Below are 56868 nucleotides of genomic sequence, written 5' to 3' on the forward strand. Positions count from 1 at the left end.
TCGGGGATCGTTGCTGCACAGCGCATGCGACGTCGCCAGGTTCCTTATCGACGCTCGGCGCAGGGATGGGGTGATGACTCAGGGTGTCGGTCGGTGGGGTCTGAAGCTACCGCCGATGCTTGTCGATGTCCCTACATCCCGGCTCCTCGCCCTTTCTTACGGTTTGGTTGATGGAAACCAAACCATACAAGCTTGTCGAAGGGCATGACGGCGCGCGGCGCCAACGTCCGACCCGCCCTGACCGGTGCGACGCAGCGCCCGCGCGGGGCTTCGACAGGCTCAGCCCGAACGGTCGGGGTTGGCTGACCCAAGTTGCCCAAGAGATCCCGTGAACCTTCGGGCCCAAAGGGAAGGGCTCGCGCGCAGCGTCGAACTGGAGGGATTCGTGCGCAGCGTCGAGGCGGGGGATGGCGGTGTGCGTGCGGAGGTGCCATTCGCGGCGCCGTGCAGTGCCCAAAGCACGTCGATGGACAGCGAGCACATCGCTTGTGCGCCAAGTCGGTCAGCGCGAGCGTGCACCGGGAGCGCGCATGCCGACGTCCTCCGCCGGGTTACTGTTCCAGCCACTTGTGCGACCGGAAAGACCGCAGCCGCTTGCCCCCGCGCTCAGGCCGCTTCCAGCGCGTCGATCAGCTCCGTCTCGATCGCCAACTGCCCCTTCTGGCCATACAGCTCGGGACCGCTGATCAGGAAGCTGTCCTCCACCCGCTCGCCCAACGTCGTCACCTTCGCCAGTTGCAGGTGCAGGTGGTGGCGCGCCAGGACCCGGGCCACGCTGTAGAGCAGGCCGGCCCGGTCGCTGGCCGAGATGGTCAGCAGCCAGCGCTGCGCCTTTTCGTCGGGCGTGAGGTACACCCGCGGCTGGATCGGGAAGCTGCGCACCCGCCGCGACACCCGGCCCCGGCTGGGCGCGGGCAGCTCGCCCCAGGCGTCCAGCGTCAGCGCCAGGTTGGTCTCGACCATGCTGATCAGCTCGCGGTAATGCTCGGGCAGGAAGGTGGTCACCACCTGGAAGGTGTCCAGCGCATAGCCATTGGTGGCCGTGTGCACCCGCGCGTCCAGGATGCTGAACGACGCCTGGTCGAAATAGCCGCAGATGCGTGCGAACAGGTCGGGCTGGTCGGGCGTGTAGACCACCACCTGCAGCCCTTCGCCCACCGGCGAGAGGCGGGCGCGCACGATGGCCTTGGCATGCGGATCGGCCGGAATGCCCTTGGGCGCCACGAAGCGCGACAGCTTCTTGGCGTGCCAGGCGATTTCGCCTGCGTCGTGGCGCATGAAGTAGCTCACGTCCAGCGTGTCCCACAGCGCCTTGTGCGCCTCGAAGGGCTGAGCATGCAGCTGCAGCAGCGTGAGCGCCTCGCGCTTGCGGGCCTCCACCTCGGCGTCGGGGTCGGGCAGGTGGCCGCCCAGCGCGCGTGAGGTGCGGCGGTAGGTGTCTTCCAGCAGCTTGCCCTTCCAGGCATTCCACACGCGCGGCGAAGTGCCGCGGATGTCGGCCACCGTCAGCAGGTACAGCGCCGTCAGGTAGCGCTCGCTGCCCACGCGCTGGGCGAAGGCGCCGATCACCTCGGGGTCGGACAGGTCCTGCTTCTGAGCGACATTGCTCATCACCAGGTGGTTGGCGACCAGGAACTCGATCAGCCGGGTGTCCTCGCGCCCGATGCCGTGCTTCTGGCAGAAGCGGCGCACGTCGCGCGCGCCCAGCTCGGAGTGGTCGCCGCCGCGGCCCTTCGCGATGTCGTGGAAGAGCGCCGCCACGTACAGGATCCACGGCTTGTCCCAGCCGGCTGCCAACTGCGAGCAGAAGGGGTACTCGTGCGCATGCTCGGCGATGAAGAAGCGCCGCACGTTGCGCAGCACCATCAGGATGTGCTGGTCCACCGTGTAGACGTGGAACAGGTCATGCTGCATCTGCCCCACCGTGCCGCGGAACACGCGCAGGTAGCGCCCCAGCACCGACGTCTGGTTCATCAGCCGGATGGCATGCGTGATGCCGCGCGGCTCCAGCAGCATCCGCATGAAGGTCGCATGGTTGACCCGGTCGTTGCTGAAGCGGCTGTCCATGCGGCCGCGGGCGTTGTAGAGCGCACGCAGCGTGCGCGCCGACAGCCCGTTGACGCCGATGGTCTTCTGGTAGAGCAGGAAGGTCTCGAGGATGGCGTGCGGATCCTTCTCGTACAGGTCGTCGCTGGCCACCTCGATGGTGCCGCCCTTCTCGAAGAAGCGGTCGTTGATGCGCGTGAGCGTGGCCGACTGCGGGTTGAGTCGCTCGGCGATGTTCAGCATCAGGATCTCGGTGAGCTGCGTGACCGCCTTGGCTGCCCAGTAGTAGCGGCGCATGAGCGCCTCGCTGGCGCGGCGGCCCGACTCGTTCTCGTAGCCGAAGGTCCCGGCCACGGCCGTCTGCAGGTCGAACACCAGCCGGTCCTCGCGCCGCTTGGCCACGGCATGCAGGCGGGCACGGATCAGCGACAACAGCGCCTCGTTGCGCTTGATCTGCTTGACCTCGAAGGGGGTGGCCAGACCGTCGCGGGCGTAGTCTTCCCAGCGCTTGCCGAAGCCGGCCGCCTGCGCCACCCAGCGCACGGCGTGCAGGTCGCGCAGGCCGCCGGGCGATTCCTTGCAGTTGGGTTCCAGCGAATAGGGCGTGCCGTCGTGCTTCAGGTGGCGGTGGCGCATCTCCTGCGACTTGGCCAGGAAGAAGGCATGCGGGTCCATGGCCTCGTCGAAGGCCTTGCGGAAGGCGGCGAACAGACGCTTGCTTCCGCAGACAAGGCGGGACTCCAGCAGCGCGGTCTGCACCGTGACGTCCTTCGCCGATTCGCTCAGGCACTCGCCCAGTGTGCGCACGCTGGAGCCGATTTCGAGGCCGGCGTCCCAGCAACGGCCGATGAAGGCCTCCAGCCGAGCCGGCTCGACCTCGCCGCCCTCGGGCAGCAGCAGGAGCACGTCGACATCCGAATACGGAAAGAGCTCCCCGCGGCCATAGCCGCCGACGGCCACCAGGGCCAACTGGTCGCCGAAACCGGCGTCCTGCCACAAGGCGCGCAAGGCGGCATCGGCCTCGGCCGCCAACTCCTTGAGCACGGCGTGGATGTTGCGCACGCCCTGCGGCGCCAGAAGGCGCTCGAACACGGCACTCTTGCCGGCGCGCAGCTGCTCGCGCAGGCTGGCCGGCAGGTCGACGGCGACGGAGAAACCCATGCCAGCCGGGCGCGTCAGGCGGCGAGGGGAGCCGCCTGGCCGCTGGCGGCAGGCACGAAGGCCGGGGGTTGCGGACTGCCGGCGGACAGGGTCAGCACCTCGTAGCCCGTCTCGGTGACCAGCACCGTGTGCTCCCACTGCGCGGAGAGCGAGCGGTCGCGCGTCACGATGGTCCAGCCGTCGTAGCGGCCGCCGCGGTGGTCTTCCTTGATGTCGCGCTTGCCCGCGTTGATCATCGGTTCGATGGTGAAGATCATGCCGGGCTTGAGTTCTTCCATCGTGCCCGGGCGGCCGTAGTGCAGAACCTGGGGCTCGGCATGGAAGGTGCGGCCCACGCCGTGACCGCAGAACTCGCGAACCACCGAATAGCCATTGCCCTCGGCGAAGCGCTGGATGGCATGGCCCACGTCGCCCAGGTGGTTGCCGGGCTTGACCTGCAGGATGCCGTGCCACATCGCTTCGAAGGTGATCTGACAGAGCCGCTTGGCGGCGATGGAGGCGTCGCCGATCACGAACATCCGGCTGTTGTCACCGTACCAGCCGTCCTTGATGACAGTGACATCGATGTTCATGATGTCGCCCTTCTTCAAGGGCTTGTCGTCCGGGATGCCGTGGCACACCACATGGTTGACCGAGGTGCACAGCGACTTGGGGAAGGGCACGTCGCCCGCGCCCTTGTAGCCCACCGTGGCGGAGGTGGTGCCCTGCGTGACCATGTACTCGGCCGCCAGCCGGTCGATCTCGTTGGTGGTGATGCCGGGCTTGATGAAGGGCGTCAGGTAGTCCAGCACCTCGGACGCAAGGCGGCAGGCGACGCGCATCGCGGCAATGCCTTCGGCGTCGTGGTAGGTAATGCTCATCAGGGGATTATCCCATCCGACCCCCTAAAATGCCGGGTTTTCGCGAACGGCCCCAGTCAGCGGCCGGTTGCCGCCTCTCTCCCTTCTGTCCTTCCGGCCCCAGGCCCCGCCCACCGTGACGCAGCCCGCATCCACCGTTCCTCCCGTCGTGACCATCTTCGAAGGAGGGGCGGCGCTCAGCGATTTCCGCGCACGCCAGCTGCTGCCCCGCCTGCAGGCGGTGGATGCGCGCATCAATGCCATCACGGCGCGCTTCGTGCACCTGGTGCTGGCCGATGCCGAGATGGATGCCGCGACGCGCGAACGTTTCGCCGCGTTGCTGACCTACGGCGAGCCCTTCGATGCCGGCGCCGCGCCGCAGGGCGCCACGCTCGTCGTCAGCCCACGGCTGGGCACCGTCTCGCCCTGGGCCTCCAAGGCCACCGACATCGCCCGCAACTGCGGCCTGGCCCTGCGCCGCGTGGAACGCGTCACGCGGTACCACGTCGGCCTGAAGGCGCCGCTGCTGGGCCGCGCGCCCGTGCTGGATGCCGCGGCCCTGGCCCAGGTGGCCGGCCTGCTGCATGACCGCATGACCGAGTCGGTGCTGCCGGGGGTGGACGGTGCCGCCGCCCTGTTCGCCGAGCTGCCGCCACAGCCCATGGCCCATGTGGACGTGCTGGGCGGCGGTCGCGCCGCCCTGGTCGAGGCCAACACCACTTTCGGCCTGGCGCTGGCCGAGGACGAGATCGACTACCTGGTCGACGCCTTCGGCAAGCTCGGCCGCAACCCGACCGACGTCGAGCTGATGATGTTCGCGCAGGCCAACAGCGAGCACTGCCGCCACAAGATCTTCAACGCCGACTTCACCATCGACGGCGAGCGCCAGCCGATGAGCCTGTTCGGCATGATCCGCCACACCCACAAGACGAATCCGCAGCACACGGTCATCGCCTATTCGGACAATGCCTCGGTCATGGAAGGCCATGCCATCGAGCGCTTCGTGGCCCGCAGCGAACTGGGCGCCGACGCGCCTGCCTACGCCAAGGAAGACGCACTGCACCATGTGCTGATGAAGGTGGAGACGCACAACCACCCGACGGCCATCTCGCCGTTCCCGGGCGCCTCCACCGGCGCGGGCGGCGAGATCCGCGACGAGGGCGCCACCGGCCGCGGCTCCAAGCCCAAGGCGGGCCTGACGGGCTTCACCGTCAGTAAGCTGTGGCCCGAGGAGGGCAGCTACGGCAAGCCCGCCCACATCGCCAGCCCGCTGCAGATCATGACCGAGGGCCCGCTGGGCGGCGCGGCCTTCAACAACGAATTCGGCCGGCCCAACCTGCTGGGCTACTTCCGCGAGTACGAGCAGACCGTGGCGAGCGACGTGGATACCGTCCAGCGCGGCTACCACAAGCCCATCATGATCGCGGGCGGCCTGGGCCAGATCGACGCCACGCAGACCCGCAAGATCCAGTTCCCCGCCGGCACGCTGCTGATCCAGCTGGGCGGCCCCGGCATGCGCATCGGCATGGGCGGCGGCGCCGCCAGCTCCATGGCGACGGGCGCCAACGCGGCCGAGCTGGACTTCGATTCGGTGCAGCGTGGCAACCCCGAGATCGAGCGCCGGGCGCAGGAGGTCATCAACCACTGCTGGCAGCAGGGCGACAAGAACCCCATCCTGGCCATCCACGACGTCGGCGCCGGTGGCCTCTCGAACGCCTTTCCCGAGCTGACCAACGACGCCGGCCGCGGCGCCCGCTTCGACCTTCGTGCCGTGCCGCTGGAAGAGTCCGGCCTGGCGCCCAAGGAAATCTGGTGCAACGAGAGCCAGGAGCGCTACGTGCTGGCTATCGCGCCGGAGTCGCTGGACCAGTTCCGTGCCTTCTGCGAGCGCGAGCGCTGCCCCTTCGCCGTGGTCGGCGTGGCCACGGAAGAGCGCGAACTCGTCGTCGGCGACGTGGTCTTGCCCCTTCCCCCCCTGGGGGAAGGCGGGAATGGGGGCAGCGTGCCCCCACCCCAGCCCTCCCCCAGCGGGGGAGGGAGCCAACCCGTCCAGATGCCCATGGACGTGCTGCTGGGCAAGCCGCCCAAGATGCACCGCGACGTGGCCCGCATCCACCGCAACTTCAAGCCGCTGGAACTCACGGGCGTCGACCTGCAACAGGCCGCGATCCAGGTGCTGGCGCATCCGACCGTGGCCTCCAAGCGCTTCCTGGTCACCATCGGCGATCGCACGGTGGGCGGTCTGACGCATCGCGACCAGATGGTCGGCCCCTGGCAGGTGCCCGTGGCCGATTGCGCCGTGACGCTGGCCGACTTCCGCGGCTTTGCCGGCGAGGCCATGAGCATGGGCGAGCGCACGCCGCTGGCCGCCATGGACGCCGCCGCCTCAGGCCGCATGGCCGTGGCCGAGGCCATCACCAACCTGCTGGCCGCGCCCATCGAGCTGGCGCGCGTCAAGCTGTCCGCCAACTGGATGGCGGCCTGCGGCGAGCCGGGCGAGGACGCCGCGCTGTACGAGACGGTCAAGGCCGTGGGCCTGGAGCTGTGCCCGGCGCTGGGTGTTTCCATTCCCGTCGGCAAGGATTCGCTGTCCATGCGCACACAGTGGGCCGAGGGCACCGACAGGAAGAAGGTCAGCTCGCCGGTGAGCCTGATTGTCAGCGCCTTCGCCAGCATCGACGACGTGCGCGGCACGCTCACACCGCAGCTCGACGCGCAGGAGGCCGACACCACGCTGGTGCTCATCGACCTGGGCCGCGGCCAGCACCGCATGGGCAGCAGCATCCTGGCCCAAGTGCTGGGCCAGACCGGCGACCGCGTGCCCGACCTGGACGACCCGCAACTGCTGGTCAAGACGGTGGACGCCGTCAACCAGCTGCGCGCTGAAGGCAAGCTGCTCGCCCTGCATGACCGCAGCGACGGCGGCCTGTTCGCCGCCGCCTGCGAGATGGCCTTTGCCGGCCACGTGGGCGTGTCGCTCAACGTCGACCTGCTCGTCACCGAGGGCGACGGCATCAGCGACAGCCGCATGGAGACGGGCGACGCCAAGAACTGGGCGCAGCAGGTCAGCGCCCGCCGCGAGGAGCTCACGCTCAAGGCGCTGTTCAACGAAGAGCTGGGCCTGCTGCTGCAGGTGCGCACGGCCGAGCGCAACGAGGTCATGCAGACGCTGCGGGCGCACGGCCTGTCCGTCTTCAGCCACTTCGTCGGCAAGACCCGGCCTGAGAGCTCGCCCATCGACGCCGGCAAGCGCAAGGTCGAGGTCTGGCGCGACACCAAGGCCGTGTTCAGCGCCACCGTGGCCGACCTGCACCAGGTGTGGGACAGCGTGAGCTGGAAGATCTGCCGCGAGCGCGACAACCCCGACTGCGCCGATGCCGAGCACGCCGCCGCCGGCGACCCGGCCGACACCGGGCTGCACCTGCATCTGCCGGAAGGCTTCGGCACTGCACCTGCCTTCGTGGGCAGTGCCCGGCCGCGCGTGGCCATCCTGCGTGAGCAGGGGGTCAATTCGCATGTGGAGATGGCCTACGCCTTCCACGAGGCCGGCTTCGAGTCGGTCGACGTGCACATGACCGACCTGCAGAGCGGCCGGGCCGATCTGGCCCGCTTCCAGGGCATCGTGGCCTGCGGCGGCTTCAGCTACGGCGACACGCTGGGCGCCGGCATCGGCTGGGCGCGCAGCATCACCTTCAACCCGCGGCTGGCGCAGCAGTTCGGCGACTTCTTCGGCCGCGCCGACACCTTCGGCCTGGGCGTGTGCAATGGCTGCCAGATGTTCGCCGAGCTGGCCGACATCATCCCGGGCGCGCAGGACTGGCCGCGCTTCACCACCAACCGCAGCGAGCGCTTCGAGGCACGCCTGTCGCAGGTGGAGGTGCTGGATTCGCCCAGCCTGTTCTTCGCCGGCATGGCCGGCGCGCGCGTTCCGATCGCCGTGGCCCATGGCGAGGGCTATGCCGACTTCCGCCACCGCGGCGACGCGGGCCGCGCCATCGCCGCCATGCGCTTCGTGGACCATGCGGGGCAGGCCACCGAACGCTATCCGCTCAATCCCAACGGCAGCCCGGGCGGCCTCACGGCGGTGACCACGGCCGACGGCCGCTTCACGGCCATGATGCCGCACCCGGAGCGCGTGTTCCGCAACGTGCAGATGAGCTGGACCTCGGGCGACCGCGCGGCGCCGAGCCCCTGGATGGAGATCTGGCGCAACGCACGCCGCTGGGTCGGCTGAGCGGCAGGGCAGGGCGCGCATACTCGCGCCCATGCAACTGCACCAGATCACCGTCGAGTACGTCGCGCCGGAAGACCGGCTGCTGCTGCACCTGAGCACGCAGACCGGGGAGCGGCTGAGCCTCTGGATCACGCGCCGCCTGCTGCTGGCGCTCTACGGCCCGTTGCACCAGGCGGTTTCGCGCGCCCATGTGGCGGCGGAATGGGGCGCGGTGCCGTTGCCCGAAGGGGCGGCGGATCTGCTGGCCGAATCCGCGCGCGCACAGGCGCTGCGCGATGCGGATTTCGCCACACCGCCCCAGGCGCCCGCCGGATCCCGCTCGCTGCTCGAAGGGGTCATCCCGGTGGTGGGCGAGGTCACGCTGTCGGTGCCCGTGGGCAGCGATGCGGCAGGCCAGTTGACCATCCGCTGGCGCACCACCGATGGCCGCGACGTGGAATTGAACGTGCCGGCTGCGGCGGCCACGGCCTTGCAGACCCTGCTGTTGCAGGGCGCGGAGCGCGGCGGGTGGGGCCTGGCGGCGCCAGATGGCGAAACGGCCCGGACGCAGGAAGCATCCGGGCCGCGATTCATGAATTGACGAGTCGGGCGCCGGGCGCCCCGAACCGTCGCCACCCGGCGGTGGCCGGCGGATTTATTCGACGCGCGCCTTGCTGCGCAGCTCTTCCTGGTACTTCTGCAGCTTCTGCTGCTGCATCTGCTGCGTCAGTTGGGCCTTCACCTCGTCCAGCTTGGGGAACTGCATCTCGCGCGTGTCGTCCAGGCGGATGATGTGCCAGCCGAATTCGGACTTGACCGGCGCCGCAGTGGTCTCGCCCTTCTTGAGCTTGACCATGGCCTGCGAGAACTCAGGCACCAGGCTGGCCGGGGTGGTCCAGTCCAGGTCGCCGCCGTTGGCGCCGGAGCCCGGGTCCTTCGAGTACTTCTTGGCCAGGTCTTCGAACTTGGCGCCCTTCTTGAGCTCGGCCAGGATCTTGTTGGCCTCGTCCTCGGTCGGCACCAGGATGTGGCGGGCGTGGTATTCCTTGCCGCTGTTGGCCGCCGCGATCTTGTCGTACTCGGCCTGGATCTCGGCGTCGGTGACCGGATTGGTCTTGCGGTAGTTGTCGAACAGCTGGCGGATCAGGATGGCCTGGCGGGCCAGCTCCATCTGCGCCTTGAACTCGTCGCTGCGGTCCAGACCCTGCTTCTGCGCTTCCTGCATGAAGACTTCGCGCGTGATCACTTCTTCGCGTAGCTGGTCCTGCATTTCGGGCGTCACCGGCCGGCCGGCGGCGGCCAGTTGCTGGGCCAGCACCTCCATGCGCGCCTTCGGCACGGGCTTGCCGTTGACGATGGCGGCGTTCTGCGCCAGGGCAGGCAGCGAAGCCGCCAGCGCGGCAGCGGCCAGGACGTGGAGCACTTGTTTTTTCATGATCGGAAAACGGCTAGGAGGGTCGGATTGGCGCCGGAATCGGGCCGATGGAGGGGAGGGGGAAAGAGGCCTGGCGGCAGGTGCCGGTGGGACCGGCGCAGCGCTTGCTCAAAGTGTCTCGATGGCGATCGCGTGCAGGCCGCGTGAAACAAAAGGCTGGACGGCATCATACACAAGGCGATGCCGCGCCACCCGCGTGCGGCCCTCGAAAAGCGGAGACGCGATGCGCACCCGGAAGTGGGTGCCCCAGCCCGCCGGACCGGCACCGGAGTGGCCCGCATGGGCGGCACTTTCGTCCAGCACTTCGAGATGGGTGGGCTGCAGCAGCGCGCGCAATGCGGCCTCGAGTTCCTCCACGCGCGGCAGGCCCGAAGTGACCCCGGTCATGCCGACTCCTTATCGTCCGGCTGGGCCTGCAGATGCGGCGCCACATACAGGCCCTGCGCCACCAGGAATGCGATGGGGAAGACGTAGCCCCACAGCTTGAAGTTGACCCACGCGTCGGTGCTGAAGTACAGCGCGACGTAGGCGTTGATGGCCGACATGAAGGCGCAATAGAACACCCAGGCCACGCCCAGGCGGCGCCAGATGCGATCGGGCAGCACCAGCTGGCTGCCCAGCAGCATCTTGAGCACGTTGCGGCCCATGCCCCACAGGGCCACGGCCAGCGCGAGGGCCATGGCGCCGTAGAGCACCGTCGGCTTCCATTTGATGAAGCGGTCGTCGTGCAGCGCCAGGGTGAGGCCACCGAACAGCAGGATCAGCACCAGCGTCGCCTTCTGCATGGGCTGCAGCCGGCGCTCCATGGCGTAGACGATGGCCATCTGCACCACCGTGGCGGCCATCAGCACGCCGGTGGCGACGTAGATGCCATAGAACTTGAAGGCGCCGAAGAACAGGACGATCGGCAGGAAGTCGAGCAGGGCTTTCATGCAGGGAATGGGTGGGCGCCTTCGTGGTGGCTCATTCGCCGTCTTCGGGCTTGAAGTCCAGCGAGGCCGAGTTCATGCAATAGCGCAGGCCGGTGGGTGCCGGCCCGTCGGGAAAGACATGGCCCAGGTGCGCACCGCACTGGCTGCACACGGTCTCGGTGCGCACCATGCCGTGCGAGCGGTCGACGTGCTCGGTGATGGCACCCGGTACGGCCTCGGCCGAGAAGCTGGGCCAGCCGCAGCCGGCGTCGAACTTGGTGTCGGAGTCGAACAGCTTGGCGCCGCAGCAGATGCAGTGGTAGCTGCCGTCGGCCCAGTGGGCCTCATACTTGCCGGTGAAGGGCCGCTCGGTGGCGGCATGGCGGGTGACGTTGAAGGCGGCGGGCTCGGCGCCCTTTTCGGCCAGCAGGGCCTTCCACTCGGCGTCGGTCTTGCGGATGGTCGGTTCGGTCATGAGGAGCAACTGATCTCGATGGCAGATGCCCAGTCGGGCGGGAAGTCGGCATAGGCGTCCATGCCGGGATGCTCGTCAAATGGGGCCTCCAGCAGCGCAAGCAAGGTGTGGACGCCGGAGAAGTCGCCCTTCTGAGCGGCTTCGATGGCCTGCTGGCCCAGGTGGTTCCGCAGCACGAAGCGCGGATTGGCGCGCAGTGTAGCGATGGCCGCTGCCGCGTCGGCCTCCGTCGGCCGGCGTTCGAAGGCCGACAGCCAGTGTCGCCAACTGGTGCGGTCGACGAACAGGTCGTCCAGCGGATCGGCCGGGCCGCCGGCACGGTAGTGCGCGAAGCGGCGCCAGAAGATGGTCCAGTCGATGCGCTCGGCGGCCATGACGCGCAGCAGCGCCTCCAGCAGCGCGGCGTCGCCGGCCACGGGCTGGGCCAGGCCCAGCTTGGCCAGCATGGCGGCTTCGAAGCGCAGCGGGAAGATCTCGCGGTAGGACTTGAGGGCCGCCAGCGCGAGTTCTTCCTCGCCGATCAGCGGCATCAGCGCCTGGGCCAGGCAGAACAGGTTCCAGTAGGCGACGTTGGGCTGGGCGTTGTAGGCATAGCGGCCCTGGGAATCGCTGTGGTTGCAGATGTGGGCCGGGTTGAAGCCGTCCAGGAACTGGAAGGGGCCGTAGTCGATGGTCAGGCCCAGGATGGACATGTTGTCCGTGTTCATCACGCCATGGCAGAAGCCCACGGCCTGCCACTGCGCCATCAGTGCGGCGGTGCGCTCGCTCACGGCATTGAGCAGGCTGGCGTAGGCATTGCCGCCGAAGCGGGTGTCGCCGCGGCAATCGGGGTAGAACCGGTCGATGACGAAATCGGCCAGCTGGCGCAGTTCCTCGTGCTGCCCGCGGCCGGCGAAATGCTCGAAGTGGCCGAAGCGGATGAAGCTGGGCGCGACGCGGGTCACGACAGCGGCGGTCTCGATGCTTTCGCGGGCGACCGGCGCGGGCGAGCCGACCAGTGCCAGCGCCCGCGTGGTGGGAATGCCCAGGGCATGCATCGCCTCGCTGCACAGGAACTCGCGGATGCTGGAGCGCAGCACGGCCCGGCCGTCGCCCATCCGCGAGTAGGGCGTGCGGCCCGCGCCCTTGAGCTGGACCTCGAAGCCGCTGTCGGTCTCACCGAGCAGGATCGCACGGCCGTCGCCCAACTGCCCGGCCCAGACGCCGAATTGGTGACCGCTGTAGACCGTGGCGAGCGGATCGCTGCCTTCCAGCACGGCATTGCCGGCCAGGGCCTGCAGGGCTTCGGGCGATTCGAGCCAGTCGCGCGACCAGCCCAGCAGTTGCCGCGTCGGCTCGCTGGTGGCGATCAGCGTCGGCGAGGGCAGGGGCGTGGGGCGCAGGCGGGTGAAGAAGGCCGGGCCGAGGCTCGCGAAGCCTTCGCGCCAGTGCGGTGCGGCATGGCCCTCCACGCTGGGCACGAAGGGGCTGGACGAGGGCAGGGAACTCATCGCCAGATTGTCCGTGAAGCCCTTTCGCCCGCCGGATTTACGGGGATTCCCGATGGGGTGCGCATGCTGCACTGCGCAATACTCGGCCGGCCTTGTCCATGGCCGGCGCGCCCGGCGCCAGCATTCCACGCCCGGGCTGCCGCGCAGCCATGCGACACACGATCCCCTTCGCCTTCGCCACCAAGGAGCCTCCCACATGCTGGGCCTGATGCAAGACCGCCCCCTGCTGATTTCCAACCTGCTCGAGTTCGCCGAGCGCCATCACGGCGACGGCCAGATCGTCTCGCGCCGTGTCGAGGGCGACATCCACCGCTACACCTGGGCCGACTGCGCACGCCGCGCCCGCCAGGTGGCCAACGCCGTGGAGGCCGAAGGCCTGCTCTTCTCCGACCGGGTGGCCACGCTGGCCTGGAACGGCTACCGCCATCTGGAGCTGTATTACGGCGTCTCGGGCAGCGGCCGCGTGCTGCACACCATCAACCCGCGCCTGCATCCCGACCAGATCGCCTGGATCGCCAACCACGCCGAAGACCAGGTGCTGTGCTTCGACCTCAGCTTCCTGCCGCTGGTGCAGGCCGTGCACGCACGCTGCCCGACGGTGAAGAAGTGGGTGGCCCTGTGCGATGCCGACAGGCTGCCGGCCGACACCGGCGTGCCCGGCCTCGTCAGCTACGAAAACTGGATCGGGGGCCAGGCCGATACCTATGACTGGCCCAGCTTCGACGAGAACTCGGCCTCCAGCATGTGCTACACGAGTGGCACCACCGGCAACCCCAAGGCCGCGCTCTACAGCCACCGCTCGACCATCCTCCACGCCTACGCCGCCTGCCTGCCCGACGTGATGTGCCTGTCGGCGCGCGATTCGGTGCTGCCCGTGGTGCCCATGTTCCACGTCAATGCCTGGGGCATTCCGTACTCCGCGGCGCTGGTGGGCGCCAAGGTGGTGTTCCCTGGCCCGGCGCTGGACGGCAAGTCGGTCTACGAGCTGATCGAGGCCGAGGGCGTGACCTTCGCGGCCGGCGTGCCCACGGTCTGGCAGATGCTGCTGGGCCATATGCAGGCGCAGGGCCTCAAGTTCAGCAGGCTCAACCGCACGGTGATCGGCGGCTCGGCCTGCCCGCCGGCCATGATCAACGCCTTCCGCGAGCAGTACGGCGTGGACGTGCTGCATGCCTGGGGCATGACCGAGATGAGCCCGCTGGGAACCCTGTGCACGCTCAAGAACAAGCACCTGTCGCTGCCTGCCGAGGAGCAGCTGGCGCTGCGCATGAAACAGGGCCGTGCCATCTTCGGCGTGGACATGAAGATCGTCGGCGACGACGGCGAAGAATTGCCCTGGGACGGCAAGACCTACGGCGACCTGCTGGTCAAGGGCCCGTGGATCGTCAAGGAGTACTTCAAGGGCGAGGGCGGCGACCCGCTGCGCGGGGGCGGCTGGTTCCCCACCGGCGACGTAGCCACCATCGACGCTGACGGCTTCATGCAGATCACCGATCGCAGCAAGGACGTGATCAAGTCCGGTGGCGAATGGATCAGCTCCATCGACATCGAGAACATCGCCGTGGCCCATCCCGCCGTGGCTATGGCGGCCTGCATCGGCGTGTTCCACCCCAAGTGGGACGAGCGGCCCATCGTCGTGGTGGCAAAGAAGGCTGGCGCCGAGGTCACGCGCGAGGAACTGCTGAAGTTCTACGAAGGCAAGACGGCCAAGTGGCAGATCCCCGACGACGTGGTGTTCGTCGACGCGATCCCGCTGGGCGCCACCGGCAAGATCCTCAAGACGCGCATCCGCGAGCTGCTCAAGGACTACAAGCTGCCCGGGCTCTGAGCCATTCACGGCGGGCTGTCGCCTGCGCGATAGGGAAGGCCGCATCCGCGGCCTTTTTTTCGGGTGTTCCCTGAGCGCCGGCGGCGGCCCGGTGGCTACGCTGCGCGGACCCAACACCCGGAGACAACACCGATGAATGTCCGCTTGAAGCACCTTGCCGCCGCCGCGCTGGCCGTGATGGCCACCAGCGCCTTCGCACAGAAGGGCGAGACCGTGAAGATCGCCTGGATGGACCCGCTCTCGGGTCTCATGGCCGCGGTCGGTACCAACCAGCTCAAGACCTACCAGCTGCTGGCCGAGCACTTCAACAAGACCAATGCCTCGGGCGTCAAGTTCGAGATCATCGGCATCGACAACAAGCTGAGCCCGCAGGAGACCACGGCCGCGCTGCGCTCGGCCATGGACCAGGGCGCACGCTACGTGACCCAGGGCAACGGCTCCGGTCCGGCGCTGGCCATCATCGATGCGCTCGAAAAGCACAACGCCCGCAATCCCGGCAAGGAGGTTGTGTACTTCAACTACGCGGCGGTGGACCCGGACCTCACCAACAGCAAGTGCAGCTACTGGCACTTCCGCCTGGACGCCGACACCTCCATGAAGATGGAGGCGCTGACCACCTACATGAAGGACCAGCCGGAGATCAAGAAGGTCTACCTCATCGGCCAGAACTACTCGCACGGCCAGCAGGTGAGCAAGTTCGCCAAGGAGAACCTGGCGCGCAAGCGGCCCGACATCCAGATCGTGGGCGACGACCTGCATCCGCTGGCGCAGGTGCGCGACTTCGCGCCGTACATCGCCAAGATCAAGCAGTCGGGCGCCGACACGGTGATCACCGGCAACTGGGGCTCCGACCTGGCGCTGCTCATCAAGGCCGCCAACGACGCCGGCCTGCTGGACACGGTGAAGTTCTACACCTACTACGCCTTCGGCTCGGGCGCGCCCACGGCCATGGGCGCCTCGGCCGCTGGCAAGGTGTACGTGGTGGGCTACGGCCACTACAACATGGGCCCGCCCATCCAGCCGCTGATGGCCGACTTCAAGAAGCGCATGAACGACGACATGACGCAGAACTCGATCTATCACACCTTCGCGCTGCTGGATGCGGCCTTCGTGAAGACGAAGTCGACCGATCCCGTCAAGGTGGCCGCGGCACTGGAGGGCATGAAGATCAAGAGCTTCAACGGCGAAGTCGAGATGCGCAAGGCCGACCACCAGCTGCAGCAGGGCCTGTACATCACGCGCTGGGAGAAGGCCGGCGGCAAGTATCCGTACGACGCGGAGAACACCGGCTACACCTTCGCGCCGGTCAAGTACTACGAACCCTACGTGGCCAGCACGCCCACCAGCTGCCAGATGAAGCGGCCCTGACGCGCATGCACCAGTCGTGTGCTACCCGAGGGTAGAAATGGTGCGGCGGCGGCTGTCGCCCGGGTGATAGAAAAGGCTTTCTCCAGAGGGGAATCGCGGGGCTTTCCCCTAGTGAGCGCGCAGTGAAGCACTGTACGCTCGTGCAAGTTCCGGCACCCGGGACACCACACAGGAGACATGCCTTGAAGACCTCTCTCAACCTGACTGCCGCCGCCTGCATCCTGGCTTTCGGCGCCCCCGCTTTCGCCCAGCAGGGCGAGACCGTCAAGATCGCCTGGCTCGACCCGCTGTCGGGCCTGATGGCGGCGGTGGGCACCAACCAGCTCAAGACCTTCCAGTTCCTGGCCGAGGAGTTCAACAAGAAGAATGCGGCCGGCGTCAAGTTCGAGATCATCGGCATCGACAACAAGCTGAGCCCGCAGGAGACCACCGCCGCGCTGCGCTCGGCCATGGACCAGGGCGCGCGTTATGTCGTGCAGGGCAACGGCTCCGGCCCGGCCCTGGCCATCATGGACGCGCTCGAGAAGCACAACGCGCGCAACCCGGGCAAGGAGGTGGTCTACATCAACTACGCGGCGGTGGACCCGGACCTCACCAACAGCAAGTGCAGCTACTGGCACTTCCGCCTGGACGCTGACACCTCCATGAAGATGGAGGCGCTGACCACCTACATGAAGGATCAGCCGGACATCAAGAAGGTCTACCTGATCAACCAGAACTATTCGCACGGCCAGCAGGTCAGCAAGTTCGCCAAGGAGAACCTGGCCCGCAAGCGGCCCGACGTGCAGATCGTGGGCGACGACCTGCATCCGCTGGCGCAGGTGCGCGACTTCGCGCCGTACATCGCCAAGATCAAGCAGTCGGGCGCCGACACGGTGATCACCGGCAACTGGGGCTCCGACCTGGCGCTGCTGATCAAGGCGGGCAACGACGCCGGCCTCAACGTCAAGTACTACACCTACTACGCCGTCACCAGCGGCACGCCCACGGCCATGGGCGCAGCGTCGGATGGCAAGGTCTACCAGGTCGGCTACAGCCACTACAACGCCGACGGTCCCATCAAGCCGCTGACCGAGGCCTACAAGAAGAAGTTCAACGACGACATGTACACGACCGTGATCTACACGGCCTTCTCCATGTTGAACGAGGCCTTCGTCAAGACCAAGTCCACCGACCCGGTGAAGGTGGCGGCCGCCATGGAAGGCATGAAGTTCAAGAGCTTCAATGGCGACGTCGAGATGCGCAAGGCCGACCACCAGCTGCAGCAGGGCCTGTGGATCACCCGCTGGGAAAAGGCCAGCGCCAAGTACCCCTACAGCCCCGAGAACACGGGCTACACGCTGGCGCCGGTCAAGTACTACGAGCCCTACGTGGCCAGCACGCCGACCAGCTGCCAGATGAAGCGGCCGTCCTGATACCGTCGGGTAGCACGGGCCGCGCCGGCATGTTGCGCGCCGGCCCGGATGCGGCCCCTCCGCTGCCAGCCGGCGCGCCGCGCCGGCCATGCTCACCGCGCCCGCCGGAGACCGACTCCGGTCCCGGGGCCGGATGTTTTCCTGAGGCTCGACGACAGTGGAATTCTTTCTCATCTCTCTTCTGAACGGCGTGAGCTACGGGCTGCTGCTCTTCATGCTCAGCTCCGGCCTGACCCTCATCTTCAGCATGATGGGGGTGCTCAATTTCGCGCACACCAGCTTCTACATGCTGGGTGCCTACTTCGCGTACACGCTCTCTGGCGTGCTCGGCTTCTGGCCGGCGCTGTTCATCGCACCGCTGCTTGTGGGTGCGCTGGGCGCGGCCTTCGAGCGCTATAGCCTGCGCCGGGTGCACAAGTTCGGCCATGTGCCGGAGCTGCTGGTCACCTTCGGGCTGTCCTATCTGATCCTCGAGGTGGTGCAACTGGTGTGGGGCCGGTCCACGGTGCCCTACGGCCTGCCCGAGGCGCTGCAGGGGCCGCTCTTCACGCTGTACGGCACGCAGTTCCCCAAGTCGCGCTCCTTCATCATGCTTGTCGCATTGCTGATGCTCGTGGCTGTCTGGCTGCTGCTCACCCGCACCCGCATCGGGCTGGTGATCCAGGCCGCGCTCAAGCACCCGGAGATGGTCGAGGCGCTGGGCCACAACGTGCCGCGCGTCTTCATGCTGGTGTTCGGCGGTGGCGCCGCGCTGGCGGGCCTGGCCGGCGTGATCGGCGGCAACACCTACGTCACCGAGCCGGCCATGGCCGCGTCGGTGGGGTCGATCATCTTCGTGGTGGTCGTGGTGGGCGGCATGGGGTCGCTGGCGGGCGCCTTCCTGGCCTCGTTGCTGATCGGTATCGTGCAGACCTTTGCCGTGGCGCTGGACCAGTCCATGGCCTCCGGCCTTCGGGCCCTTGGCATGGCGGTGACCGACCAGACCTTCGGTTATCCGCTGCTCAAACTCACCATCTCGCAGGTGGCGCCCATCCTGCCTTACCTCTTCCTGGTGCTGATCCTGATCTTCCGGCCCAAGGGCCTGCTCGGAACCCGCGAGGACTGATCGATGAGTGCCCTCCCCATGACATCACCGACCACCTACTACCGCTTCAAGCCGCTGAACCTGGGCCGAATCCTCGTCTGGGGCCTGTTCGCGCTCGCGCTGATCGTGGCGCCGCTGGTGTTCACCAGCAGCCTGGCGCTGACGATGCTTTCGCAGATCGGCTACCTAATCATCATCTGCCTGTCGTACAACATCCTGCTGGGGCAGGGTGGCATGCTGAGTTTCGGCCATGCCGTCTACACCGGCCTGGGCTCCTTCATCGCGGTGCATGCGATGAACATGGCCTCCAAGGGGCAGATCCCGATGCCGCTGGTGCTGATTCCGGTGGTCGCCGGTGTGGCGGGGGCCTTCTTCGCCGCCATCTTCGGCTTCGTGACGACCAAGAAGTCGGGCACCACCTTCGCCATGATCACGCTGGGCATCGGCGAGCTGGTGGCGGCCATGTCGCTGATGTTCCCGGGCTTCTTCGGCGGCGAGGGCGGCATCACCACCGACCGCGTTTACGGCAAATTCCTGATGTGGAACTTCGGCCCGCAGATCCAGGTGTACTACCTGATCGCCGTCTACTGCTTCATCTGCACGGCACTGATGTTCGCCTTCACCGGCACGCCGCTGGGCCGCATGCTCAACGCCGTGCGCGACAACCCGGAGCGCGTGGAGTTCGTGGGCTACAACACGCAGCGCGTGCGCTATCTCTCGTTCATCATCGCGGGCTTCTTCGCCGGCATCGGTGGCGGGCTGGCTGCCATCAACTTCGAGATCGTCAACGCGTCGGACAGCCTTTCCACGATCCGTTCGGGCGGCTACCTGCTGTTCACCTTCCTCGGCGGCGCGACCTTCTTCTTCGGTCCCATCATCGGCGCCGTGCTGCTGGTGTTCGCATCGATCCTGCTGTCGGAGCTGAGCAAGGCCTGGCTGCTCTATCTGGGGCTGGTTTTCCTGTTCATGGTGATGTTCGCGCCCGGCGGCGTGGCCAGCCTGATCATGATGAACGTGCGGGTGGCGCGCTTCGGCAAGCTGGGTCGCTTCACCTGGCTCTATGTCGGCCTGGCGGCCACGGGCGCGCTGATGGCGGCGGGCTTCGCGGGCATCGTCGAGATGCTCTACCACATGCAGCTCAATGCGGCGCTCGGGCCGACGGTGAGCTTCTTTGGCATCGCCCTGGACACGTCCTCGGCCACGCACTGGACGCTGGTCGCCGCCGTCGCGCTGGTGGGTCTGGCACTGTTCGACCAGGTCCGCCGCCGCTTCGCCCGCCGCTGGGGCCAGGCGCAGGAGGAGATCGAGGCGCAGATCAAGCGTCAGGAGACGGCCGCATGAAGGGCATGAACATGGCACCCCGACATTCAATGGCCCGCGTGGAGAGCCAAGCATGAGCAACAGCGAATACGCGATCGAACTGAAGGACCTTCGCAAGAGCTTCGGCCGCACCGAGATCATCCGCGGCGCCAACCTGGCGGTGCGCGCCGGCGAGCGCATCGCGGTCATCGGCCCCAACGGCGCGGGCAAGTCCACGCTGTTCAACCTGATCAGCGGCCGGCTGCATCCCACCAGCGGCGAGGTACTGCTGCACGGCGAACGGATCGATGGCCAGCAGCCGTACGAGATCAACCGAAAGGGGCTGTCGCGCAGCTTCCAGATCACCAACATCTTCCCCAAGCTGTCGGTGTTCGAGAACCTGCGCTGCGGCGTGCTGTGGAGCCTGGGCTACCGCTACACCTTCCTGCGCTTCCTCTCGCGGCTGGACGATGCCAACGAGCGCACCGAGGTGCTGCTGCGCCAGGTGGGGCTGGAGCGCAAGCGCGACGTGCTGGCCGTCAACCTGACCTATGCCGAGCAGCGCGCGCTGGAGATCGGCGTGACCATCGCCGGCGGCGCCAGCGTGATCCTGCTGGACGAACCCACGGCCGGCATGAGCAAGACCGAGACCACGCACTTCATCAACCTGATCAAGGAAGTGACCGTCGGCAAGACGCTGCTCACGGTGGAGCACGACATGGGCGTGGTCTTCGGCCTGGCCGACAAGATCGCGGTGGTGGTGTACGGCGAGGTCATCGCCTTCGACACGCCCGAGGCCGTGCGCGCCAACGCGCGCGTGCAGGAGGCCTACCTGGGATCGCCAGTGGCCGACGAACAAGGAGGACACTGAGATGACGCTCAAGGTCGAAGACCTGCATGCTTACTACGGCAAGAGCCACGTGCTGCATGGCGTCTCCTTCGCCATCCAGCCGGGCGAGATCGTCGCGCTGCTGGGGCGCAACGGCTCGGGCCGTTCCACCACGGCCAAGGCCATCATGGGGCTGGTCCACGGGGAGGGCGCGGTGCACTGGAAAGGCCAGAACATCCTGCGCCGCAAGGCCTACGAGATCGCACATCTGGGCATCGGCTACGTGCCGGAGAACCGCGACATCTTCCCCAAGCTCACCGTGCACCAGAACCTGATGCTGGGCCAGAAGGGCGCGGGCAAGGGCAGCCGCTGGGGCTTCGACGACATGTACCAGATGTTCCCGCGCCTCAAGGAGCGCCAGCACACCGAGGCCGGCGTGCTCTCGGGCGGCGAGCAGCAGATGCTGACGCTGTGCCGCACGCTGATGGGCGACCCCGAACTCATCATCATCGACGAGCCGACCGAGGGCCTGGCGCCCAAGATCGTCGAGCTGGTGGGCCAGTACCTGCGCACGCTCAAGGACAAGGGCGTGTCGGTGCTGCTCATCGAGCAGAAGCTCACCATCGCCATGCACATCTCCGACCGGGCGCTGGTCATGGGCCACGGCAGCATCGTGTACGACGGCACCCCCGACGGCTTGCGGGCGGACGCCAACATCCGCAAGGAATGGCTGGAGGTCTGAAGCTTCCATGCAAGGGCCTTGGCCCTGCCGAAAGTGGGGGCGCGAGCCCCTTCTTTTTTGCCTTCGAGCGGTCGCCGGTGCAAGCTCGCGGCTGTTTGTCCCGGGAGCGACTGGCGCCGGTTGTCGCGACATGCGATCTGCCTAGAATGCCCCGAAAAGAACACTCGTGCTTTTTTAGGAGACAACAGCGCACGCCGGGCTCGCCGGCGACCTGCGCAAGGCTCCGAACGCTCCCTCATCGCAACCCAAGGAACGCAGCATGACGGCTGAATACAAAGTCCACGGCGACGTGGCCGTGATCACCATGAGCAACCCGCCGGTCAACGGCCTGGGCTATGCCACGCGGATCGGCATCACCGACGGCCTGGCCAAGGCCTTGGCCGACTCGGCCGTCAAGGCCGTGGTGATCACCGGCGCGGGCAAGGCCTTCTCCGGCGGCGCGGACATCAAGGAATTCGGCTCGCCCAAGGCGCTGGCCGAGCCCAACCTGCTGTCGGTGATCCTCGCGCTCGAAGCCTCGACCAAGCCGCTGGTGGCCGCCATCCATTCGGTCTGCATGGGTGGCGGGCTGGAACTGGCCCTGGGCTGCCACTACCGCGTGGCCGCACCGGGCACCAACGTGGCGCTGCCCGAGGTCAAGCTGGGCCTGATCCCCGGCGCTGGCGGTACGCAGCGCCTGCCGCGCGTGCTGGGCGTCGAGGCCGCCCTCAACATGATCGTGAGCGGCGAGCCGGTCAAGAGCGAGCGCTTGGCCGGCCTGCCGGGCCAGAAGCTGTTCGACAAGATGGCCGGCTCGGCCGAGTCGGTGCTCGAAGAAGCCATCGCCTTCGCCCGCGAGGTGGCCGCCAAGGGCGGCGACCTGCCGCTGGTGCGCAACCTGCCCTGCCGCCATCCGCAGGGCGATGCCTACTTCCAGTTCGCCAAGAACATGGTGGGCGGCATGTCGAAGAACTATCCCGCGCCGCTCAAGTGCGTGGAGGCGGTGCAGGCCGCCACCAAGATGAAGTTCGACGACGGCATGGCCTTCGAGCGCCAGAACTTCATCGCCCTGATGTTCACGCCTGAATCGGCGGCGCTGCGCCATCTGTTCATGGCCGAGCGCGCCGCCGGCAAGATCGCCGACGTGCCCGACGACACGCCGCAGCGCCCCGTCAAGACGGTGGGCGTGATCGGCGCCGGCACCATGGGCGGCGGCATCAGCATGAACTTCCTGAACGCCGGCATCCCGGTGACCATCCTGGAGATGAAGCAGGAGGCGCTGGACCGCGGCGTGGCCACCATCCGCAAGAACTACGAAGCCCAGGTCAAGAAGGGCAAGCTCAAGGCCGAGAAGTACGAGGAGCGCATGGCGTTGCTCAAGACCACGCTGAGCTACGACGACCTGAAGGACTGCGACCTGATCATCGAGGCCGTGTTCGAGGAACTGGGCGTCAAGGAAAAGGTGTTCACCCAGCTCGATGCCGTGGCCAAGCAGGGCGCCATCCTGGCCTCCAACACCTCCACGCTCGACGTCGACAAGATCGCAGCCTTCACCAAGCGTCCGCAGGACGTGATCGGCATGCACTTCTTCAGCCCGGCCAACGTGATGAAGCTGCTGGAAGTGGTGCGCGGCGCCAAGACGGGCAAGGACGTGCTGGCCACGGTGATGAGCCTGGCCAAGAAGATCAAGAAGACGGCCGTGGTCTCGGGCGTGTGCGACGGCTTCATCGGCAACCGCATGATCGAGCAGTACAGCCGCCAGGCCGGCTTCCTGCTGGACGAAGGCGCCACGCCGGCGCAGGTGGACAAGGCCATCGAGAAGTTCGGCTTCGCCATGGGCCCCTTCCGCATGGGCGACCTGGCGGGCAACGACATCGGCTGGGCCATCCGCAAGCGCCGCTCGGTGGAGCAGCCCGACATGAAGTACAGCCGCACGGCCGACAAGCTGTGCGAGCTGGGCCGCTTCGGCCAGAAGACCGGCGCCGGCTGGTACGACTACCAGGCGGGCAAGCGCGACGCGATCCCGTCCAAGCTGGTGGAGGACATGATTGCCGAGCACCGCAAGCAACTGGGCATCACGCCGCGCAAGATCAGCGACGAGGAGATCGTGCAGCGCCTGGTGTATTCGCTGGTGAACGAGGGCGCGCACATCCTGGAAGACGGCATTGCCAGCAAGGCCAGCGACATCGACATGGTCTACATCACGGGCTATGGCTTCCCGATCTTCCGCGGCGGCCCGATGCACTACGCCAGCCAGCAGGGCCTGTTCAACGTGGTGCAGGCGATGCAGCGCTTCGGTCGCAACCCGAACGACGATGCCAAGTTCTGGGAGCCGGCGGGCCTGATCCGCAAGCTGGCAGCCGAAGGCAAGGGCTTCGACCAGGCCTGAGGCCGAGACGCCGCCGAACCGACCACCGATGATCCGCCGCCTCCTGCTGATCCTGCTCGCCGCGCTGGTGCTGCTGGCCGCGGCGCTGGGCATCAACACCTGGCGTCAGGGCTCGCGGCAGATCGCCGTGGCGCCCGCGCCGAAGGCGGACATCGACCTCGCTTCGGCAGCGCAGCGATTGGCGGGCGCGGTCCGCTTTCGCACCATCTCGGCGATGGACGGCTCCGGCGAGTCCAGCGCTGAGTTCGACAAGTTCCAGGCCTACCTGGCCCAGCAGTTCCCGCGCGTGCACGGTGCGCTGCGCAAGGAGGTGGTGGGCCGACATGCGCTGCTCTTCACCTGGGAAGGGCGGGACCCCAAGGCCATGCCCGCGGCGCTGATGGCGCACCAGGACGTGGTGCCCATCGCGCCCGGCACTGAGCGCGCCTGGAGCGTGGATCCCTTCGCCGGCAAGGTGAGGGACGGCTTCATCTGGGGCCGCGGCACCATGGACGACAAGGGCAACCTGCTCGCCCAGCTGGAGGCCGTGGAGTCGCTGCTGGCCGCTGGCTTCCAGCCGCGCCAGACCCTCTATTTCGTCATGGGCGACGACGAGGAGGTCAGCGGCCTGCGCGGCGCCAGGCCCATCGCCGAGCTGCTGCAGTCGCGCGGCGTCGAGCTGGAATGGGTGCTCGACGAGGGCCTGCTGGTGCTCGACGGCGTACTGCCCGGCCTCTCGAAGCCCGCAGCCCTGGTCGGCCTGGCCGAGAAGGGCTACGGCACCTTCTTCCTCACGCTCGACACCTCGCCCGGTCATTCCTCCATGCCGCCCGCGCACAGTGCCATCGGCCGCATGAGCGCGGCGTTGGCACGGCTGGAGGCTTCGCCCATGGCCGGCGGCATCCGCGGCGTGGCAGGCCAGATGTTCGGCACGCTGGCGCCCGAGATGAGCCCGCTCAACCGCGTGATGCTCTCCAACCTCTGGCTGACCGAACCGCTGGTGCGCAGCCAGCTCGAGAAGAGCCCCAGCAGCAATGCGATGCTGCGCACCACCACGGCGCTGACCATCGTGCGCGCCGGCAACAAGGACAACGTGCTACCCGGCCGCGCCGAGGCGGCCGTCAACTTCCGCGTGCTGCCCGGCGACACGCTGGACAGCGTGCAGGCCCATCTGAAGAAGGCGCTCGCCGACGACGACATCCAGATCAAGGCCTACCCCGGCAATGCCGAGCCGTCGCCCGTCTCGCCCACCGACAGCACGGGCTATGCGCTCATCGAGCGCAGCATCCGCGAGCGCTTTCCCGATGCGGTGGTGGCCCCCGGCCTGATGACCGCCGCCACCGACTCGCGCCATTTCACGGGCATTTCGAAGGCGGTCTACCGCTTCTCGCCCATCCGTGTGGACAACGAGGACCTGCCTCGCTTCCACGGCACCAACGAACGCCTGAGCATCGCCGCCTACGGCGACATGATCGGCTTCTACCAGCAGCTGCTGCGCAACGCGTCGCAGCCCGCTTCCGTTTCCGCCTCCATTCAAAGGAAGACACCATGACCCGCGCCGTGATCGTTTCCACCGCCCGTACGCCGCTCGCCAAGAGCTGGAAGGGTGCCTTCAACATGACCCACGGCGCCACGCTGGGCGGCCATGCCGTGCAGCATGCGGTGCAGCGCGCCGGCATCGATGGCGCCGAGGTCGACGACGTCATCATGGGCTGCGCCACGCCCGAAGGCGCCACCGGCAGCAACATCGCGCGCCAGATCGCGCTGCGCGCCGGCCTGCCCATCACGACCTCGGGCATGACCATCAACCGCTTCTGCTCCTCGGGCCTGCAGACCATCGCCACCGCCGCCCAGCGCATCATCGCGGGCGAGGGCGAGGTGTACGTGGCCGGCGGCGTGGAGAGCATCTCCTGCGTGCAGAACGAGGCCAACAAGCACATGCTGACCGATCCCTGGCTGGTGAAGAACAAGCCCGAGATCTACTGGAACATGCTGCAGACCGCCGAGCAGGTGGCCAAGCGCTACAACATCGGTCGCGAGGCCATGGACGAGTACGGCGCGCGCAGCCAGCAGCGCGCCACCGCCGCGCTGGAAGCCGGCAAGTTCAAGGACGAGATCGCCCCCATCACCGTGCTCGCCGGCGTGGCCGACGGCCAGCTGGGCCTGATCACCAAGGAAGTCACCGTCGAGAACGACGAAGGCATCCGCCCCGGCACCACCAAGGAAGGCATCAGCGGCATCCGCCCGGCCATCCCCGGCGGCCTGATCTCGGCCGGCAATGCCAGCCAGTTCTCCGATGGCGGCGGCGCCTGCGTGGTGGTTGACGAAGCCTATGCCGAGCGCAAGGGCCTCAAACCCCTGGGCCGCTTCCTGGGCTTCTCGGTGGCCGGCTGCGAGCCCGACGAGATGGGCATCGGCCCGGTCTTCGCCATCCCGAAGGTGCTCAAGAAGCTGGGCCTGACGGTCAATGACATCGACCTGTGGGAGCTGAACGAGGCCTTCGCCGTGCAGGTGCTGTACTGCCGCGACAAGCTCGGCCTGCCGGACGACCGCCTGAACGTCAACGGCGGCGCCATCGCGGTGGGGCATCCCTACGGCGTGAGCGGCCAGCGCCTGACCGGCCATGCGCTGATCGAAGGCAAGCGCCGCGGTGCCAAGAAGGTGGTGGTGACCATGTGCATCGGCGGCGGCATGGGTGCTGCCGGCGTGTTCGAGGTTCTCTGATCCTCAGCGGACGCGCACCGAAGGCATGGCGATGAAGGTCGATCTGCCCACGCTGCAGGGCTTCTTCGCCAGTGCGCCCTTCATGGCCGACCTGGGCGTGCAGGCCACGGGCGGCGAAGCAGGGCGGGTGCGCACGGCGCTCACGCTCGCGCCGCGCCACCTGCAGCACACGGGCGTGGTGCATGCGGGTGTGATGGCCTCCATTGCGGACCACACCATGGGGGCTGCGGCACAGACCATGGCGCCCGACGGTTTCTGGATCGTCACCGCTGAGTTCAAGACCACCCTCCTGCGAGGCGCCCGCGGTGTGCGCCTGGAGTGCGAGGCCTGGGTGCTGCGCGCGGGGCGTCAGCTGAGCTTCGCCGAGGCTGAGGTTTACGCCGTCGCAGCCGATGGGCAGCGCACGCTGGCCGTCAAGGCGGCTGGCACGATGGCCCTGATTTCGGCGCAGGGCTGAACAAGGCGTCCAGGCCGCTACTGCGCCAAACCCGCGTCAAGCACGGGCGCGGTCTTCTTCACGACGAGACAACCATGAGCTATCGCGACACCCTCGACTTCCTGCTGTACGACTGGCTCCATGCCGAGCGCCTGAATGAGCGCCAGCGCTTCGCCGACCATTCGCGCGAGACCTTCGATGCCGTGCTGGACACCTGCGAGCGCATCGCCCGGGAGAAGTACGCGCCGGCCAATCGCACGGTGGATGTGGAGGAGCCGCATTTCGACGGCGAGAAGGTGATCCTGCCGCGCGCCACGCACGAGGCCCATGCGGCCTTCGTCGAGAGCGGCATGATGGCCGCCGCGCAGGACTACGACATCGGCGGCATGCAGCTGCCCTATACGGTGCAGGCGGCGGCCAACTCCTTCTTCGCCATGGCCTCGGTGAGCATCGGCTCGAACATGCTCACCAGCGGCAACGCCAACCTGCTGATGGTGCATGGCACCGAGATGCAGAAGCAGGTGTTCGCGCTCAACGAGTTCTCGGGCCGCTGGGCCGGCACCATGTGCCTGTCGGAGCCGCAGGCCGGTTCTTCGCTGTCGGACGTGGCCACGCGGGCGGTGCCGGACGGCGAGGGCTTCGAGAACGATCCGCTCGGCCCGCGCTACCGGCTCAAGGGCAACAAGATGTGGATCTCGGCCGGCGACCATGAGCTGACCGAGAACATCGTCCACATCGTGCTGGCGAAGATCCCCGATGCCGAGGGCAAGCTGATCCCCGGCGTCAAGGGCATCTCGCTCTTCATCGTCCCCAAGAAGATGGTGGACACCGAGGGCAGGCTGACCGGCGAGCGCAACGACGTGGCGCTGGCCGGCCTCAACCACAAGCTGGGCTGGCGCGGCACCACCAACACGCTGCTGAACTTCGGCGAGGGCAAGTACCCGGTCGACGGCAAGGCCGGGGCCGTGGGCTATCTGGTCGGCAAGCCGGGACAGGGCCTGGCCTGCATGTTCCACATGATGAACGAGGCCCGCATCGGCGTCGGCACGGCCGCTGTCATGCTCGGCATGGCGGGTTATCACGCTTCGCTGGACTATGCCAAGAACCGGCCGCAGGGCCGGCCCGTGGGCCCCGCCGGCAAGGACGCGACCCGGCCCCAGGTGCGCATCATCGAGCACGCCGACGTGCGCCGCATGCTGCTGGCGCAGAAGGCGTACTGCGAAGGCGCGCTGGCGCTGCAGCTGTACTGCGCGCGCCTGGTGGACGAGCAGAAGACCGGCAGGCCCGAGGCCGCGGACGACGCCCGCCTGCTGCTGGAAGTGCTGACGCCCATCGCCAAGAGCTGGCCCAGCGAATGGTGTCTGGAGGCCAATTCGCTGGCCATCCAGATCCACGGCGGCTATGGCTACACGCGCGACTTCCCGGTGGAGCAGTATTGGCGCGACAACCGCCTGAACATGATCCACGAGGGCACGCACGGCATTCAGGCCGCCGACCTGCTGGGCCGCAAGGTGCTGATGGAAGGCGGCAAGGGCCTGCAACTGCTGGGCGCCCGCGTGCAGGAGACCATCGCCCGCGCCGCGGCCCGGCCCGAGCTCGCCGGCTTTGCCGATGCGCTGGGCCAGGCCTTCGGCCGCGTCACCGCCGCCATTCAGGCCGCCTGGTCCACTGGCAACCCGGCCGAGGCGCTGGTCAATGCGGTGCCCTACATGCAGGCCTTCGGCCACATGGTCCTGGCGTGGATGTGGCTGGACGTCGCCGACAAGGCCATCGAGAAGGACAATGGCGCGACCTCGGTGTCGACCACCGGCCGCCTCGGCGCCGCGACCTACTTCTTCCGCTACGAACTGCCCAAGATCGGCGCCTGGCTCAACGTGGTCGAGAGCCGCGAACCGGTCTGCGCAGACCTTCCCGAAGACGCCTTCTGATGACCTCCCAAGCACCCGTCCGCCCGCCCAAGCAACGCCACTGGACCGAGAAGCTGAGCTGGATCCTGATCTATGCCGGCCTGTTCACGGTGGTGTTGGGCATCGCCACCGCCCGCCAGGACGAGCCGCTGGGCTGGTCCATCGGCGTGCCGGGCGGCGTGGCCGTGCTGGCCGGCGTGGTGCTGATCTACATCCGTTCCCGCATCAAGCCCTGAGGCCGTCCGCGGCCCTAATTCTGGAGACCTTTCACCCATGACCGCACGCACCGTCCAGCAACTGTTCGACCTCAAGGGCAAGGTCGCCCTGATCACCGGCGGCTCCCGCGGCCTGGGCCTGCAGATGGCCCATGCGCTGGGCGAGGCCGGCGCCCGGGTCATGCTCAGTTCGCGCAAGGCCGAGGACCTGGAGCAGGCCGCGGCCGAGCTGCAGGCGGCCGGCATCGATGCGCGCTGGATCGCTGCCGACTGCAGCAAGGAAGAGGACACCCGCCGCCTGGCCGACGAGACGCTGGAGCGCATGGGCGCCGTGGACATCCTGGTCAATAACGCGGGCGCCAGCTGGGGCGCCGCGGCCGAGGAGCATCCGGTCTCGGCCTGGGACAAGGTGATGAACCTCAACGTCCGCGGCTACTTCATCCTGAGCCAGCAGATCGCCAACGGCTACATGATCCCGAAGAAGACGGGGCGCATCATCAACATCGCCTCGATCGCGGGCCTCAACGGCAACCCGATCGGCATGAAGACCCTGGCCTACAACACCTCCAAGACCGCGGTGATCGGCTTCACCCGCACGCTGGCCGCCGAGTGGGGCCGCCATGGCATCAACGTCAATGCCATCTGTCCGGGCTTCTTCCGCACCAAGATGGCCTCGGGGCTGATCGACCAGCTGGGCGAGGACAACATGAAGGCCGCCGCGCCGCTCAATCGCCTGGGCGATGATGAAGACCTCAAGGGCATCACGCTGCTGTACGCCAGCGACGCGGGCAAGCACATCACCGGCCAGTGGATGGCGGTGGATGGCGGCACCAGTGTCGTGCTGGGCGCGGCCTGAGCCCGCCTTTCCATCGAACCCGCGCCGCCTCGTGCGGCAGCCTTCCAGACCATGAACATTTCCTTCGGCGTCGACATTCCCTTCGTCCACCACCTGGGCTTCACGATGCACCGCTTCGAGGGCGGGGAATCGGAGTTGCACTACACGCCGGCCGATGAGCACCTCAACAGCTTCCAGGTGGCGCACGGCGGCGCCTGCATGACGCTGCTGGACGTGACCATGGCCACCGCCGCACGCAGCGTGCAGCCGGAGATCGGCGTTGTCACCATCGAGATGAAGACCAGCTTCATGCAGCCCGCCCGCGGACCGCTGGTGGCCTATGGCCGCCTGATGCACCGCACGGCCACCATGGCCTTCACTGAGGCGCGCATCGTCGACGCAGCCGGCCGGCTGTGCACGCACGCTACCGGCACCTTCAAGTACGTCAAGCGCCTGCCGGTCGATGGCCGAGGCGTGCATGACCTCAAACCCCTTTCCACCGACTGACAGAGAGAGCCAACCATGCCGCAGAACAAGCAGATCCATCTGGACAACCGCCCGACCGGCGAGGCCGAGCTGTCGAACTTCAAGCTCGTCGTGGGCGAGACGCCGGCTCTGGCCGACGGCCAGGTGCTGGTGCGCCACCACTACCTCAGCCTGGACCCGTACATGCGCGGCCGCATGAACGACTCCAAGAGCTATGCCGCCTCGCAGCCCCTGGGCCAGACCTTCCAGGGCGGCACGGTGGGCGAGGTGGTCGAGAGCCGCCATCCCAAATTCGCCGTCGGCGACAAGGTGGTCGGCTTCGGCGGCTGGCAGGAATACGGCGTGGTCGACGCCAACCAGCCCGGCGTGCTGCGCAAGGTCGACACCACGCATGTGCCGCTGTCGCACTACCTGGGCGCGGTGGGCATGCCCGGTGTGACGGCCTGGTACGGCCTGGTCAAGATCATCGCGCCCAAGGCGGGCGAGACGCTGGTCGTCACGGCCGCAAGCGGCGCCGTCGGCAGCGCCTTCGGCGCGCTGGCCAAGGCCCGTGGCTGCCGCGTGGTCGGCATCGCGGGCGGTCCGGACAAGTGCAAGTACGTGACCGACGAGCTGGGCTTCGACGCCTGCATCGACTACCGGCAGCACCCCGACGTCAAGAGCATGAGCGCCGCGCTCAAGGAAGCCTGCCCCGACGGCATCGACGGCTACTTCGAGAACGTGGGCGGCTACATCCTCGACGCCGTGCTGCTGCGCCTGAACGCCTTCGCCCGCATCGCCCTGTGCGGCATGATCGCCGGCTACGACGGCCAGCCGCTGCCCATCCAGAACCCCACGCTGCTGCTGATCAACCGCGTGAAGCTCGAAGGCTTCATCGTCAGCGAGCACATGGAGGTGTGGCCCGAGGCGCTCAAGGAGCTGGGCACGCTGGTGGCCACCGGCAAGCTGCGCCCGCGCGAGTCCGTCGCCGTGGGGCTAGAGAAGGCGCCCGAGGCCTTCCTGGGCCTGCTCAAGGGCAAGAACTTCGGCAAGCAGCTGGTCAAGCTCTTCTGATGCATTGATCCCGACCCGGCCGGAGCGCCGGGCCCCGCAACCGGCACCACGAGGCCAGGAGGCAGGCATGAACCCCTTTGTCACGCACGAAGTCTTCAACCAGCCCGAGCCGCTGGTGGACTACGACCTGTTCGCCACGAACCGTGCGCTGCAGGACGCCCTGCGCTTCAACGCGCCGGGGCTGGAGCTGGCACCGCTGCAGGCGCTGGGCCGCGAGGTGGGCACGGCGCAGATGCACCAGCATGCGCGCCTGGCCAATGTGCACACGCCGGTGCTGCACACGCACGACCGCTTCGGGCGGCGCATCGACGAGGTGGAGTTCCATCCCAGCTACCACGCGCTGATGACGGCCGCCGTGGGCGCGGGGCTGCACGGCACGCCGTGGGCGGAGGCGGGCGATCCGGCATCGGCCGGCGCAGGCCGCTCGCCGCACGTGCAGCGCGCCGCCGGCTTCATGCTCTTCACCGAGCTGGAGCCTTCGATGCTCTGCCCCATCTCCATGACCTATGCGGCCACGCCCGGCCTGCGCGGCCACGCCGCCATCTACGCCGACTGGGCGGCCAAGCTTCAGAGCCGCTGGTACGACCCGCAGTTGGCCGTCTGGCGCGACAAGCCGGGCGTGACCATGGGCATGGGCATGACCGAGAAGCAGGGCGGCTCGGACGTGCGGGCCAACACCACGCAGGCTGTGCGGGACGGCGCCGATGCCTGGGGCGAGCGCTATGAGCTGACCGGCCACAAGTGGTTCTTCTCGGCGCCCATGTGCGATGCGTTCCTGGTGCTGGCGCAGGCGCCGGCCGGGCTGACCTGCTTCTTCCTGCCGCGGGTGCTGCCGGATGGCACGCGCAACGCACTGCGCATCCAGCGCCTGAAGGACAAGCTGGGCAACAAGGCCAATGCCAGTTCCGAGGTCGAGTTCCACGGCGCCACGGCCTGGCTGGTGGGCGAGGAAGGCCGAGGCGTGCCGCAGATCCTCGAGATGGGCACCATGACCCGGCTCGACTGCTCGCTGGGCACCAGCGGCCTGATGCGGCAGGCGCTGGCGCAGGCCCTCAACCACACGGCGCAGCGCAGCGCCTTCGGCCGGCCGCTGATCGAGCAACCGTTGATGAAGAACGTGCTGGCCGACATGGCGCTCGAGAGCGAAGCGGCCGTGGCCCTGTCGATCCGCCTCGCGCGCGCCTTCGACCGCACGCAGGATCCGCGCGAGCGCCTGCTGGCCCGCGTGCTCACGCCCATCGCCAAGTTCTGGATCTGCAAGCGCGGCGCCGCGCTGGCGCAGGAAGCGATGGAATGCCTGGGCGGCAACGGCTACGTGGAGGAGGGCGGCGAAGGCGTACTGGCCCGCATCTACCGCGAGATGCCGGTCAACTCCATCTGGGAGGGCGCCGGCAACATCATGGCCATCGACCTGCTGCGCGCCCTGCGCAAGGGCGACATCGCCGCCGCGCTGGCCGAGGAACTCGCTCCCGCCCGCGGCGCGCATCCCGCGCTCGACCGGCTGATGGACGCCCTGCCCACGCGCGTGGAAGCCATGGCCACCGAGACGCAGGCCCGTCGCCTGGCGCAGGACGTGGCGCTCGCCGTGCAGGCGGCCCTGCTGGTGCAGACGGCACCCGCCGCGGTGCACGAAGCCTTCTGTGCCTCGCGCATCGGTGGCGACTGGGGCCAGACTTTCGGCACACTGGGCGAGGGCGCCGATTTCGATGCCATCCTGGCCCGGGCCATGCCGCGCTGAGCGGGCCCTTCGCCGGGCCGCATCGCCGGTCCGGCCCACCGTTCTTCGCATCCGACCCACGCAGCGGCCTGCGCCGCTGAATCCGGCGCCATGCCGCCGCCTTTTCCGGAGTCTCCATGGCAGACATCATCCTGCACCACTACGCCGCCTCGCCCTTCTCGGAGAAGGTGCGCCTGCTGCTCGGCCACAAGAAGCTGGCCTGGAAATCGGTCATCATCCCCTCGGTCATGCCAAAGCCTGACCTGGTGGCGCTGACCGGCGGCTACCGCCGCACGCCGGTGCTTCAGGTGGGGGCCGACGTGTATTGCGACACTGCTCTCATCGCCGATGTGCTCGAACACCTGCATCCGGAACCCACGCTCTACCCCGAGCCCGAGAAGGGCCTCGCGCGCATCGTGGCGCAGTGGGCCGACAGCACGCTGTTCTGGGCCGCCATGGCCTGGAACCTTCAGCCCAAAGGCGCGGCCGAACTTTTTGCAAACCTCCCGGCCGAAGCGGCAAAGGTCTTCGGCGAGGACCGCGGCAAGATGACCGCCGGCAACATGGCACGCATCAAGCCGGCCGATGCCGCCGCCGCCTACAAGAGCTACCTGCGGCGCCTGTCGGACATGTTGGATGACCGCAGTTACCTGCTGGGCGAGGTGCCCTGCATCGCTGACTTCGCGGCCTACCACCCGCTCTGGTACACCAGCCGCGTCAATGCCGTGAAGTCCATCCTGCAGCTCACGCCGGCGGTGGTCGACTGGATGGACCGCATCAAGGCCATCGGCCATGGCAGCTTCGAGAAGATCAGCTCGGCCGATGCGCTGGCCATCGCCAAGGCCGCCGCACCCAAGACCCTGCTGACCGACAGCACCTTCCAGGACGACCACGGCATCCCGCTGGGCAGCGCGGTGACGATCCGTGCCGAAAGCTTCGGCCTGGAAGAAACCGCCGGTACGCTCGTGGCGGCCACCCGCACGCACTTCACATTGGCGCGCGAGGACGAGCGTGCGGGGTCACTGCACGTGCACTTTCCGCGCACCGGCTACGTGCTCAAGACGGCCAACGCAGGCTGACCGCCACCAGTGCGGCAGGCGCTTGTCTGCCGCCGTCGCCTGCAGGACAGCCATGAGGCACCGCGGGCGCTCCAATCGCTCACACAGCGGCTTTCATCCGCATTCCAGAGACAACGGCAAAAGGACCGACTTCCATGATCCAGGACTTCCACGGCAAGACCGCGGTGCTGACCGGCGCCGCTTCCGGCTTCGGCCTCGAGTGCGCGCGCATCGGCGCGGCGCGCGGCATGAACCTCGTGCTGGTCGACGTGCAGCAGGATGCGCTCGACAAGGCCGAGGCCGAGATGAAGGCCTCCGGCGTGCAGGTGATGGCTCGCAAGGTGGATGTCTCCAGCGCCAGCGAGATGGAGGCGCTGGCCGCGGCGGTGAAGGAGCGCTTCGGCGCGCCGCATTTCGTCTTCAACAACGCGGGCGTTGGCGCCGGCGGCCTGGTGTGGGAGAACACCGTGGCCGACTGGGAGTGGGTGCTGGGCGTGGACCTGTGGGGCGTGGTGCACGGTGTGCGCCTGTTCGTGCCCATGATGCTGGAGGCCGCCGAGAAGGATCCGGCCTACCGCGGCCACATCACCAACACGGCCAGCATGGCCGGGCTGCTGACGCCGCCCAACATGGGCATCTACAACGCCGCCAAGGCCGCGGTGGTGAGCCTGACCGAAACGATGTACCAGGACCTGCGCCTGGTGACCGACCAGGTGGGCGCCAGCCTGCTGTGCCCGTACTTCGTGCCCACCGGCATCACCCACAGCGAGCGCAACCGGCCCGGCGGCTCGCTCGCGCAAGGCCAGCTGACCAAGAGCCAGCTCATCGGCCAGGCGATGACCGAGAAGGCCGTCACCAGCGGCAAGGTCACGGCGGCCGAAGTGGCGCACAAGGTCTTCCAGGCCATCAGCGACAACCAGTTCTATGTCTTCAGCCACACGGGCGCCAAGGCCCTGGGCAACGTGAAGAGCCGCATGGAGAACATCGTCGCCATCCAGAACCCGGCCGATCCCTTCCTGGAGCGGCCGGAGGTGGGGGCGCAGTTGAAGGCGCAACTGCGCGGCGGTTGAGCGGGACTGCCTTCGGCGGAGGGCTCGCTTGCAGGCGAGCAGGGCCGAGGTCGCTGCGCGCGCCTGGCCTCAACCCCGCGGCACGGCTGGCGGTGCCAGTTCGGTGAACTGGCCGTTCCAGTACGGGTAGTAGGGATAGGGTGGCGTTACGGCGCTGGCGGCGTCCAGGCGGGCCATCTGCGCGGCGCTCAACTGCCAGCCGATGGCGCCGAGGTTCTGGCGCAGTTGCGTCGCGTCGCGCGCGCCGATGAGCACGCTGCTCACCGTGGGCCGCTGCAGCAGCCAGTTGATGGCGATCTGCGGCAGGGTGCGGCCGGTCTCCTCGGCCACGCTGTCCATGGCTTCGACGACGCGAAACAGGCGCTCCTCTTGAACCGGCGGTGCGAAGCCGGCTGTCTGGTGCAGACGGCTGCCTTCGGGCAGCGGCTGGCCGCGGCGGATGCGGCCCGTGAGCCGGCCCCAGCCCAGCGGACTCCAGACGATGGCGCCGAGGCCCTGGTCGATGCCCAGCGGCATCAGCTCCCATTCGTAGTCGCGGCCCACCAGCGAGTAGTACGTCTGGTTGGCGACGAAGCGCTCCGTGCCGAGCCGGTCGGCCGCGGCCAGTGCCTTCATCAGCTGCCAGCCCGCGAAGTTGGAGGCGCCGATGCTGCGCACCTTGCCGCTGCGCACCAGGTCGTCCAGCGTGCGCAGCATCTGCTCGACGGACGTGGCGGCGTCGAAGGCATGCAGTTGCAGGATGTCGATGTGTTCGGTGCGCAGGCGGCGCAGCGCGGCGTCCACGCCGTTGATCAGGTGATGGCGCGACCAGCCCCGGTCGTTGGGCCCGGGCCCGGCGGGCAGCGTGAGCTTGGTCGACAGAATGGCCTCGTGCCGCCGGCCCTGCAGCGCCTCGCCCAGCACGCGTTCGGAGGCACCGTCGGAATAGACGTCGGCCGTGTCGAAGAGCGACACGCCGGCCTCCAGGCAGATGGCGATCATCTCGCGGGCCTCGTCCACGTCGGTGCGGCCCCAGGCGCTGAAGAGCGGCCCTTGCCCGCCGAAGGTGCCGGCGCCAAAGCCGAGCACGGGGACGCGGAAGCCGGAGCGGCCAAGCAGTCGGTGTTCCATGGTGGTTTCTCCTGGGATGTGAAGGTCAGGCGTTGCAGCGGCGCGGCGCGGAAGGCGTGTCGGCGGACAGGCGACGACGCTGCATCGCCCGGCTGACCAGCGCCAGCGCCAGCCCGGCCAGCGTGAGCCCGGCGGCTGCGGGACCGAGGCCCTGCAGCCCGGGCCCGTGGTCGATGACAGCGCCGCCCACCCACGCGCCCAGGGCGTTGCCCAGATTGAAGGCGGCGATGTTCAGGCTGGACGCGAGGTTCTGACCCGCGCCGGCCGCCTGCTCCAGCATGCGGGCCTGCAGCGGCGCGGCGGTGGCGAAGGCAGCCACGCCGAGGGCGGCCAGGAAGACCGCCGCCGTCACCCGATGCGGCATGGCGAGCGGGGCCAGCGCCAGCACCACGGCCAGCGCGAGCAGGGTGCCGATCACGGCCGGCATCGGTGCCCGGTCGGCCAGCCGGCCGCCCAGGATGTTGCCCACTGCCAGCCCGCCGCCGAAGACCAGCAGCAGCGGCGACACGGCCGCGACGGAAAGGCCGGTCACCTGCGTCAGCACCGGCTGCACGTAGGTGTAGAAGGCGAACACGCCGCCGAAGCCCAGGATGGTGATGGCCAGGCTCAGCCAGACCTGCGGCCGGGCCAGCACCGACAGCTCCTCGGCCAGCGTGGCGGGCGCCTCGGCCTGCATCTGCCGCGGCCCGAAGCGCATCAGCACCGCGAGCGCGACCACGCCGACCACGGCCACGGCCCAGAACGTGGCGCGCCAGCCCCATTGCAGCCCGATCCAGGCGCCGGCCGGCACGCCCAGCAGCGTGGCGGCTGTGAGGCCGGTGAACATCAGCGCGATGGCCGAGGCCCGGCGCTCCGGCGGCACCAGGCCGGCTGCCACCACGGCGCCGACGCCGAAGAAGGTGCCGTGCGCCAGCGAGGTGAGCACCCGGGCGGCCATCAGCGTGGCGTAGTCCGGCGCCAGGGCGCAGGCGATGTTGCCGGCGGTGAACACGCCCATCAGCGCGATCAGCACCGTGCGCCGGGGCAGCCCACGGGTGACCAGCGTGAGCACGGGCGCGCCCACGGCCACGCCCAGCGCATAGCCGGAAATGAGCAGGCCGGCCGCCGTGATGGACACGCGCAGGTCGGCCGCGACCTGCTGCAGCAGGCCCATGATGACGAATTCGGTGGTGCCGATGCCAAAGGCGCCGGCGGTGAGGGCAAGAAGTGCGAGAGGCATGATGGCCATGACTGTGATCTGATCGCCTCATGATGACTAGGACGCTCTCTGGACAAGCAGCTGTGAAGCCAATTCACAAATCGGCCCCCGCGCGGGTCGAGGTCAACCGCGCCGGCGAACTGGAGGCCTTCGTGCAGGTGGTGGACCGGGGCGGCTTCTCGGCCGCAGCCCGGCACCTGGGCCTGACGCCCTCGGCCATCAGCAAGCTGGTGGCGCGGCTGGAAGCGCGCCTCTCGGTGCAACTGGTGCACCGCTCCACCCGCAAGCTGCAGCTCACGGCCGAAGGGCAGCTCTTCTACGAGCGCGGCCTGCGTGTGCTGGCCGACCTGGACGAGGCCGAGCGCTGCGTGGGCGCCGGCGCGGCACCGCGGGGGCGGGTCAGTATCAACGCCAGCATTCCCTTCGGGCATCGGCTGCTGCTGCCGCTGGTGCCGCGGCTGCTGGAGGCCTATCCGGAGCTGCAGGTGGACGTGTTGCTGACCGACCGCGTGGTCGACCTGATGGAGGAACGCTGCGACATCGCGATCCGCTGGGGCAAGCTGCCGCCTTCGGATCTGGTGGGCCGGCTGCTGGGCCACACGGCGCAGGCCATCGTCGGCTCACCTGACTACCTGGCGCTGCACGGCATGCCCACCACGGTGGAGGAACTCGCGCGCCACAACCGCCTGGGCTCCACCTACCGCCGCAACGTGCCCGACTGGCCGCTGGTCGTCGATGGCCGTGCGGTCGCCATGCCGGTGGTGGGCACCGCCCGCGCCAGCGACGGTGCGGCGCTGCGCTTGCTGGCGCTGGAAGGCGTGGGGCTGGCGCGTCTGTCCATCTATCACGTGCTGCCCGACTTGCGCGCCGGGCGCTTGGTGCCGGTGATGGAGGCCTTCAATCCGCACGAGCTGGAGCCGCTGCATGCCGTCTACCTGGGCCGGCCCGGGCGGCTGCCGGCGCGGGTGCGGGCGGTACTGGACTTCCTGGCGGCGCATGCGGATTTCGAGGGGGCGGACCGGGTGCCGGTGCCTGCGGCCTGAGCGCTGTCTTTGCGCGCAATCCTGGTCACTCGACGCTGTCGCTCTGAGCGGGGCGAAGGGCTTGTGCCCCGGCTTCGACAGGCTCAGCCCGAACGGTTCTTGAACGATCGGCCGGCATTGGCCGCGGCGCGAGGTTTCAGGTTGTCGGCGCAAGCGGCAGATGGGTGCGGGCGCACAGCCCGCGCGGCTGGACCGGCGCCAGCGTCACGCGCCCACCCTGGCGCTCCACGATCTCCTTCACGATCGGCAGGCCCAGGCCGCAGCCGTTGCCCTGGTCGGTGGCGCGCACGAAGCGCTCGAAGACGCGTGGCAGGTCCTCGGGCGCGATGCCCGGGCCGTCGTCGGTGACGCTCAGCACGGCCTCGTCGCCCTCGCGCTGAACATCCACCGTCACGACCGCGCCACGTCCGGCGTAGCGCAGGGCGTTGTCGATCAGGTTGCTGAGGGCCTCGCGCAGCAGCCAGGCATGGCCGACGACGATGAGAGGTGACGCCGCGGCGGGCGCGGCGATTGCGGCGGAGTCCATCGTTTCGTCGGCATTGGCATCGCCATTGCCGGCGGCGTCCGAAGCATTTGCCGCGATCTCATCCACCGGGCTTCCTTCTTCCTCCACGGGCGCAAAGCCCAGGTCGATGCCCTCGCGCAGCGCCCGCGGCACCAGCGTGGCGGTGAGCTCCTGCGCCAGCGCCCGCAGGTCCACCGGCGAGCCCCGGGCTGCGGCGGTGTCGGGCTCGGCGCGCGCCAGGGTGAGCAGCTGGTTGACCAGGTGCGCGCTGCGGTCGGCGCTCTCGTGCACGCGGCGCAGGCGCTCGCGCTGGGCCTCGTCGCCGGCCAGGGCCAGCGCCACTTCGGCCTGCGACTTGAGGCCGGCCAGCGGCGTGCGCATCTGGTGCGCGGCATCGCTGATGAAGCGCTTCTGCTGCGCCAGGTTGTGCTGGACTGCGGCCAGCAGGCCGTTGACTGCCATCACCAGCGCGCGCACCTCGCCCGGCGCGGCGTCGAGGCGGATCGGGGCGAGGTCGGTGGGCGCGCGGCCTTCCACTTCGCGGCGCAGGCGCAGCAGCGGCGCCAGGCCGGCACGGATGCCCAGCCAGATCACCGTGGTCATCAGCAGGATCAGGCCGGCCAGGGGCAGCAGCGTGTCCCAAAGGATGCCCCGCGCCAGTTCCTCGCGGCTGGTGCGGCTGCGCGCCACCTGCACCAGCAGCACCGCGTCGGGGTCGTCGCGGCCGCCCTGGCGCAGGAAGAGGGCGGCCACGCGCAGCGGCTGGCGCGTGCCGACCTCGTCGTTGGCGGGCGGCAGCAGCGCATCGTAGAAGTAGGGCTGACCAATGGGCGGCCGGGCCATCACGGCGGCCGGCGGCAGCGGCAGCTGGTGGTTGCCCAGGATGAAGGCGCCGGGCGGCGTGCTGACCATGTAGTGCAGCCGGTCGTCGGGGTCGGCTTCCAGCACGTCCTGCGCGGCGCGAGGAAAGTCGATCAGCAGGCCGTTGTCCAGCGGGCGCAGCTGGCGGGCGAGGGCGCGCGAGGCCTGCAGCAGGCTCGCGTCCACAGCCGCATTGGTGTAGCGCTCCGCCAGCTGGTAGGCCGCCAATCCGCCGGCCAGCCACAACACCAGCTGGGGCAGCAGCAGCCACAGCAGCAGCTGGCGGCGCAGGGTGGGCGCGAAGCGGCCGGGCGCGGGGGAGGGCGACTCAGCCACGCGCGCCCGCAGTCGGCCCCGGCGCCGGGCTTTCGAGCAGGTAGCCCAGCCCGCGCACCGTGCGGATCACCAGGCCCGGCTTCTCCAGCTTGCGCCGCAGCTTGTGCACGTAGACCTCCACGGCATTGCCCACGGCGGCACTGTCGCCCTCGTCGCCCATCCAGGCACGCACGATCTCGTCCTTGGTCACGACCTCGCCAGCGCGCTCGGCCAGCAGTTCCAGCATGGTCCATTCACGGCCGCTCAGCTCGATGGCCTCGCCGCCCACGGTAGCGCGGCGGTTGTCGCGGTCCAGCAGCATTCCGCCGACCTGCAGGCCGCTGCCGCGCGCGCGGGTGCGGCGCAGCAGGGCATGCAGCCGCGCCTCCAGCTCGGGAAAGTCGAAGGGCTTGGTCACATAGTCGTCGGCGCCGGCCTGCAGGCCGCTCACGCGGTCCTCCAGGCTGTCGCGCGCGGTGAGCACGACGATGGGCAGCAGCGGCTGCTCGGTGCGCACCTTGCGCAGCAGGCTTAGGCCGTCCAGCAGTGGTAGGCCCAGGTCGAGGATGGCGAGGTCGAAGGCATGGCGGCCCAGCAGGTATTCGGCCACGGCGCCGTTGGGCGCGTGCTCCACCGCGAAGCCGGCGCCCTTCAGCTGGGCCGCCAGTCCGTCGGCCAGCAGGGCGTCGTCTTCGGCAAGCAGGATGTGCATGGCGACTAGATTAACGAAGCAGGGCCGCTTCGGCCTCGGGTTTAACCTTAGATTAATAAATTAAAGAGACTTTAATAATCCGGCCGCGGCGACGACGCCGACCACTCAACGGCCCCGCGGGGCGACTTAAGGAGACCTGGCCATGCGCAACCATCCGACTGCTTCCATCACCCGCACCGCCGCCGCGGCCGCATTGCTGGCGCTGGCCGGTGCCGCCCAGGCCGGCGAGGTCGAGGTGCTGCACTACTGGACCAGCGGCGGCGAGGCCAAGGCCGCGGCCGCGCTCAAGGCCACGCTGCAGGCCAAGGGCGACACCTGGAAGGACTTCGCGGTGGCCGGCGGGGGTGGCGATTCGGCCATGACGGTGCTGAAGTCACGCGTGGTGTCGGGCAACGCACCCTCGGCCGCCCAGATCAAGGGCCCGGCCATCCAGGAATGGGCGCGAGAAGGCGTGCTGACCAGCATCGACGGCGTGGCCAAGGCCAACAAGTGGGACGCCGCGCTGCCGCCCACCGTGGCCGCCATCATGAAATACAAGGGCAACTACGTGGCCGCGCCGGTCAACGTGCACCGCGTGAACTGGCTGTGGATCAATCCCGAGGCGCTGAAGAAGGCGAAGGCCAAGGCGCCCACCACCTGGGACGAGTTCTTCGCCACCGCCGACGCGCTGCAGAAGGCCGGCATCACGCCCGTGGCCCACGGCGGACAGCCCTGGCAGGACTTCACCACCTTCGAGACGGTGGTGCTGGGCGTGGGCGGCGCCGACTTCTACCGCAAGGCGCTGGTGCAACTGGACCAGGAGGCGCTCAAGAGCCCCACCATGATCAAGGCCGCCGAGACCTTCAAGCGCATCAAGCCGTACACCGACAAGGCCGCATCCGGCCGCGACTGGAACCTGGCCACCGCGATGGTCATCAAGGGGGAGGCCGGCATGCAGTTCATGGGCGACTGGGCCAAGGGCGAATTCGTGGCCGCGGGCAAGAAGCCGGGCACCGACTTCCTGTGCATGGCCGCGCCGGGCACCGCGCAGGCCTTCACCTTCAACATCGATTCCTTCGCCATGTTCAAGGTCAAGGGCGACGACCGCATCAAGGCCCAGAACGACCTGGCCGAGGCCATCATGTCGCCCGCCTTCCAGGAGACCTTCAGCCTGGCCAAGGGCTCGATCCCGGTGCGGCTGGACGTGCCCATGGACAAGTTCGACGACTGCGCCAAGCTCTCGGCCAAGGACTTCGCGGCCACCGCCAAGTCGGGCGCCCTGGTGCCCAGCGCGGCGCACAGCATGGCGGTGCCCTCGGCCGTAGAAGGCGCCTTGAAGGACGCCGTGAGCCAGTACTGGAACAGCGACAAGATGAGCGCGCAGGACGCCGTTGCCAAGATCGCGGCCGCGGCCAAGGCCCGCTGAGAGGCATCCGCACGCCTGAATGAAGGGCAAGGCCTCCGGGCGCCGCGCGCGCCGGGGCCTGCCGCGCAATCGACCGACCAGGGAGCCCCCATGTCCGCGCCTTCCCGCCTGCCCACGCCCTGGCTGCCCAAGCTGGTCATCGCGCCCAGCTTTGTGCTGGCTTTCCTGTTCATCTACGGGCTGATCGCCTGGAACGGCTACCTGTCGGTGTCGGAGTCGCGGCTGCTGCCCAACTACGACTTCGCCGGGCTCGACCACTACCTCACGCTGTGGGAGAACGAGCGCTTCCGCGTCGCGATGACGAACATGCTGATCTTCGGCGTGCTCTTCATCGGCGGCAGCACGTTGCTGGGCCTGTTGCTGGCCATCCTGCTCGACCAGAAGATCCGCGCCGAGGGCGTGCTGCGCACGGTGTACCTGTACCCCATGGCCATCTCGGCCATCGTCACCGGCACGGCCTGGAAGTGGATGCTCAACCCGGGAATGGGCCTGGAGCACCTGATGCAGTCCTGGGGCTTCGCGGGCTTCAGCTTCGACTGGCTGGTCGACCCTGACCGCGCCATCTACTGCGTGGTGATCGCGGGCGTGTGGCAGAGCGCAGGCTTCGTCATGGCGCTCTTCCTGGCGGCGCTGCGCGGCATCGACGACGCCATCATCAAGGCGGCGCAGGTGGACGGCGCCAGCCTGCCGCGCATCTACTGGCGCATCATCATTCCCAGCCTGCGGCCGGTGTTCTTCAGCACCGTGCTGGTGGTCAGCCACCTGGCCATCAAGAGCTTCGACCTGGTGATGGCGCTCACCGCCGGCGGCCCCGGCTTCGCCACCGACCTGCCGGCCACCTTCATGTACGCCATGGCCTTCACCCGCGGGCAGATCGGCCTGGGTGCGGCCAGCGCCACCGTGATGCTGGCCACCGTGGCGGCGGTGGTGGTGCCGTACCTGTACTCCGAACTGCGGACCAAGAAGGCTTGATGACCATGCGCGTCGTTCACCGCACGATCCTCTGGACGCTGCTGCTGCTCTTCGCGGCCTACTTCCTGGCGCCGCTGTACGTCATGCTGGTCACCTCCTTCAAGGACATGGACCAGGTGCGGGCCACCAGCATGGTGGCCCTGCCCACGCAGCCCACCTTCGAGGCCTGGACCAAGGCCTGGAGCGCCGCCTGCACCGGCACCGACTGCCGCGGCCTGCAGCCCTTCTTCATGAACTCGGTGCTGATGGTGGTGCCGGCCGTGGCGATCTCCACGCTGCTGGGTGCGCTCAACGGCTACGTGCTGGCGCAGTGGCGCTTCCGCGGCAGCGAGACGATGTTCGCGCTGATGCTCTTCGGCGTGTTCATGCCCATGCAGGTGGTGCTGCTTCCCATGAGCCAGGTGCTGGGCTGGCTGGGCATCGCCAGTTCCATCTGGGGCCTGATCCTCATGCACCTGCTGGCCGGGCTCCCGACCACCACGCTGTTCTTCCGCAACTACTACGTGGGCCTGCCGCCCGAGCTGGTCAAGGCGGCCATGCTCGACGGTGCCAGCTTCTGGCAGATCTTCCGGCGCATCGTTCTGCCGCTGTCGGTGCCCATCCTGGTGGTGACGGTGATCTGGCAGTTCACCGCCATCTGGAACGACTTCCTCTACGGCGTGGTGTTCTCCGGCGCCGACAGCAAGCCCATCACGGTGGGCCTGAACAACCTGGCCAACACCACCAGCTCGGTCAAGGAATACAACGTGGACATGGCCGCGGCGCTGATCGCCGCGCTGCCGACCCTCTTCGTCTACGTGGTGGCGGGCAAGTACTTTGTGCGCGGGCTGACGGCCGGCGCGGTGAAGGGATGAACACCATGGGCGCACTCGGCATCCGCCAGCTCCACAAGACCTACGCGGGCAACACCCACATCCTCAAGGGCATCGACCTGGAGATCGAGGCCGGCGAGTTCCTGATCCTGGTCGGCCCTTCGGGCTGCGGCAAGTCCACGCTGCTGTCGATCATCGCGGGCCTGGACGCGCCGACCTCCGGCTCGGTGCACATCGGCGAGCGCGAGGTCACGAACCTGCCCAGCAAGGACCGCGACATCGCCATGGTGTTCCAAAGCTATGCGCTGTACCCCAACATGACGGTGGCGCAGAACATCGCCTTCGGCCTGGAGTTGCGCAAGGTGCCCAAGGCCGAGCGCGAGGCCACCGTACAGCGCGTGGCGCAGATGCTGCAGCTGGAGGCGCTGCTGGGCCGCAAGCCCGGCCAGCTCTCGGGCGGCCAGCGCCAGCGCGTCGCCATGGGCCGGGCGCTGGCGCGCGACCCGGCGCTCTTCCTCTTCGACGAGCCGCTGTCCAACCTGGACGCCAAGCTGCGGGTGGAGATGCGGGCCGAGATCAAGCGTCTGCACCAGCGCACGAAGACCACCACCGTCTACGTCACGCACGACCAGGTCGAGGCCATGACGCTGGGCGACCGCATCGCGGTGATGAAGGACGGCATCGTGCAGCAGTTCGGCACGCCCGAGCAGATCTACGGCAGCCCGGCCAATCGCTTCGTGGCGGAGTTCATCGGCTCGCCCGCTATGAACTTCATCGATGCCGCGACGGGCGCCGAAGGCGGGGTGGAGGCGGGCGGGCTGGTCATGCCCTGCGACCCGTCGCGCCACCCGGCGCTGGCAACGCAGCCGGCCGGCACGCGGCTGCTCTATGGCCTGCGGCCCGAGAACGTCGTCTTCGCCGATGCCGGCCTGGAGGGCGTGCTGGAGCTGATCGAGCCGACCGGTCCCGAGACCTATGCCGAGGTGGCCACGCCGCTGGGCCTGCTGACCGTGCGCGTGCCCGGCACGCTGCGCGCCCGCGTGGGCGAGGCGGTGCACCTGCAATGGGGCGCGGAAAGCGTGCACCTGTTCGACGCCGAGGGCGCGCGACGGCTCTGAGGCGGCGGCTGCGGCGGGCAGGGAAGGGCGCCGCCTCCAGCCCTGTCCGTCATCTGGCTGGACAGGCTTGCCGCTGGCGCCTGGCCCCGGTCTGGCCCAATTCCCGTGACAGCCCGGGGCCGCAGCCGGGTCGACGGGCAGCCTCGTGCCCAAGCCGGGAGAATGCGCCGCCTATGTCTTCGTCTCCCCGGTTCCTCCGCATCGCCGTCGTCCTCGGCCTGCTCTCGGCCATCGGCCCCTTCGCCATCGACATGTACCTCCCGGCGCTGCCGGCCATCGGCCAACAGCTGGGCACCGACTTCGGCACTGCGCAGCTGAGCCTGACGGTGTTCTTCATCTCCATCGGCATCGGCCAGTTGCTCTACGGCCCGGTGTCGGACATGGTGGGCCGGCGGCCGCCCATGTTCTTCGGCATGGCGCTGTTCGCGCTGGCCAGCGTGGGCTGCGCGCTGGCCACCGACATCCACACGCTGATCGTGCTGCGCTTCGTCCAGGGCCTGGGCGCGGCGGCGGGCATGGCGATCCCGCGCGCCGTGGTGCGCGACCTGCACACCGGGCCCGATGCGGCGCGGCTGATGTCGCTGCTGATGCTGGTGTTCAGCGTCTCGCCCATCCTGGCGCCTCTGGCCGGCAGCGGCGTGATCGCGGTGGCGGGCTGGCGTGCCGTCTTCTGGGCCATCGCCGTGGCTGCGGTGGCCGGGCTGGCGCTGCTGGCCTTCAGCCTGGAAGAAACGCGGCCGCCCTCGGCCCGCGTGGAAAGCAGCCTCGGCAGCGCCCTGCGCGCCTACGGCCGGCTGCTGCTGGACGCGCACTTCCTCGGCTTGGTCTTCATCGGCGGCTTCGCGATGATGGGTTTCTTCATCTACCTGTCGACGTCCTCTTTCGTGATGATCGGCCACTACGGCCTCACGCCCACGCAGTACAGCATCGCCTTCGGCGTGAACGCGGCGGCCTTTTTCGGCGCGGCGCAGCTCAACGGCCGGCTGTCGGCCCGCTTCGGCCTGGTGCCGCTGGTGCGCGTGGGCGTGCTGGGCGCCAGCGTCGCCATCAGCCTGATGCTGGCGCACTACCTGACGGGCGGCGATTCATTGGCGGTGCTGATCGGCCTGTACTTCGTGGCCAGCGCCTTCATGGGGCTGGTGATTCCGACCACCGCGGTGCTGGCGCTGGAGAACCACGGCGCCATCGCCGGCACGGCGGCGGCCCTGATGGGCACCTTGCAGATGCTGGGCGGCGCGGTGGGCATGGCGGTGGTCAGCCTGTTCAACGACGGCCGGCCGCTGCCGATGGTGCTGGGCATGGCGGCGGGGCTGTACCTGTCGCTGACGCTCACGCTGGTGACGCTGGGCGTGCGCGGCCGACGGCTGCCATCGCCGGCTTGATCGCCTGAACCGGAGCCTGGGATGACCGGCCTCGTCGTCTTCGACACCGCCATCGGCCATTGCGGCCTGGCCTGGGGCGAGGCCGGCCTGCGCAGCGTGCTGCTGCCCGAGGTCGACGGCAGCGTCAGCGGCGTGCGGGCCCACCTGCTGCGGCGCTGCCCGGACGCGTCGTATGCCGTGCCGCCCCCCGACTGGGTGTTGAAGGCCATCGACGGCATCCGCGCCCTGCTGGCGGGCGAGCCGCGCGACCTGTGCGAGCTGCCGCTGGACGAGCGCGGCGTGCCGGATTTCCACCGTCGCGTCTATGCGCTGGCGCGACAGATCCCGCCTGGCCAGACCCGCACCTACGGCGAACTGGCCGAGGCGCTGGGCGGCAAGGGCAGGGCGCGGGCGGTGGGCCAGGCCCTGGGCCACAACCCCTTCGCGCCGGTCGTGCCCTGCCACCGCATCCTGGGCGCGGACGGCCGGCCGGGCGGCTTCTCGGCGCCCGGCGGGGCGCTGCTCAAGCTGCGGATGCTGGCCATCGAGGGTGCCCGGCCCTCGGGCAGCGAGCCGCTCTTCGACGAACGCTGAGCTTCCTGCATTGCCGAGCGCGCACCACCCCGGCGCGCACTCGGCCATCGACCCGCGGGCGCGCACCGTGGCGGCGCGCGGCGCAGAATCGCCGGATGCCGACGCCCTCCCTTTGCCCGCCGCCTGACATCGTCTCCACGCATCCCGATCTGGCGGCACGGAGCGGCGCATGACCCCGGCGGCGACCGAGGGCCCGGCCTACGACGGCCTGCCGCAACCGCAGCGCGGCCGCGCGATGGCCGTGATCATCGTGGCCATGATCGTGTCGGTGCTCGACGGCACCATCCTCAATCTGGCGCTGCCTGGCATCGCCCGGTCGCTCAACGCCAGCCCGGCCCATGCGGTGTGGGTGGTCAACGCCTACCAGATCGCCACGCTGGTGCTGCTGCTGCCGCTGGCGCGGCTGGGCGAGCAGATCGGCTTCCGCCGCGTCTATATGGCTGGCATGGCGCTCTTCACGGTGGCCTCGCTGGGCGCGCTGATGTCCAGCAGCCTGGGCTGGCTGATTGCGGCGCGCGCCGTCCAGGGGGTGGGTGCGGCCGGGCTGATGAGCGTGAACGCGGCGCTGGTGCGCCTGACCTATCCGCGCAGCCAGCTCGGCAAGGGCATGGCCATCAACTCGATGGTGGTGGCCGCCTCGTCGGTGGCCGGCCCGTCGGTGGCGGCCGCGGTGCTGGCGGTGGCCGATTGGCCCTGGCTCTTCGCCATCAACATCCCGCTGGGTGTGGCGGTGCTGTGGCTGGGCTGGCGGGCGCTGCCGGCCAACGTCGGCCCGGCGCTGGGCGACCGCATGCGGGTGCTCGACGTGCTGCTCAACATCGGCATGTTCTCCCTCTTCTTCCTGGGGGTGGACCGCCTGGGCGTGCAGGAAGGCCAGACGGGCGGGCGCCTCGACGGCTGGCTGTGGCTGGCTGGCGGCCTGCTGCTCGGCGCGGTCTACATCCGGCGCCAGTGGTCGATGCGGGTGCCGCTGTTCCCGGTGGACCTGCTGCGCATTCCGGTCTTCGCGCTGTCCATGGGCACCTCCGTCAGTGCCTTCGCGGCGCAGATGCTGGCCTACATCGCGCTGCCCTTCCTGCTGCTCGACGCCTTCGGCCGCACGCATGTGCAGGCCGGCCTGCTGCTGACCGCGTGGCCGCTGGCCATCGTGGCCACCGCGCCCATCGCGGGCCGCCTGATCGGGCGCGTGCCCGACGGGCTGCTGGGCGGCATTGGCCTGGGCTTGCTGGCCGTCGGCCTGTCGCTGCTGGCCCTGCTGCCCGATGCGCCCACCAACGGCGACATCGCCTGGCGCATGGCCCTGTGCGGCGTGGGTTTCGGGCTCTTCCAATCGCCCAACAACCACACCATCGTGACTGCGCCGCCGCCGCACCGCAGTGGCGCCGCCAGCGGCATGCTGGGTACGGCGCGTCTGACGGGGCAGACCGTGGGCGCGGTGGTGCTCGCCACCATCTTCAGCGTGTGGGACCCGCACCTGCGCACGGGTCCCGAGGTGGCGCTGGGCGTGGCGGCCGCCTTTGCGGCGGTGTCGGGCGTGTGCAGTTCGCTGCGGCTGAAGACGGCGGAAGGTCACGCCACCGCCTGACGAAGGAGCCGGCGTTGCGCGTGGTCGGGACGCATGAGTGAGTGGCCGGAAGACCCGGCCATCCGCGGATGGGTTTTCAGACCATCCGCCGGATCTTCTTGTGCCGCCACACGCCGCGGTAGTACGCCGTCTGCATCAGCAGCATGGCGCAGAAGCCCAGGGGGTAGGCCATCCAGATGCCCTTGAGCCCGAAGCGGTGGCTCATCCACCAGGCGGCGGGCACCTCCACCAGCAGCACGGCGCCGATGGTGATGGCGGTGGGCACCAGCACCGAACCGCTGGCGCGCATCACGCCGGCCAGCGCCGAGCCCATGCCGAAGACCACCAGGCTCCACAGCATGATGTGCAGCAGCTGCTGCGCCACCTCGATCACCGCCGGGTCGGTGATGAACAGGCCCATCAACGGCCGCGAGGCCAGGTAGGCCAGCAGCACCAGCCCGCCGGTCAGCGCCAGGTTCATGCCCAGCGCCGTGGCCGTGATGCGGCCCAGCTGATCGGCCTTGCCGGCGCCGATGGCCTGCGCCCCCAGCACCGAGGCCGTGATGGCGATGGAGATGGCCGGGAACTGCACATAGGCGATGACCTGGTTGACCGCGCCATAGGCCGCCGTCGCGGCCGAGCCGAAGCCGTTGACCAGCGACAGCAGCACCACCGCCGCCAGCGAGACCACGATCATCTGCACGCCCGTGGGCACGCCCACCTTGAGCACCGCGCGCAGCAACTGCCAGTCGATGCGCAGGTGCCGCAGCAGGACCCGGTTGGGTGCCAGCGGGCTGCCGCGTCGGCGCAGGTGCAGGCCCATCCACAGGCTGGCGAGCACGAAGCCCACCACCGTGGCCCAGGCCGCGCTCGCCACACCCAGCTGCGGCAGGCCCAGCCAGCCGCGGATCAGGGCGGGGGTGAGCAGCAGGCCGGTGGCCGTGGAAATGGCCAGCGTGTAGAGGGGCGTCATGGTGTCGCCCACGCCGCGCAGCATGGCCGTGGAAAGCAGGTAGACGAACAGCCCCGGCATCGCGATCAGGATGATGCGGGCATAGGCGGTGGCGTCGGGCAGGATGTCCGGCGGCGTGCCCAGCGCATGCAGCAGCGGCTGTGTGAACAGGCCGCCGAAGACCGCCACCAGCAGCCCGAACACCAGCACCACCGACAGCGCGGTGCCCGCCACGGCCCGTGCCCGCTCGGGCTCGGCCGCGCCCCAGGCCTGGCCGATCAGCACCGAGGCGCCCGCGCCCAGGCCGATGGTGAAGGCGATGAAGAAGAACATCACCGGGAAGAAGCCCGAGACGGCGGCAAGCGCATGCACGCCCAGCATCTGTCCCAGGTAGATGTTGTTGATCGTGCCCGATGCCGACTGCAGCACGTTGGACAGCAGCATGGGCAGCAGGAAGAAGAGGAAGGTCTTCCAGAGCTGACGGTTGGCGGGAGCGCCGTTCGGAGCGGCCGGGCCCGCGCTCATGCGGTCTGCTCCGGCGTGGTGGCCCAGCTGTTCGCCGACAGGTGGCGGGCGTATCGGGCGACGTCCTCCGGCCAGTCGCGGGTCTGCTCGGCGAAGCGCGCCGGATCGCCGGCGAAGAGGGCGCGCGCGGCTTCCTCGAAGCCGGGCAGGGCGCTCGCGACGGTGCTCAGGAAACGGTAGGTCGATTCGCGCGAGGCGCGCACCGCGTCGCGGTCCGCGTAGACGCGGCGGGCGTCGTCCACCAGGCGGCGCAGCGCCACCGAGGCGCCGCCCGGCTGGCGACTGAGCCATTCCCAGTGACGCGGCAGCAGCGTGACTTCGCGTGCCACCACGCCAAGCCGCGGCCGGCCCACGCCACGGGCGTGGCGGGTGCTGCCGGCGATGTCGGCCTCCGCGGGGCAGGGCGTGCCGCAGCCGGGGGCCGCCTCCAGCTCCACCCGTTCGCCGCTCTGGTCGTCGAACACGATGGCGGGCGGGTTGTCCTGTCGGCGGCGCAATTCGGCGAGCACCGACTCGCGCGGACCGTGGGCGATCTGCTGGTAGCCGAGAAAAGCCGTCAGCTGCGGCGCACTGGGAGCATCCATGATGCGCCGAATATTACCCGGCTGAAATCGAGTATGCAATGTGCCCGGGTAAAAATAGGGCGAGCCACCGTCCTACAGCAGGACTGGCCGGCGGATGCCGTGGGCTGGTGCGCCTGCCGCCCCGCTGACTTCACGGGGTGTTGGCAGAATGCCCGCCGATGAATGTGGTGCCCGACGTGACGGTATGCGAAGGATGCGACGCGGTGTTCCGCGCGCCGCGGCTTCGTCCCCGGGAGATCGCGCACTGCCCCCGCTGCGGCACCGAGCTGGCGCGCCACCCTGGCCAGCAGCGCGAGCGCCTGCTGCCGCTGACGCTGGCCAGCCTCATCCTCTTCACCATCGCCAATCTCTTTCCCATCGTCGAGATCGAACTCCAGGGCCGTACGAGCCAGACCACGCTGGCCGGTGCGGTGGTGGTGCTGGCCGGAGAAGGCATGTCGCCCGTCGCATTGCTGGTGCTGGCGACGACGCTGATCTTTCCGCTGGCGCAGTTGTGCATCCTGTTCTATCTGCAGGTTGCGCCGCGGGTGTGGAAGGCCGGGCAGGCCGATGGCGATGCGGCGGCTGCGCCATCGCAGCGCCCCCCCGGCTTTGCCGTGCTGGTGAGGGCACTGCAGTCGCTGCGGCCCTGGGGCATGGTCGAGGTCTTCCTGCTCGGTGTGCTGGTGGCCATCGTCAAGCTCTTCGGCATGGCGACGGTGGTGCTCGGCCCCGCGCTGTGGGCCTTCGTCGGCCTGACGGTGCTGCTGACCACGCTGTTGTCCTTCGATCCGCGCAGCTTCTGGGAAATGGCCTTCGAGCGCGAAGCCGCCGCCGGGGGCGCGCCTTGAGGAGCCGGACCCGCGCCACGCGCGAGCGCCTGGCGCGGCTCGCGGGCCAGGCCACGCCGCACCTGCCGGTGGAAGAGGGCGGCGGCGCGATCGTCACCGCGCACGACGCCTGCCTGCTGGACTGCCACCGCTGCGGCACCGTGTGGGAAGGCGCCCAGCCGGGTGAGCACTGCGGCCGCTGCGGCACACGCCTGCGCGCCCGCAAGCCCGACAGCCTGCGGCGCACCTGGGCGTACCTGCTTGCCGCGGTGGTGCTGTACCTGCCCGCCAACCTGCTACCCGTGATGATCACCAAGAGCCTGCTCGGCACGCAGCAGGACACCATCCTGAGCGGGATCATCTTCTTCTGGATCTCGGGCTCCTACGGGCTCGCGGCGCTGATCTTCACGGCCAGCTTCCTGGTGCCGCTGTTCAAGCTGGCGGCGCTGGCCGTGCTGGTCGTCACCACGCAGCGCCGCAGCCGCTGGCGCCAGCGCGAGCGCGCGCGGCTCTACCAGGTGCTGGAGTTCATCGGCCGCTGGTCGATGCTCGACGTGTTCGTGGTCTCGTTGCTGGCGGGGCTGGTGCGCATCCAGGGCTTCGCCGTGGTGCAGGCTGGCGTGGGGATTGCTGCCTTCGGTGCCGTGGTCGTGCTGACCATGCTCGCCTCGCTGAGCTTCGACCCGCGGCTGATCTGGGACGCCGGCATGCCCGACGACGAAGAGGCTGCCGATCAGGTCGGCCGAAGTGCGCCCGCGAGGGCATAGGAGAGTGAATGAGTGAACCCGGGCCTCGCGAAGGCCAGACCCCTGCCGATGCCGGCGCGCCCGCCGCGCCGCCTGCGTTGGCACGCCCCCGCGTTGTACGCCGCCGCGACTGGGTGCCCTCGCTGATCTGGCTGATCCCCATCGTCGCGGCCATGGTGGGCATCACGCTGGTCGCCAAGGTGCTCTGGAACCGCGGGCCCGAGATCGTCATCACCTTCAAGACTGCCGAGGGCCTGGAGGCCGGCAAGACGGCCGTGAAATACAAGGACGTGCAGATCGGCACCGTGCACAACATCCGCCTGGCGCGCGACCGCTCGCATGTGCGCGTGACGGTCGAGCTGGACAAGAACGCCGCCGAGGGCTTCACCGCCAAGGACGCGCGCTACTGGGTGGTGCGGCCACGCTTCGACACCTCGGGCGTCTCGGGCCTCAACACGCTGCTCTCGGGCGCCTACATCGGCGCGGATGCGGGTGCCGAGGAAGAAACCGCCAGCGAGTTCGCCGGCCTGGAGCAGCCGCCGATCATCACGCGCGACGCCAGCGGCCGGCAGTTCCAGCTGCATTCGCGCGATGCGGGTTCGCTCGACATCGGTTCGCCGGTGTACTTCCGACGCGTGCGGGTGGGGCAGGTGGCGTCGGTGGAACTCGACGGCGATGGCCGCGGCGTGGCGCTGCGTGTCTTCATCGATGCGCCCTACGACCGCTTCGTCGGCGCCAACACACGCTTCTGGCATGCCAGCGGCCTGCAGGTGCAGGCGGGCGCCAGCGGATTCGAGGTGCGCACCCAGTCCCTGGCCTCGATCGTGCTGGGCGGCATCGCCTTCGCCGCGCCTGACGACGTGCGCGGCCCGCAGGCCGACGAGAACACGGTCTTCGGTCTGGCCGACGACGAAGCCACGGCCATGAAGCCGCCGGACGGGCCGCCGCAGACGCTGCTCATGTACTTCAACCAGTCGCTGCGCGGCCTGGCGCCCGGCGCGCCGGTGGACTTCCGTGGCGTGATCATTGGCGAGGTCAAGTCCATCGGCGTGCAGTTCGACCGCAATGAGCGGGAGTTCCTGATGCCGGTGGTGGTCACGGTCTACCCCGACCGTCTGCGTCGCTCCGACACGCGCGATGGCAAGCAGGCGCCCTTGCCGGTGGAGCCGCGATTCACGCAGCAGGAGCGCACGCGCTTCCTCATCAGCCGCGGCCTGCGTGCGCAGCTGCGTACCGGCAACCTGCTGACGGGCCAGCTCTATGTGGCGCTGGACTTCTTCCCCAAGGAGAAGCCGGTCAAGGTCGACACCAATCAAGATCCGATCCAGATCCCCACGGTGGCCGGCAGCTTCGACGAGCTGCAGGAGCAGCTGCAGGAGATCGCGACCAAGGTCAACAAGATCCCCTTCCAGGAGATCGCGGGCGACCTGCGCAAGACCCTCGCCACGCTCGACAAGACGCTGGGCAGCGCCGAGGCCACCGTCACGCGCATCAACAACGACGTGACACCCGAGATCGCCGCCGCCGTCAAGGACGCGCGCAAGACCATCGACGCCGCCACCCGCACGCTGTCGGAGGACGCACCGGTGCAGCAGGACCTGCGCGCGACGCTGCAGGAACTGACGCGCGCGGCCGGCTCGGTGCGCGTGCTGACGGACTACCTGGAGCGCCACCCCGAATCGCTGCTGCGCGGCAAACCCGAGGACAAGAAGCGATGAGCCGCTTTGCAACACGACGCATCGGCGCGACCGCCGCCCTGGCGCTTGCCGTGGCCGTCCTCGGAGGTTGTGCCTCCGAGCCCGACCGCTACTACACGCTGGCAGAGCCGGCCGCGCCCCAGCCGCTGGTGGCGCCGCCGGCCGGCGGCCTGGCCATCGAGATGGCGCCGCTGGCCGTGCCGGAGCGCCTGGCGCGGCCGCAGATGGTGGTGCGCGGCCCGGCCGGCGCCGAAGTGCAGGTGCTGGAGCAGAGCCGCTGGGCGGCCTCCTTCGAGCAGGAACTGCGCGACGCGCTCGCTGCCGGCGTGGCGGCGCGCCTCGGCGCCACCGATGCGACCCGCGGACCGGGCGTGGCCGGAGTCTTGCCCTGGCGGATCGCGGTGCAGGTCCAGCGCTTCGATGCCACGCAGGGCGCGCAGGTCGAGGCGGCCCTGAGCTGGACGGTGCGCCGCGCCGACAGCAGCCAGCGCAGCACCTGCAGCTGGCGCGGCAGCGAAGCGGCGCCGGGCGGCATCGACGGCGTGGCGCAGGCGGGCCAGCGCATCGTGTCCAAGGTGTCCGACGCCATCGCCCGGCACATCGCGGCCCTGCAGGCGGGTCAGCCGGCGGCGTGCCCGGCGGCGCCGGGCTGATCGCCCGGTCTCCCAGGCGCCCATGCGATCAGGCGGCGAGGGAGTGAGACCGTCAGGCGGTCAGGACGTCTCGCCCAGCACCGCGTCCACCAGCGCCTGCACCGACAGCGGGGCGCTGCCCTCGGCCTTGTTGTTGATGGTCACGTAGGCCGCATGGCCGGCGCCGGTGGTGCCCGCGATCACGCGGGCCAGCAGGCCGCGGGTATGCGGATCGGGATCGACCAGGCGGTTGAAGGGCTCGTACAGGCCCTTGGCCTCCTCGTAGCCGTAGGCGCCGTGCAGGCGGTTGAGGTTCCACCGGCAGACCAGCGGGCCGGGCCACAGGGCGCGCAGGAGTGGCAACTGGTCCTCGATGGGCGGCAGCTTCGGATGCAGGCCCAGGCAGTAGGTGGCGCCGCGGGCCTTGAGCACGCGTGCGAAGTCGGGCGTCAGGAACTCGGGGTTGCGCACTTCCACGGCCACCACCGCGTCCGGCGCGGCGGGCTGAAGCGGGGGCAGGGCGGCCAGCATGGCGTCGAGCCGCGCGAGCACCTCGGGCATGTGCGCCAGCATCGTGCCCGGCAGGGGGCTGAGCTGGAAGACCAGCGCACCCAGCTTGGTGCCGAGGCCCTGCAGGGCCGGCTCCACGAAGTCCTGCACCGCCAGTTGGGGGTTGAGGAAGGCCGGGTTGGGGCGCTGGCCCCGGCCATCCTCGGCGCGCACCAGGGCATCGCTGACAGCCGATGGCGCCTTGACCACGAAGCGGAAGTCCTCCGGCACCTGCGCCGCATAGGCGGCGAACTGCGAGGCGGTGAGCGCGCGGTAGAAGTTGCGATCCAGGCTCACGGTGCGCAGCAGCGGATGCTGCGCATAGGCCGCAAGGCCGTGGCGCGACAGCACCGAGCCTTCGTAGTCGCCATTCCACACCAGGCCGGCCCAGCCCGGGAAATGCCAGGAAGAGCTGCCCAGGCGCAGCAACGGCGGCAGGCGCACGGCCTGATCGCGCAGGCGCTCGTCGACATCGGCCGGCTCCACCTTGGGCACGCCGGCCTTGGCACGGCGCTTGGGCGGGGCCGCCTCGTCCGCGGCTGACGGCGCGGCGGTTGACCCCACGTCGGCCGGTGCCGGGCGCGGGGGCGCGGGAAGGGGAAGGTCGTCGCCGAAAAGTGAGTCCTGCATGCGAAGAGAGAGGGCGGGTGCGGGGCTCGGGCATGGCAGGCGGGACAATCGCCCGCTTCGCCTTTCAAGGTCCGCCATGTACCTGCCCGCCCATTTTGACGCCGAGGATCCCGCGCTCGCCGAGCAGCTGATGCGCGAGCATCCCTTCGCCAGCCTCGTGACCAACGACGACGACGGCTTTCCCTTCGTCACCCACCTGCCGCTGGTGCTGGTGTCGAAGGGGCGGGGCGAGTGGACGCTGCTGGGCCACGTGGCGCGCGCCAATCCGCAGTGGAAGCAGCTGCAGGCGCGGCCCGAGGCGCTGGTGGTCTTCCTGGGGCCGCACGGCTACGTCTCGCCGACGGTCTACCCGGACCGCCAGCGGGTGCCGACCTGGAACTACGTCGCCGTCCATTGCCGTGTGCGCGCCACCCTGCTGCCGGAGGCCGGCACGAAGGACGCCCTGCTCAAGCAACTCATCGGCCAGCACGAGCCGCCCTATGCACAGCAATGGCGCGATCTGGGCGAGGACTACCAGCGCCGCATGCTGGCCGGCATCGTCGCCTTCGAGCTGAAGGTCGTCGGCTGGCAATGCAAGCTCAAGCTCAACCAGCATCGGCCCGAAGCCCATGCGGCGATGCGGCGCCTGCATGCCGCGCAGGGCGGCGAGGCCGCGGGGCTGGAGGCCTGGATGGACCGGGCCGGCGTCGGACGCTGATGCCGATGGTCGAGCCGCTGTCCCAGACCTCAGCCGGGCTGCCCGCGGACGGTGCACCGCAGGATGAGGACCATCGCTGGATGGCACTGGCGCTGGACGAGGCCCGCGCCGCCGCCGCCGCAGGCGAGGTGCCGGTGGGTGCCGTGCTGGTGCGCGACGGCCGCATGGTGGCCACCGGGCGCAATGCACCGGTCGCCACGCACGACCCCAGCGCCCATGCCGAGATGGCGGCACTGCGGGCGGCCGGGCAGGCGCTGGGCAACTACCGGCTCGACGGCTGCACCCTCTACGTGACGCTCGAGCCCTGCGCCATGTGCGCCGGCGCCATGCTGCATGCGCGGCTGGACCGTGTGGTCTTCGGTGCGGCCGATGCGCGCACCGGCGCGGCAGGATCGGTGCTCGACCTCTTCGGCATCGGCCAGCTCAACCACCACACCGCGGTGCAGGGCGGCGTGATGGACGAGGAATGCGGGGCGCTGCTGCAAGACTTCTTC

Annotated in this window: 49 protein-coding genes (1 of these 49 only partly in view); 35 read left to right on the forward strand and 14 right to left on the reverse strand. The window is 69.1% G+C overall.

Annotated features, from left to right (window positions below; translation table 11 throughout):
- Positions 1 to 606: 606 nt before the first annotated feature.
- Positions 607 to 3207 (reverse strand): [protein-PII] uridylyltransferase, encoded by a 2601-nt coding sequence (locus ABIC63_RS22535; protein ID WP_354321455.1) that lies wholly within the window; start codon positions 3205 to 3207, stop codon positions 607 to 609.
- A gap of 14 nt (positions 3208 to 3221) precedes the next feature.
- Positions 3222 to 4067, reverse strand: coding sequence for a type I methionyl aminopeptidase (map, locus tag ABIC63_RS22540; protein WP_354321456.1), 846 nt, complete (start codon positions 4065 to 4067; stop codon positions 3222 to 3224).
- Between the two features lie 115 nt (positions 4068 to 4182).
- Here map and purL point away from each other — a divergent pair, with 115 nt between their 5' ends.
- Positions 4183 to 8280 (forward strand): phosphoribosylformylglycinamidine synthase, encoded by a 4098-nt coding sequence (gene purL, locus ABIC63_RS22545; RefSeq protein WP_354321457.1) that lies wholly within the window; start codon positions 4183 to 4185, stop codon positions 8278 to 8280.
- A 31-nt stretch (positions 8281 to 8311) separates the two neighbouring features.
- Positions 8312 to 8860, forward strand: coding sequence for a hypothetical protein (locus ABIC63_RS22550; protein ID WP_354321458.1), 549 nt, complete (start codon positions 8312 to 8314; stop codon positions 8858 to 8860).
- 54 nt (positions 8861 to 8914) lie between these two features.
- Here ABIC63_RS22550 and ABIC63_RS22555 read toward each other — a convergent pair whose 3' ends face one another.
- The 5 genes from ABIC63_RS22555 to ABIC63_RS22575 all read right to left on the reverse strand — a co-directional run bounded on the left by ABIC63_RS22555 (position 8915) and on the right by ABIC63_RS22575 (position 12570).
- Positions 8915 to 9694: a foldase protein PrsA gene (locus tag ABIC63_RS22555; protein WP_043114965.1), complete on the reverse strand. Its 780-nt coding sequence runs from the start codon at positions 9692 to 9694 to the stop codon at positions 8915 to 8917.
- Positions 9695 to 9802: 108 nt separating this feature from the next.
- Positions 9803 to 10081: a BolA family protein gene (locus ABIC63_RS22560; protein WP_294374141.1), complete on the reverse strand. Its 279-nt coding sequence runs from the start codon at positions 10079 to 10081 to the stop codon at positions 9803 to 9805.
- Positions 10078 to 10626, reverse strand: coding sequence for a septation protein A (locus ABIC63_RS22565; RefSeq protein WP_234192178.1), 549 nt, complete (start codon positions 10624 to 10626; stop codon positions 10078 to 10080). The genes ABIC63_RS22560 and ABIC63_RS22565 overlap by 4 nt, the downstream gene beginning before the upstream one ends.
- 31 nt (positions 10627 to 10657) lie before the next feature.
- Complete coding sequence (msrB, locus tag ABIC63_RS22570; RefSeq protein ID WP_294374138.1) at positions 10658 to 11080, reverse strand: peptide-methionine (R)-S-oxide reductase MsrB; 423 nt, start codon at positions 11078 to 11080, stop codon at positions 10658 to 10660.
- Positions 11077 to 12570, reverse strand: a complete 1494-nt coding sequence (locus ABIC63_RS22575) for a protein adenylyltransferase SelO (protein WP_354321459.1) — start codon at positions 12568 to 12570, stop codon at positions 11077 to 11079. The genes msrB and ABIC63_RS22575 overlap by 4 nt, the downstream gene beginning before the upstream one ends.
- A 196-nt stretch (positions 12571 to 12766) precedes the next feature.
- Between ABIC63_RS22575 and ABIC63_RS22580 the strand changes: the two genes are divergently transcribed.
- The 19 genes from ABIC63_RS22580 to ABIC63_RS22670 all read left to right on the forward strand — a co-directional run bounded on the left by ABIC63_RS22580 (position 12767) and on the right by ABIC63_RS22670 (position 34983).
- Entirely contained in the window at positions 12767 to 14398 is a 1632-nt protein-coding gene (locus ABIC63_RS22580; RefSeq protein WP_354321460.1) for a 3-(methylthio)propionyl-CoA ligase, read from the forward strand.
- A gap of 132 nt (positions 14399 to 14530) precedes the next feature.
- On the forward strand, positions 14531 to 15766 hold the full coding sequence (locus tag ABIC63_RS22585; RefSeq protein ID WP_295373450.1) for a branched-chain amino acid ABC transporter substrate-binding protein: 1236 nt from the start codon (positions 14531 to 14533) through the stop codon (positions 15764 to 15766).
- A gap of 182 nt (positions 15767 to 15948) precedes the next feature.
- The gene (locus ABIC63_RS22590) at positions 15949 to 17181 is read left to right on the forward strand and encodes a branched-chain amino acid ABC transporter substrate-binding protein (RefSeq protein WP_354321461.1); all 1233 of its coding nucleotides are present in this window, start codon (positions 15949 to 15951) and stop codon (positions 17179 to 17181) included.
- A 157-nt stretch (positions 17182 to 17338) separates the two neighbouring features.
- Complete coding sequence (locus tag ABIC63_RS22595) at positions 17339 to 18286, forward strand: branched-chain amino acid ABC transporter permease (RefSeq protein WP_017760881.1); 948 nt, start codon at positions 17339 to 17341, stop codon at positions 18284 to 18286.
- Between the two features lie 18 nt (positions 18287 to 18304).
- Positions 18305 to 19606: a branched-chain amino acid ABC transporter permease gene (locus ABIC63_RS22600; RefSeq protein WP_502935905.1), complete on the forward strand. Its 1302-nt coding sequence runs from the start codon at positions 18305 to 18307 to the stop codon at positions 19604 to 19606.
- A gap of 52 nt (positions 19607 to 19658) precedes the next feature.
- On the forward strand, positions 19659 to 20435 hold the full coding sequence (locus ABIC63_RS22605; RefSeq protein ID WP_294374120.1) for an ABC transporter ATP-binding protein: 777 nt from the start codon (positions 19659 to 19661) through the stop codon (positions 20433 to 20435).
- A gap of 1 nt (position 20436) precedes the next feature.
- Positions 20437 to 21135 (forward strand): ABC transporter ATP-binding protein, encoded by a 699-nt coding sequence (locus tag ABIC63_RS22610; protein ID WP_076512112.1) that lies wholly within the window; start codon positions 20437 to 20439, stop codon positions 21133 to 21135.
- Positions 21136 to 21394: 259 nt separating this feature from the next.
- Positions 21395 to 23503 carry a 3-hydroxyacyl-CoA dehydrogenase NAD-binding domain-containing protein gene (locus ABIC63_RS22615; protein ID WP_354321463.1) on the forward strand — a complete coding sequence of 703 codons (2109 nt, stop codon included), beginning with the start codon at positions 21395 to 21397 and terminating at the stop codon, positions 23501 to 23503.
- A 28-nt stretch (positions 23504 to 23531) separates the two neighbouring features.
- Positions 23532 to 25034: a M20 family peptidase gene (locus ABIC63_RS22620; protein WP_354321464.1), complete on the forward strand. Its 1503-nt coding sequence runs from the start codon at positions 23532 to 23534 to the stop codon at positions 25032 to 25034.
- Positions 25031 to 26206, forward strand: coding sequence for an acetyl-CoA C-acyltransferase (locus tag ABIC63_RS22625; RefSeq protein ID WP_294374104.1), 1176 nt, complete (start codon positions 25031 to 25033; stop codon positions 26204 to 26206). The genes ABIC63_RS22620 and ABIC63_RS22625 overlap by 4 nt, the downstream gene beginning before the upstream one ends.
- A gap of 31 nt (positions 26207 to 26237) precedes the next feature.
- Complete coding sequence (locus ABIC63_RS22630) at positions 26238 to 26663, forward strand: PaaI family thioesterase (protein WP_294374101.1); 426 nt, start codon at positions 26238 to 26240, stop codon at positions 26661 to 26663.
- 74 nt (positions 26664 to 26737) lie between these two features.
- On the forward strand, positions 26738 to 28570 hold the full coding sequence (locus ABIC63_RS22635) for an acyl-CoA dehydrogenase (protein ID WP_354321465.1): 1833 nt from the start codon (positions 26738 to 26740) through the stop codon (positions 28568 to 28570).
- Positions 28570 to 28785 (forward strand): hypothetical protein, encoded by a 216-nt coding sequence (locus ABIC63_RS22640; RefSeq protein ID WP_295524613.1) that lies wholly within the window; start codon positions 28570 to 28572, stop codon positions 28783 to 28785. Before ABIC63_RS22635 ends, ABIC63_RS22640 begins: the two co-directional genes overlap by 1 nt.
- Positions 28786 to 28822: 37 nt before the next feature.
- On the forward strand, positions 28823 to 29620 hold the full coding sequence (locus ABIC63_RS22645) for an SDR family oxidoreductase (RefSeq protein ID WP_354321466.1): 798 nt from the start codon (positions 28823 to 28825) through the stop codon (positions 29618 to 29620).
- Between the two features lie 51 nt (positions 29621 to 29671).
- Entirely contained in the window at positions 29672 to 30106 is a 435-nt protein-coding gene (locus ABIC63_RS22650) for a PaaI family thioesterase (RefSeq protein ID WP_017759261.1), read from the forward strand.
- A 15-nt stretch (positions 30107 to 30121) separates the two neighbouring features.
- Positions 30122 to 31138: an NADP-dependent oxidoreductase gene (locus tag ABIC63_RS22655; protein WP_354321467.1), complete on the forward strand. Its 1017-nt coding sequence runs from the start codon at positions 30122 to 30124 to the stop codon at positions 31136 to 31138.
- A 67-nt stretch (positions 31139 to 31205) separates the two neighbouring features.
- Complete coding sequence (locus tag ABIC63_RS22660; RefSeq protein ID WP_354321468.1) at positions 31206 to 32876, forward strand: isovaleryl-CoA dehydrogenase; 1671 nt, start codon at positions 31206 to 31208, stop codon at positions 32874 to 32876.
- A 116-nt stretch (positions 32877 to 32992) separates the two neighbouring features.
- A complete protein-coding gene (locus ABIC63_RS22665; RefSeq protein ID WP_354321469.1) occupies positions 32993 to 33934 on the forward strand; it encodes a glutathione S-transferase family protein in 942 nt (313 codons plus the stop codon).
- A gap of 134 nt (positions 33935 to 34068) precedes the next feature.
- Positions 34069 to 34983, forward strand: coding sequence for an SDR family oxidoreductase (locus tag ABIC63_RS22670; protein WP_354321470.1), 915 nt, complete (start codon positions 34069 to 34071; stop codon positions 34981 to 34983).
- Positions 34984 to 35052: 69 nt separating this feature from the next.
- Here ABIC63_RS22670 and ABIC63_RS22675 read toward each other — a convergent pair whose 3' ends face one another.
- Both ABIC63_RS22675 and ABIC63_RS22680 read right to left on the reverse strand, forming a co-directional pair.
- Entirely contained in the window at positions 35053 to 36093 is a 1041-nt protein-coding gene (locus ABIC63_RS22675; protein WP_354321471.1) for an aldo/keto reductase, read from the reverse strand.
- A 25-nt stretch (positions 36094 to 36118) separates the two neighbouring features.
- On the reverse strand, positions 36119 to 37312 hold the full coding sequence (locus ABIC63_RS22680) for an MFS transporter (RefSeq protein ID WP_354321472.1): 1194 nt from the start codon (positions 37310 to 37312) through the stop codon (positions 36119 to 36121).
- A gap of 32 nt (positions 37313 to 37344) precedes the next feature.
- Between ABIC63_RS22680 and ABIC63_RS22685 the strand changes: the two genes are divergently transcribed.
- Positions 37345 to 38334, forward strand: a complete 990-nt coding sequence (locus ABIC63_RS22685; RefSeq protein ID WP_502935906.1) for a LysR family transcriptional regulator — start codon at positions 37345 to 37347, stop codon at positions 38332 to 38334.
- Positions 38335 to 38470: 136 nt separating this feature from the next.
- Here ABIC63_RS22685 and ABIC63_RS22690 read toward each other — a convergent pair whose 3' ends face one another.
- Positions 38471 to 40036 carry a sensor histidine kinase gene (locus ABIC63_RS22690; protein WP_354321474.1) on the reverse strand — a complete coding sequence of 522 codons (1566 nt, stop codon included), beginning with the start codon at positions 40034 to 40036 and terminating at the stop codon, positions 38471 to 38473.
- A complete protein-coding gene (locus tag ABIC63_RS22695) occupies positions 40029 to 40727 on the reverse strand; it encodes a response regulator transcription factor (RefSeq protein WP_294374064.1) in 699 nt (232 codons plus the stop codon). Before ABIC63_RS22695 ends, ABIC63_RS22690 begins: the two co-directional genes overlap by 8 nt.
- Before the next feature lie 142 nt (positions 40728 to 40869).
- Here ABIC63_RS22695 and ABIC63_RS22700 point away from each other — a divergent pair, with 142 nt between their 5' ends.
- The 7 genes from ABIC63_RS22700 to ABIC63_RS22730 all read left to right on the forward strand — a co-directional run bounded on the left by ABIC63_RS22700 (position 40870) and on the right by ABIC63_RS22730 (position 48574).
- A complete protein-coding gene (locus ABIC63_RS22700) occupies positions 40870 to 42132 on the forward strand; it encodes an ABC transporter substrate-binding protein (RefSeq protein ID WP_294374061.1) in 1263 nt (420 codons plus the stop codon).
- 90 nt (positions 42133 to 42222) lie between these two features.
- The gene (locus tag ABIC63_RS22705) at positions 42223 to 43104 is read left to right on the forward strand and encodes a carbohydrate ABC transporter permease (RefSeq protein WP_354321475.1); all 882 of its coding nucleotides are present in this window, start codon (positions 42223 to 42225) and stop codon (positions 43102 to 43104) included.
- A 5-nt stretch (positions 43105 to 43109) separates the two neighbouring features.
- Positions 43110 to 43958, forward strand: a complete 849-nt coding sequence (locus tag ABIC63_RS22710) for a carbohydrate ABC transporter permease (RefSeq protein ID WP_502935907.1) — start codon at positions 43110 to 43112, stop codon at positions 43956 to 43958.
- Between the two features lie 5 nt (positions 43959 to 43963).
- Positions 43964 to 45034, forward strand: coding sequence for an ABC transporter ATP-binding protein (locus ABIC63_RS22715; RefSeq protein ID WP_354321477.1), 1071 nt, complete (start codon positions 43964 to 43966; stop codon positions 45032 to 45034).
- Between the two features lie 173 nt (positions 45035 to 45207).
- Positions 45208 to 46416 carry a multidrug effflux MFS transporter gene (locus ABIC63_RS22720; protein ID WP_354321478.1) on the forward strand — a complete coding sequence of 403 codons (1209 nt, stop codon included), beginning with the start codon at positions 45208 to 45210 and terminating at the stop codon, positions 46414 to 46416.
- Positions 46417 to 46437: 21 nt separating this feature from the next.
- Positions 46438 to 46989: a methylated-DNA--[protein]-cysteine S-methyltransferase gene (locus ABIC63_RS22725; RefSeq protein WP_294374043.1), complete on the forward strand. Its 552-nt coding sequence runs from the start codon at positions 46438 to 46440 to the stop codon at positions 46987 to 46989.
- Between the two features lie 169 nt (positions 46990 to 47158).
- A complete protein-coding gene (locus ABIC63_RS22730; RefSeq protein WP_354321479.1) occupies positions 47159 to 48574 on the forward strand; it encodes an MFS transporter in 1416 nt (471 codons plus the stop codon).
- Positions 48575 to 48650: 76 nt separating this feature from the next.
- On the opposite strand, the gene ABIC63_RS22735 is transcribed toward ABIC63_RS22730, so the two are convergent.
- Positions 48651 to 50030: an MATE family efflux transporter gene (locus ABIC63_RS22735; RefSeq protein ID WP_354321480.1), complete on the reverse strand. Its 1380-nt coding sequence runs from the start codon at positions 50028 to 50030 to the stop codon at positions 48651 to 48653.
- A complete protein-coding gene (locus ABIC63_RS22740; RefSeq protein ID WP_354321481.1) occupies positions 50027 to 50614 on the reverse strand; it encodes a DUF2239 family protein in 588 nt (195 codons plus the stop codon). Before ABIC63_RS22740 ends, ABIC63_RS22735 begins: the two co-directional genes overlap by 4 nt.
- Positions 50615 to 50772: 158 nt before the next feature.
- On the opposite strand from ABIC63_RS22740, the gene ABIC63_RS22745 reads away from it, so the two are divergent.
- From ABIC63_RS22745 to ABIC63_RS22760, 4 genes are all read left to right on the forward strand, one after another.
- Complete coding sequence (locus tag ABIC63_RS22745) at positions 50773 to 51444, forward strand: paraquat-inducible protein A (RefSeq protein WP_354321482.1); 672 nt, start codon at positions 50773 to 50775, stop codon at positions 51442 to 51444.
- 62 nt (positions 51445 to 51506) lie between these two features.
- Positions 51507 to 52190 carry a paraquat-inducible protein A gene (locus tag ABIC63_RS22750; protein WP_502935908.1) on the forward strand — a complete coding sequence of 228 codons (684 nt, stop codon included), beginning with the start codon at positions 51507 to 51509 and terminating at the stop codon, positions 52188 to 52190.
- 8 nt (positions 52191 to 52198) lie between these two features.
- Positions 52199 to 53887, forward strand: coding sequence for a PqiB family protein (locus ABIC63_RS22755; protein ID WP_294374029.1), 1689 nt, complete (start codon positions 52199 to 52201; stop codon positions 53885 to 53887).
- Complete coding sequence (locus ABIC63_RS22760) at positions 53884 to 54519, forward strand: PqiC family protein (protein WP_294374026.1); 636 nt, start codon at positions 53884 to 53886, stop codon at positions 54517 to 54519. The genes ABIC63_RS22755 and ABIC63_RS22760 overlap by 4 nt, the downstream gene beginning before the upstream one ends.
- A 60-nt stretch (positions 54520 to 54579) precedes the next feature.
- Here ABIC63_RS22760 and ABIC63_RS22765 read toward each other — a convergent pair whose 3' ends face one another.
- Positions 54580 to 55677: a DUF72 domain-containing protein gene (locus tag ABIC63_RS22765; protein ID WP_354321483.1), complete on the reverse strand. Its 1098-nt coding sequence runs from the start codon at positions 55675 to 55677 to the stop codon at positions 54580 to 54582.
- Positions 55678 to 55753: 76 nt separating this feature from the next.
- On the opposite strand from ABIC63_RS22765, the gene ABIC63_RS22770 reads away from it, so the two are divergent.
- Both ABIC63_RS22770 and tadA read left to right on the forward strand, forming a co-directional pair.
- The gene (locus tag ABIC63_RS22770; RefSeq protein ID WP_354321484.1) at positions 55754 to 56374 is read left to right on the forward strand and encodes an FMN-binding negative transcriptional regulator; all 621 of its coding nucleotides are present in this window, start codon (positions 55754 to 55756) and stop codon (positions 56372 to 56374) included.
- 5 nt (positions 56375 to 56379) lie between these two features.
- Positions 56380 to 56868, forward strand: partial view of a tRNA adenosine(34) deaminase TadA gene (tadA, locus tag ABIC63_RS22775; protein ID WP_354321523.1) — the 5' portion only. 690 nt of this gene lie beyond the right edge of the window; only the first 489 of its 1179 coding nucleotides appear in the window; the start codon lies at positions 56380 to 56382; its stop codon lies beyond the right edge, outside the window.

Origin of the sequence: Pseudacidovorax sp. 1753, from assembly GCF_040544975.1 — a bacterium.
Taxonomy (GTDB): Bacteria; Pseudomonadota; Gammaproteobacteria; order Burkholderiales; family Burkholderiaceae_C; genus Xenophilus.

Coding starts and splice junctions, on each gene's coding strand:
- ABIC63_RS22535 (WP_354321455.1), bottom strand. CDS start 3,207: ATGGGTTTCTCCGTCGCCGTCGACCTGCCGGCCAGCCTGCGCGAGCAG.
- map (WP_354321456.1), bottom strand. CDS start 4,067: ATGAGCATTACCTACCACGACGCCGAAGGCATTGCCGCGATGCGCGTC.
- ABIC63_RS22550 (WP_354321458.1), top strand. CDS start 8,312: ATGCAACTGCACCAGATCACCGTCGAGTACGTCGCGCCGGAAGACCGG.
- ABIC63_RS22555 (WP_043114965.1), bottom strand. CDS start 9,694: ATGAAAAAACAAGTGCTCCACGTCCTGGCCGCTGCCGCGCTGGCGGCT.
- ABIC63_RS22560 (WP_294374141.1), bottom strand. CDS start 10,081: ATGACCGGGGTCACTTCGGGCCTGCCGCGCGTGGAGGAACTCGAGGCC.
- ABIC63_RS22565 (WP_234192178.1), bottom strand. CDS start 10,626: ATGAAAGCCCTGCTCGACTTCCTGCCGATCGTCCTGTTCTTCGGCGCC.
- msrB (WP_294374138.1), bottom strand. CDS start 11,080: ATGACCGAACCGACCATCCGCAAGACCGACGCCGAGTGGAAGGCCCTG.
- ABIC63_RS22575 (WP_354321459.1), bottom strand. CDS start 12,570: ATGAGTTCCCTGCCCTCGTCCAGCCCCTTCGTGCCCAGCGTGGAGGGC.
- ABIC63_RS22580 (WP_354321460.1), top strand. CDS start 12,767: ATGCTGGGCCTGATGCAAGACCGCCCCCTGCTGATTTCCAACCTGCTC.
- ABIC63_RS22585 (WP_295373450.1), top strand. CDS start 14,531: ATGAATGTCCGCTTGAAGCACCTTGCCGCCGCCGCGCTGGCCGTGATG.
- ABIC63_RS22600 (WP_502935905.1), top strand. CDS start 18,305: ATGACATCACCGACCACCTACTACCGCTTCAAGCCGCTGAACCTGGGC.
- ABIC63_RS22605 (WP_294374120.1), top strand. CDS start 19,659: ATGAGCAACAGCGAATACGCGATCGAACTGAAGGACCTTCGCAAGAGC.
- ABIC63_RS22610 (WP_076512112.1), top strand. CDS start 20,437: ATGACGCTCAAGGTCGAAGACCTGCATGCTTACTACGGCAAGAGCCAC.
- ABIC63_RS22615 (WP_354321463.1), top strand. CDS start 21,395: ATGACGGCTGAATACAAAGTCCACGGCGACGTGGCCGTGATCACCATG.
- ABIC63_RS22620 (WP_354321464.1), top strand. CDS start 23,532: ATGATCCGCCGCCTCCTGCTGATCCTGCTCGCCGCGCTGGTGCTGCTG.
- ABIC63_RS22625 (WP_294374104.1), top strand. CDS start 25,031: ATGACCCGCGCCGTGATCGTTTCCACCGCCCGTACGCCGCTCGCCAAG.
- ABIC63_RS22630 (WP_294374101.1), top strand. CDS start 26,238: ATGAAGGTCGATCTGCCCACGCTGCAGGGCTTCTTCGCCAGTGCGCCC.
- ABIC63_RS22635 (WP_354321465.1), top strand. CDS start 26,738: ATGAGCTATCGCGACACCCTCGACTTCCTGCTGTACGACTGGCTCCAT.
- ABIC63_RS22640 (WP_295524613.1), top strand. CDS start 28,570: ATGACCTCCCAAGCACCCGTCCGCCCGCCCAAGCAACGCCACTGGACC.
- ABIC63_RS22645 (WP_354321466.1), top strand. CDS start 28,823: ATGACCGCACGCACCGTCCAGCAACTGTTCGACCTCAAGGGCAAGGTC.
- ABIC63_RS22650 (WP_017759261.1), top strand. CDS start 29,672: ATGAACATTTCCTTCGGCGTCGACATTCCCTTCGTCCACCACCTGGGC.
- ABIC63_RS22655 (WP_354321467.1), top strand. CDS start 30,122: ATGCCGCAGAACAAGCAGATCCATCTGGACAACCGCCCGACCGGCGAG.
- ABIC63_RS22660 (WP_354321468.1), top strand. CDS start 31,206: ATGAACCCCTTTGTCACGCACGAAGTCTTCAACCAGCCCGAGCCGCTG.
- ABIC63_RS22665 (WP_354321469.1), top strand. CDS start 32,993: ATGGCAGACATCATCCTGCACCACTACGCCGCCTCGCCCTTCTCGGAG.
- ABIC63_RS22670 (WP_354321470.1), top strand. CDS start 34,069: ATGATCCAGGACTTCCACGGCAAGACCGCGGTGCTGACCGGCGCCGCT.
- ABIC63_RS22675 (WP_354321471.1), bottom strand. CDS start 36,093: ATGGAACACCGACTGCTTGGCCGCTCCGGCTTCCGCGTCCCCGTGCTC.
- ABIC63_RS22680 (WP_354321472.1), bottom strand. CDS start 37,312: ATGCCTCTCGCACTTCTTGCCCTCACCGCCGGCGCCTTTGGCATCGGC.
- ABIC63_RS22685 (WP_502935906.1), top strand. CDS start 37,345: ATGACTAGGACGCTCTCTGGACAAGCAGCTGTGAAGCCAATTCACAAA.
- ABIC63_RS22695 (WP_294374064.1), bottom strand. CDS start 40,727: ATGCACATCCTGCTTGCCGAAGACGACGCCCTGCTGGCCGACGGACTG.
- ABIC63_RS22700 (WP_294374061.1), top strand. CDS start 40,870: ATGCGCAACCATCCGACTGCTTCCATCACCCGCACCGCCGCCGCGGCC.
- ABIC63_RS22705 (WP_354321475.1), top strand. CDS start 42,223: ATGTCCGCGCCTTCCCGCCTGCCCACGCCCTGGCTGCCCAAGCTGGTC.
- ABIC63_RS22710 (WP_502935907.1), top strand. CDS start 43,110: ATGCGCGTCGTTCACCGCACGATCCTCTGGACGCTGCTGCTGCTCTTC.
- ABIC63_RS22715 (WP_354321477.1), top strand. CDS start 43,964: ATGGGCGCACTCGGCATCCGCCAGCTCCACAAGACCTACGCGGGCAAC.
- ABIC63_RS22720 (WP_354321478.1), top strand. CDS start 45,208: ATGTCTTCGTCTCCCCGGTTCCTCCGCATCGCCGTCGTCCTCGGCCTG.
- ABIC63_RS22725 (WP_294374043.1), top strand. CDS start 46,438: ATGACCGGCCTCGTCGTCTTCGACACCGCCATCGGCCATTGCGGCCTG.
- ABIC63_RS22730 (WP_354321479.1), top strand. CDS start 47,159: ATGACCCCGGCGGCGACCGAGGGCCCGGCCTACGACGGCCTGCCGCAA.
- ABIC63_RS22735 (WP_354321480.1), bottom strand. CDS start 50,030: ATGAGCGCGGGCCCGGCCGCTCCGAACGGCGCTCCCGCCAACCGTCAG.
- ABIC63_RS22740 (WP_354321481.1), bottom strand. CDS start 50,614: ATGGATGCTCCCAGTGCGCCGCAGCTGACGGCTTTTCTCGGCTACCAG.
- ABIC63_RS22745 (WP_354321482.1), top strand. CDS start 50,773: ATGAATGTGGTGCCCGACGTGACGGTATGCGAAGGATGCGACGCGGTG.
- ABIC63_RS22755 (WP_294374029.1), top strand. CDS start 52,199: ATGAGTGAACCCGGGCCTCGCGAAGGCCAGACCCCTGCCGATGCCGGC.
- ABIC63_RS22760 (WP_294374026.1), top strand. CDS start 53,884: ATGAGCCGCTTTGCAACACGACGCATCGGCGCGACCGCCGCCCTGGCG.
- ABIC63_RS22765 (WP_354321483.1), bottom strand. CDS start 55,677: ATGCAGGACTCACTTTTCGGCGACGACCTTCCCCTTCCCGCGCCCCCG.
- ABIC63_RS22770 (WP_354321484.1), top strand. CDS start 55,754: ATGTACCTGCCCGCCCATTTTGACGCCGAGGATCCCGCGCTCGCCGAG.